Origin of the sequence: Nocardia implantans (assembly GCF_035544775.1) — a bacterium.
Lineage (GTDB): Bacteria > Actinomycetota > Actinomycetes > Mycobacteriales > Mycobacteriaceae > Nocardia > Nocardia implantans.
The window spans coordinates 288,358-344,932 of the sequence record NZ_JAYKYQ010000008.1; the positions used below are offsets into that span (position 1 = coordinate 288,358).

General features: G+C 69.2%; 54 protein-coding genes and 1 tRNA gene (2 of these 55 running past the window's edge). 18 read left to right on the forward strand and 37 right to left on the reverse strand.

Features of this window, described 5'->3' with window-relative positions; translation table 11 throughout:
- Window positions 1-386: the 5' portion of a hypothetical protein gene (locus U3653_RS20500; protein WP_195078164.1), read on the reverse strand. It extends 1 nt beyond the left edge of the window; 386 of the gene's 387 nt are visible here — the first part of the coding sequence; the start codon lies at window positions 384-386; only part of the stop codon is in view: it crosses the left edge, with 2 bases visible at window positions 1-2.
- A 64-nt stretch (window positions 387-450) separates the two neighbouring features.
- A complete protein-coding gene (gene purF / locus U3653_RS20505; RefSeq protein WP_195078163.1) occupies window positions 451-2,040 on the reverse strand; it encodes an amidophosphoribosyltransferase in 1,590 nt (529 codons plus the stop codon).
- 215 nt (window positions 2,041-2,255) lie between these two features.
- On the opposite strand from purF, the gene U3653_RS20510 reads away from it, so the two are divergent.
- Window positions 2,256-3,524: a YhgE/Pip domain-containing protein gene (locus U3653_RS20510; RefSeq protein ID WP_195078415.1), complete on the forward strand. Its 1,269-nt coding sequence runs from the start codon at window positions 2,256-2,258 to the stop codon at window positions 3,522-3,524.
- 312 nt (window positions 3,525-3,836) lie between these two features.
- On the opposite strand, the gene U3653_RS20515 is transcribed toward U3653_RS20510, so the two are convergent.
- From U3653_RS20515 to U3653_RS20525, 3 genes are all read right to left on the reverse strand, one after another.
- On the reverse strand, window positions 3,837-4,226 hold the full coding sequence (locus tag U3653_RS20515; RefSeq protein ID WP_195078162.1) for a sterol carrier family protein: 390 nt from the start codon (window positions 4,224-4,226) through the stop codon (window positions 3,837-3,839).
- 79 nt (window positions 4,227-4,305) lie between these two features.
- A complete protein-coding gene (locus U3653_RS20520; RefSeq protein ID WP_323124123.1) occupies window positions 4,306-4,839 on the reverse strand; it encodes a CPBP family intramembrane glutamic endopeptidase in 534 nt (177 codons plus the stop codon).
- 176 nt (window positions 4,840-5,015) lie between these two features.
- Window positions 5,016-6,749: an alpha/beta hydrolase gene (locus U3653_RS20525; protein ID WP_195078160.1), complete on the reverse strand. Its 1,734-nt coding sequence runs from the start codon at window positions 6,747-6,749 to the stop codon at window positions 5,016-5,018.
- Window positions 6,750-6,934: 185 nt separating this feature from the next.
- Here U3653_RS20525 and U3653_RS20530 point away from each other — a divergent pair, with 185 nt between their 5' ends.
- Window positions 6,935-7,225 carry a YiaA/YiaB family inner membrane protein gene (locus tag U3653_RS20530; protein WP_195078159.1) on the forward strand — a complete coding sequence of 97 codons (291 nt, stop codon included), beginning with the start codon at window positions 6,935-6,937 and terminating at the stop codon, window positions 7,223-7,225.
- A 61-nt stretch (window positions 7,226-7,286) separates the two neighbouring features.
- Here U3653_RS20530 and purL read toward each other — a convergent pair whose 3' ends face one another.
- Window positions 7,287-9,581 (reverse strand): phosphoribosylformylglycinamidine synthase subunit PurL, encoded by a 2,295-nt coding sequence (gene purL, locus U3653_RS20535; protein ID WP_195078158.1) that lies wholly within the window; start codon window positions 9,579-9,581, stop codon window positions 7,287-7,289.
- A gap of 170 nt (window positions 9,582-9,751) precedes the next feature.
- Between purL and U3653_RS20540 the strand changes: the two genes are divergently transcribed.
- Entirely contained in the window at window positions 9,752-11,065 is a 1,314-nt protein-coding gene (locus U3653_RS20540; protein WP_323124122.1) for a glycosyltransferase 87 family protein, read from the forward strand.
- On the opposite strand, the gene U3653_RS20545 is transcribed toward U3653_RS20540, so the two are convergent.
- Together U3653_RS20545 and U3653_RS20550 are read right to left on the reverse strand one after the other, a co-directional pair.
- Entirely contained in the window at window positions 11,014-12,312 is a 1,299-nt protein-coding gene (locus U3653_RS20545; protein WP_195078156.1) for a M18 family aminopeptidase, read from the reverse strand. The two genes, U3653_RS20540 and U3653_RS20545, sit on opposite strands and share 52 nt — an antisense overlap.
- 226 nt (window positions 12,313-12,538) lie before the next feature.
- On the reverse strand, window positions 12,539-13,063 hold the full coding sequence (locus U3653_RS20550) for a MarR family winged helix-turn-helix transcriptional regulator (RefSeq protein ID WP_323124121.1): 525 nt from the start codon (window positions 13,061-13,063) through the stop codon (window positions 12,539-12,541).
- Between U3653_RS20550 and U3653_RS20555 the strand changes: the two genes are divergently transcribed.
- Complete coding sequence (locus tag U3653_RS20555; RefSeq protein WP_323124120.1) at window positions 13,062-14,096, forward strand: substrate-binding domain-containing protein; 1,035 nt, start codon at window positions 13,062-13,064, stop codon at window positions 14,094-14,096. The two genes, U3653_RS20550 and U3653_RS20555, sit on opposite strands and share 2 nt — an antisense overlap.
- A gap of 16 nt (window positions 14,097-14,112) precedes the next feature.
- On the opposite strand, the gene purQ is transcribed toward U3653_RS20555, so the two are convergent.
- Together purQ and purS are read right to left on the reverse strand one after the other, a co-directional pair.
- The gene (gene purQ, locus U3653_RS20560) at window positions 14,113-14,790 is read right to left on the reverse strand and encodes a phosphoribosylformylglycinamidine synthase subunit PurQ (protein ID WP_195078154.1); all 678 of its coding nucleotides are present in this window, start codon (window positions 14,788-14,790) and stop codon (window positions 14,113-14,115) included.
- Entirely contained in the window at window positions 14,787-15,023 is a 237-nt protein-coding gene (gene purS, locus U3653_RS20565) for a phosphoribosylformylglycinamidine synthase subunit PurS (RefSeq protein WP_195078153.1), read from the reverse strand. The genes purQ and purS overlap by 4 nt, the downstream gene beginning before the upstream one ends.
- A 130-nt stretch (window positions 15,024-15,153) precedes the next feature.
- On the opposite strand from purS, the gene U3653_RS20570 reads away from it, so the two are divergent.
- Window positions 15,154-15,798: an MBL fold metallo-hydrolase gene (locus tag U3653_RS20570; RefSeq protein WP_195078152.1), complete on the forward strand. Its 645-nt coding sequence runs from the start codon at window positions 15,154-15,156 to the stop codon at window positions 15,796-15,798.
- Between the two features lie 2 nt (window positions 15,799-15,800).
- Here U3653_RS20570 and U3653_RS20575 read toward each other — a convergent pair whose 3' ends face one another.
- Window positions 15,801-17,156: a dipeptidase gene (locus U3653_RS20575; protein ID WP_195078151.1), complete on the reverse strand. Its 1,356-nt coding sequence runs from the start codon at window positions 17,154-17,156 to the stop codon at window positions 15,801-15,803.
- Between the two features lie 181 nt (window positions 17,157-17,337).
- Between U3653_RS20575 and gad the strand changes: the two genes are divergently transcribed.
- Complete coding sequence (gene gad / locus U3653_RS20580; RefSeq protein ID WP_195078150.1) at window positions 17,338-18,729, forward strand: glutamate decarboxylase; 1,392 nt, start codon at window positions 17,338-17,340, stop codon at window positions 18,727-18,729.
- Between the two features lie 120 nt (window positions 18,730-18,849).
- Here gad and U3653_RS20585 read toward each other — a convergent pair whose 3' ends face one another.
- From U3653_RS20585 to U3653_RS20595, 3 genes are all read right to left on the reverse strand, one after another.
- Window positions 18,850-19,551, reverse strand: coding sequence for a DUF2334 domain-containing protein (locus tag U3653_RS20585; protein ID WP_195078149.1), 702 nt, complete (start codon window positions 19,549-19,551; stop codon window positions 18,850-18,852).
- Window positions 19,552-19,684: 133 nt separating this feature from the next.
- Window positions 19,685-21,853 carry a S9 family peptidase gene (locus U3653_RS20590; protein ID WP_195078148.1) on the reverse strand — a complete coding sequence of 723 codons (2,169 nt, stop codon included), beginning with the start codon at window positions 21,851-21,853 and terminating at the stop codon, window positions 19,685-19,687.
- A 10-nt stretch (window positions 21,854-21,863) separates the two neighbouring features.
- Window positions 21,864-22,235 carry a MerR family transcriptional regulator gene (locus tag U3653_RS20595; RefSeq protein WP_195078147.1) on the reverse strand — a complete coding sequence of 124 codons (372 nt, stop codon included), beginning with the start codon at window positions 22,233-22,235 and terminating at the stop codon, window positions 21,864-21,866.
- 46 nt (window positions 22,236-22,281) lie between these two features.
- Here U3653_RS20595 and U3653_RS20600 point away from each other — a divergent pair, with 46 nt between their 5' ends.
- Window positions 22,282-23,370, forward strand: a complete 1,089-nt coding sequence (locus U3653_RS20600) for an alkene reductase (protein WP_195078146.1) — start codon at window positions 22,282-22,284, stop codon at window positions 23,368-23,370.
- Between the two features lie 227 nt (window positions 23,371-23,597).
- Here the strand turns inward: U3653_RS20600 and U3653_RS20605 are convergent, their stop codons facing one another.
- The 4 genes from U3653_RS20605 to U3653_RS20620 form a co-directional block, all read right to left on the reverse strand.
- The gene (locus U3653_RS20605; protein ID WP_195078145.1) at window positions 23,598-24,020 is read right to left on the reverse strand and encodes an HIT family protein; all 423 of its coding nucleotides are present in this window, start codon (window positions 24,018-24,020) and stop codon (window positions 23,598-23,600) included.
- A gap of 729 nt (window positions 24,021-24,749) precedes the next feature.
- Window positions 24,750-26,171: an adenylosuccinate lyase gene (gene purB, locus U3653_RS20610; protein WP_195078144.1), complete on the reverse strand. Its 1,422-nt coding sequence runs from the start codon at window positions 26,169-26,171 to the stop codon at window positions 24,750-24,752.
- A gap of 6 nt (window positions 26,172-26,177) precedes the next feature.
- Window positions 26,178-26,876 carry a TetR/AcrR family transcriptional regulator gene (locus tag U3653_RS20615; protein ID WP_323124119.1) on the reverse strand — a complete coding sequence of 233 codons (699 nt, stop codon included), beginning with the start codon at window positions 26,874-26,876 and terminating at the stop codon, window positions 26,178-26,180.
- 128 nt (window positions 26,877-27,004) lie between these two features.
- Window positions 27,005-28,171, reverse strand: coding sequence for a pyridoxal phosphate-dependent aminotransferase (locus U3653_RS20620; RefSeq protein WP_195078143.1), 1,167 nt, complete (start codon window positions 28,169-28,171; stop codon window positions 27,005-27,007).
- 53 nt (window positions 28,172-28,224) lie between these two features.
- Here U3653_RS20620 and U3653_RS20625 point away from each other — a divergent pair, with 53 nt between their 5' ends.
- Window positions 28,225-29,190, forward strand: a complete 966-nt coding sequence (locus U3653_RS20625; protein WP_195078142.1) for a peptidoglycan DD-metalloendopeptidase family protein — start codon at window positions 28,225-28,227, stop codon at window positions 29,188-29,190.
- Between the two features lie 42 nt (window positions 29,191-29,232).
- Here the strand turns inward: U3653_RS20625 and purD are convergent, their stop codons facing one another.
- Window positions 29,233-30,504, reverse strand: coding sequence for a phosphoribosylamine--glycine ligase (gene purD, locus U3653_RS20630; RefSeq protein ID WP_195078141.1), 1,272 nt, complete (start codon window positions 30,502-30,504; stop codon window positions 29,233-29,235).
- 181 nt (window positions 30,505-30,685) lie between these two features.
- Between purD and U3653_RS20635 the strand changes: the two genes are divergently transcribed.
- Window positions 30,686-31,063 carry a PH domain-containing protein gene (locus U3653_RS20635; protein ID WP_067795076.1) on the forward strand — a complete coding sequence of 126 codons (378 nt, stop codon included), beginning with the start codon at window positions 30,686-30,688 and terminating at the stop codon, window positions 31,061-31,063.
- Between the two features lie 40 nt (window positions 31,064-31,103).
- Window positions 31,104-31,529 (forward strand): HIT family protein, encoded by a 426-nt coding sequence (locus U3653_RS20640; protein WP_195078140.1) that lies wholly within the window; start codon window positions 31,104-31,106, stop codon window positions 31,527-31,529.
- Here the strand turns inward: U3653_RS20640 and U3653_RS20645 are convergent.
- The 4 genes from U3653_RS20645 to U3653_RS20660 form a co-directional block, all read right to left on the reverse strand.
- Window positions 31,526-33,235 (reverse strand): glycoside hydrolase domain-containing protein, encoded by a 1,710-nt coding sequence (locus tag U3653_RS20645; RefSeq protein ID WP_195078139.1) that lies wholly within the window; start codon window positions 33,233-33,235, stop codon window positions 31,526-31,528. The genes U3653_RS20640 and U3653_RS20645 overlap by 4 nt on opposite strands.
- Before the next feature lie 786 nt (window positions 33,236-34,021).
- A tRNA-Thr gene (locus U3653_RS20650) sits at window positions 34,022-34,096 on the reverse strand.
- A 218-nt stretch (window positions 34,097-34,314) separates the two neighbouring features.
- Window positions 34,315-34,554 (reverse strand): MbtH family protein, encoded by a 240-nt coding sequence (locus U3653_RS20655; protein WP_067795192.1) that lies wholly within the window; start codon window positions 34,552-34,554, stop codon window positions 34,315-34,317.
- A 169-nt stretch (window positions 34,555-34,723) separates the two neighbouring features.
- Window positions 34,724-35,542 (reverse strand): alpha/beta fold hydrolase, encoded by an 819-nt coding sequence (locus U3653_RS20660; RefSeq protein WP_067795070.1) that lies wholly within the window; start codon window positions 35,540-35,542, stop codon window positions 34,724-34,726.
- A 178-nt stretch (window positions 35,543-35,720) separates the two neighbouring features.
- Between U3653_RS20660 and U3653_RS20665 the strand changes: the two genes are divergently transcribed.
- From U3653_RS20665 to U3653_RS20680, 4 genes are all read left to right on the forward strand, one after another.
- On the forward strand, window positions 35,721-35,891 hold the full coding sequence (locus U3653_RS20665; RefSeq protein ID WP_168434172.1) for a hypothetical protein: 171 nt from the start codon (window positions 35,721-35,723) through the stop codon (window positions 35,889-35,891).
- An 85-nt stretch (window positions 35,892-35,976) separates the two neighbouring features.
- A complete protein-coding gene (locus U3653_RS20670) occupies window positions 35,977-37,527 on the forward strand; it encodes an alpha,alpha-trehalose-phosphate synthase (UDP-forming) (protein ID WP_195078414.1) in 1,551 nt (516 codons plus the stop codon).
- A 70-nt stretch (window positions 37,528-37,597) separates the two neighbouring features.
- Window positions 37,598-38,326, forward strand: coding sequence for a response regulator transcription factor (locus U3653_RS20675; RefSeq protein WP_195078138.1), 729 nt, complete (start codon window positions 37,598-37,600; stop codon window positions 38,324-38,326).
- The gene (locus U3653_RS20680; protein WP_195078137.1) at window positions 38,323-39,783 is read left to right on the forward strand and encodes a sensor histidine kinase; all 1,461 of its coding nucleotides are present in this window, start codon (window positions 38,323-38,325) and stop codon (window positions 39,781-39,783) included. The genes U3653_RS20675 and U3653_RS20680 overlap by 4 nt, the downstream gene beginning before the upstream one ends.
- Window positions 39,784-39,799: 16 nt before the next feature.
- Here U3653_RS20680 and U3653_RS20685 read toward each other — a convergent pair whose 3' ends face one another.
- The 12 genes from U3653_RS20685 to U3653_RS20740 all read right to left on the reverse strand — a co-directional run bounded on the left by U3653_RS20685 (window position 39,800) and on the right by U3653_RS20740 (window position 51,718).
- Entirely contained in the window at window positions 39,800-40,288 is a 489-nt protein-coding gene (locus U3653_RS20685; protein ID WP_195078136.1) for a h domain protein, read from the reverse strand.
- Between the two features lie 295 nt (window positions 40,289-40,583).
- Window positions 40,584-41,360 carry an Rv1363c family protein gene (locus U3653_RS20690; RefSeq protein ID WP_195078135.1) on the reverse strand — a complete coding sequence of 259 codons (777 nt, stop codon included), beginning with the start codon at window positions 41,358-41,360 and terminating at the stop codon, window positions 40,584-40,586.
- Window positions 41,357-42,781, reverse strand: a complete 1,425-nt coding sequence (locus U3653_RS20695) for an MCE family protein (protein ID WP_195078134.1) — start codon at window positions 42,779-42,781, stop codon at window positions 41,357-41,359. The genes U3653_RS20690 and U3653_RS20695 overlap by 4 nt, the downstream gene beginning before the upstream one ends.
- Window positions 42,778-44,031: an MCE family protein gene (locus U3653_RS20700; RefSeq protein WP_397071175.1), complete on the reverse strand. Its 1,254-nt coding sequence runs from the start codon at window positions 44,029-44,031 to the stop codon at window positions 42,778-42,780. Before U3653_RS20700 ends, U3653_RS20695 begins: the two co-directional genes overlap by 4 nt.
- Entirely contained in the window at window positions 44,028-45,308 is a 1,281-nt protein-coding gene (locus U3653_RS20705) for an MCE family protein (protein WP_195078133.1), read from the reverse strand. Before U3653_RS20705 ends, U3653_RS20700 begins: the two co-directional genes overlap by 4 nt.
- A 61-nt stretch (window positions 45,309-45,369) precedes the next feature.
- Window positions 45,370-46,431 (reverse strand): MCE family protein, encoded by a 1,062-nt coding sequence (locus U3653_RS20710; RefSeq protein WP_195078132.1) that lies wholly within the window; start codon window positions 46,429-46,431, stop codon window positions 45,370-45,372.
- Window positions 46,428-47,456 carry an MCE family protein gene (locus U3653_RS20715; RefSeq protein WP_195078131.1) on the reverse strand — a complete coding sequence of 343 codons (1,029 nt, stop codon included), beginning with the start codon at window positions 47,454-47,456 and terminating at the stop codon, window positions 46,428-46,430. Before U3653_RS20715 ends, U3653_RS20710 begins: the two co-directional genes overlap by 4 nt.
- Entirely contained in the window at window positions 47,453-48,667 is a 1,215-nt protein-coding gene (locus U3653_RS20720) for an MCE family protein (protein ID WP_195078130.1), read from the reverse strand. Before U3653_RS20720 ends, U3653_RS20715 begins: the two co-directional genes overlap by 4 nt.
- A gap of 5 nt (window positions 48,668-48,672) precedes the next feature.
- Entirely contained in the window at window positions 48,673-49,524 is an 852-nt protein-coding gene (locus U3653_RS20725; RefSeq protein WP_039794910.1) for an MlaE family ABC transporter permease, read from the reverse strand.
- 4 nt (window positions 49,525-49,528) lie between these two features.
- The gene (locus U3653_RS20730) at window positions 49,529-50,293 is read right to left on the reverse strand and encodes an MlaE family ABC transporter permease (RefSeq protein ID WP_067795040.1); all 765 of its coding nucleotides are present in this window, start codon (window positions 50,291-50,293) and stop codon (window positions 49,529-49,531) included.
- A gap of 289 nt (window positions 50,294-50,582) precedes the next feature.
- Window positions 50,583-51,485, reverse strand: a complete 903-nt coding sequence (locus U3653_RS20735) for a 3-oxoacyl-ACP reductase (RefSeq protein ID WP_195078129.1) — start codon at window positions 51,483-51,485, stop codon at window positions 50,583-50,585.
- A gap of 44 nt (window positions 51,486-51,529) precedes the next feature.
- Window positions 51,530-51,718: a ferredoxin gene (locus U3653_RS20740; protein ID WP_195078128.1), complete on the reverse strand. Its 189-nt coding sequence runs from the start codon at window positions 51,716-51,718 to the stop codon at window positions 51,530-51,532.
- 153 nt (window positions 51,719-51,871) lie between these two features.
- Between U3653_RS20740 and U3653_RS20745 the strand changes: the two genes are divergently transcribed.
- Both U3653_RS20745 and U3653_RS20750 read left to right on the forward strand, forming a co-directional pair.
- Complete coding sequence (locus U3653_RS20745; RefSeq protein WP_195078127.1) at window positions 51,872-53,065, forward strand: acyl-CoA dehydrogenase family protein; 1,194 nt, start codon at window positions 51,872-51,874, stop codon at window positions 53,063-53,065.
- Between the two features lie 20 nt (window positions 53,066-53,085).
- A complete protein-coding gene (locus tag U3653_RS20750) occupies window positions 53,086-54,180 on the forward strand; it encodes an acyl-CoA dehydrogenase family protein (RefSeq protein ID WP_195078126.1) in 1,095 nt (364 codons plus the stop codon).
- A 64-nt stretch (window positions 54,181-54,244) separates the two neighbouring features.
- Here U3653_RS20750 and U3653_RS20755 read toward each other — a convergent pair whose 3' ends face one another.
- Together U3653_RS20755 and U3653_RS20760 are read right to left on the reverse strand one after the other, a co-directional pair.
- Window positions 54,245-54,376 carry a hypothetical protein gene (locus tag U3653_RS20755; RefSeq protein WP_323124117.1) on the reverse strand — a complete coding sequence of 44 codons (132 nt, stop codon included), beginning with the start codon at window positions 54,374-54,376 and terminating at the stop codon, window positions 54,245-54,247.
- 36 nt (window positions 54,377-54,412) lie between these two features.
- Window positions 54,413-55,000, reverse strand: a complete 588-nt coding sequence (locus tag U3653_RS20760) for a TetR/AcrR family transcriptional regulator (protein WP_195078125.1) — start codon at window positions 54,998-55,000, stop codon at window positions 54,413-54,415.
- A 100-nt stretch (window positions 55,001-55,100) separates the two neighbouring features.
- Here U3653_RS20760 and U3653_RS20765 point away from each other — a divergent pair, with 100 nt between their 5' ends.
- Window positions 55,101-56,288: an FAD-dependent monooxygenase gene (locus tag U3653_RS20765; RefSeq protein WP_195078124.1), complete on the forward strand. Its 1,188-nt coding sequence runs from the start codon at window positions 55,101-55,103 to the stop codon at window positions 56,286-56,288.
- Window positions 56,289-56,318: 30 nt separating this feature from the next.
- On the forward strand, window positions 56,319-56,575 hold the 5' portion of the coding sequence (locus U3653_RS20770; RefSeq protein WP_195078123.1) for a hypothetical protein. The gene runs 208 nt beyond the window's last position; 257 of the gene's 465 nt are visible here — the first part of the coding sequence; it begins with the start codon at window positions 56,319-56,321; the stop codon falls past the right edge of the window.

Here is a 56,575-nt window from a genome sequence, read left to right on the forward strand (position 1 = left end):
CATGGGACGCCGACTCCCAACTGCCCTATCGGCGCCCCCATCGCCCCTGTCCGCGGACACGACCACACCGCCACCCCGCCGCTCACGCCCGCCGCCAGCGGATGAGTGTTCGGATGCGTCGGGCACACCGGCCACACCGGCGACTCGCCCGCCGTCCACAATGCCTCCACCGCCCACTCGTGCGCCTTGTCGGCGAGGTATGCCACCTGCTCCGCGTAGTCGTCGCCGACCAGCGGTCCGATCCCGGCGCCGCTACCGTCCGGTTCGTAGAACATCACCCAGTCCACGCCCTGATGCGTCTCCTGGACCACGATGGGCTGGACAGCGCAGGTAGCGGCCAGATCCCGGCGCACAGGCTCCAGCGCGGCGGCGTACGTCGGGTCCATGCGCTCATTGTGCGGCACGCCGTGAGCGAGTTCGGCTACGCGGATGCCGAGCGGCGTCCCGCGATCACGGACGGCTCAGCGCGCTCGCATTCGCGTTGTCGCCGAGCAGCTCGGCCTCGGTCTGGCCGGTGAGCATGCCCTCGAGCACGTTCTTGCCGATCGCGGCCTCGGTGGGCAGCGGGATCGGGTAATTGCCGTCGAAGCACGCGGCGCACAGTCGCGAGCGCGGCTGCTCGGTCGCGGCGATCATGCCGTCGAGCGAGATGTAGCCGAGGGTGTCGGCGCCGATCGACCGGCGCACGCCCTCGACCATGTCCGCGACGTCGCCCTCGGTGCCGGCGCCGTTGGCGATCAGCTCCGCCCGCGAGGCGAAGTCGATGCCGTAGAAGCAGGGCCACTTCACCGGCGGCGAGGCGATCCGCACATGGATCTCCAGCGCGCCCGCCTCGCGCAGCATGCGGATCAGCGCGCGCTGGGTGTTGCCGCGCACGATCGAGTCGTCCACCACGATCAGGCGCTTGCCGCGGATGACCTCGCGCAGCGGATTGAGCTTGAGCCGGATGCCCAGCTGCCGGATGGTCTGGCTGGGCTGGATGAACGTGCGGCCGACGTAGGCGTTCTTCATCAGGCCCTGGCCGTAGGGCACGCCCGAGCCCTGCGCGTAGCCGACCGCGGCCGGGGTGCCGGATTCGGGGACCGGGATCACCAGGTCGGCGTCGACCGGGTGTTCCTTCGCCAGGCGACGGCCGATCTCCACGCGGGTGGCGTGCACCGACCGGCCCGCGATGGTGCTGTCCGGCCGGGCCAGGTACACGTACTCGAAGACGCAGCCCTTGGGCTCCGGGTTGGCGAAGCGCATCGAGCGCACGCCGTCGGCGTCGATCGCCAGCAATTCGCCGGGTTCGATCTCGCGGACGAAGGCGGCGCCGACGATGTCCAGCGCGGCGGTCTCACTGGCAACGACCCAGCCACGCTCCAGCCTGCCCAGGCACAGCGGGCGCACGCCGTGCGGGTCGCGCGCGGCGTACAGGGTGTGCTCGTCCATGAAGGTCAGGCAGAACGCCCCCTTCAGGGTGGGCAGCAATTCCATCGCGGCCTGCTCGATGCTGGAATCGGCGGCGGCGTGCGCGAGCAGCGCGGTGACCACGTCGGAGTCGGAGGTCGCCGCGGCCGGCTGCGGGCGCCCGCCCCGGACCGAGGCGAGCAGGCCGAGTTCGCGTGCGCGGCCGGCCAATTCGGCGGTGTTGACCAGATTGCCGTTGTGCCCCAAGGCGAGTCCGGAGCCCACCGCGGTGGTGCGGAAGATGGGCTGGGCGTTCTCCCAGGTCACCCCGCCCGTGGTGGAGTAACGACAGTGACCGACGGCGATGTGACCCGGCATGGCCGCCAGCGTCTGCTCGTCGAACACCTGGCTGACCAGACCGAGGTCTTTGAAGACGAGGATCTGCGAGCCGTCCGACACCGCGATGCCCGCTGCCTCCTGTCCACGGTGTTGCAGGGCATAGAGCCCGTAATACGTGAGTTTCGCCACTTCTTCGCTCGGCGCCCAGACGCCGAACACTCCGCACTCCTCGCGCGGCTCGTTCTCGTCGACGTCCGGGGCGGGACAGGAGGTGGCGGAAATGCTCTGGACCGGCAGTTCGGCGTTGGTCACCGTTTGCTCCCTGTTCGGGCGGGCTGGGGGCAGATTTCATTCTACGGACGCCGCCCGGGTGCCCGCGCACCGCCGCGCATCCGAACAGCAATCCGAGGTGCCCGGAAGCGGGCCGCCGCAGCGCCCCGGCTGTTACGGTGCGGACCGTGACGACCACGGACGACGCGAGCACGACGGAGCCTGGCGCGGCGCCGGCGCGCAGGCCATGGCCCCGGATGGTGCTGTTTCCGCTCGCGGTGCTGAGCCTGCTCACCGCGCTGCTCGGGATCATGTACCTCGACTATGTCGTGGATCCGGAGCAGAACCTGCACGATTTCCCGATCGCCCTGGTGAATCAGGATGTGGGCGACATCATCGGTAGCGGGAGCGCCGAGCAGAAGGTCAACTTCGGCGACCAGATCACCCGGGCCCTGGCCGACGGGGTGCCGTCGGACAAGGTCGACCTGCGCGTACTCAGCATCAACGAGTCCGAGCGGCAGATGCAGTCGGGGCAGGTCTACGGCGCGATCATCATCCCGAGCGATTTCAGCAAGCAACTCGGCAACTTGGGTGTGGGCAGTGTCATACCGGGCGACATCCCGCGGCCGATCATCACGGTGCAGACCAACCCGCGCACCGGCGCGTTCGGCACGCAGATCGTGCTGCGGGTCGGCAACGAGGCGCTGACCGAGGTGAACAAGCAGGTCGGCAAGCAGTTGCTCGATCAGGTGAACGCCCAGCTCGCCCCGCGTCCGGGTGGTCCGCCCGCGCCCGAGCTGTCCGGCGCGACCAGGGTCGCGCTGGCGTCGCCGATCGAGGTGGTGCAGCAGCAGTACCACCCGTTGCCGCACGGCAGCGGCCAGGGCCTGACCGCGTTCTTCTACGCCCTGTTGCTGCTGCTGGCCGGTGTGGTCGGCGCGATGGTCATCCACACCATGATCGATGCGCAGCTCGGCTTCGTGCCCACCGAGTACGGCCCGTGGTACGTGCACTACCCGCCGACGCCGATCTCGCGGTTCAAGACGCTGCTGATCAAGTGGGGCGTGTTCGTGCTGGCGGCGAACATCGTCGCCGCGGTGTTCCTGATCGTCGGCAAGGTGCTGCACATGCCGATCGGCAATCCGCTGGCCCTGTACCTCTACAGCGCGCTGGCCATGATCGCCGTCGGCGTGACCGGGCTGTCCATGCTGGCGGCGATCGGCTCGGCGGGCCTGCTGGTGAACCTCATCCTGTTCGTCATCCTCGGCTTGCCGTCCTCCGGCGGCACCGTGCCGATCGAGGCGACGCCGCGGTACTTCGGCTGGCTCGCCTCCTTCGAACCCATGCACCAGGTGTTCCTCGGCGTGCGGTCGATCCTGTACTTCGACGCCGATTTCGAGGCCGGACTCACCCGCGGTGTGTGGATGGCGGTTCTCGGGCTGGCGATCGGGCTGATCTTCGGCGCGGCGGTCACCCGCTTCTACGACCGCAAGGGGCTGGAGCGCCGCAACATCGTCCGCGCGTGAACCGTCCGCGGCGGTGATCGAACGCGGCCGGGCGAGGACGTCCGCACGCGACCGTGACGCTGCCGCAACGGGTTACGAGCGGCATGTGACCGCTGCCGTGCCTGCCGCAACGGTTCAAGAGCGCTCGTGGCCGCTACCCTGCCGCAACGGACTGAGAGCGCACGCGGCCGCTGCCGTCAACGTGCCGCGACAAGTTCACGAGCGCTTATGTCCGCTGCCGTGACGCGATTGCCGACAGCGCGAGCGCGACCTGTCCTCGATCGTGGACACGTGGTGGGTCATCGGGCGGCCTGTGCGGTCGCGCGGCGCCGCTCAGCCGACTCGGACGATCGGCAGCCAGTGCGCGATCTCGGCCGCGCGCGTGCCGGACGCGGTGACCGCGCCGGAGGCGAGGGCGTCGTCGAACCCCAGCAGTCCCGTGGCCAGCAGCAGCCAGGTGCGCGGGTCGGTCTCCACGACGTTCGGTGGCGTACCCCTGGTGTGCCGAGGGCCCTCGACGCACTGCACCGCCACGAACGGCGGCACCCGGACCTCGACCGAATGGCCGGGCGCGGAAGCCGCCAGCGAGCGCGCCGTGGTGCGTACCGCCGCCGCGAGTTCCGCCCGCGCGGGCGCGTCGACCGACTCGTCGCGCAACCACTCGCTCACCGCCGCCACCGCCGCCCGCGTCTGCGCGGGATCGACCGTCCCTCGTCCTGCCACGTGCCCGACCCTACTTTCCCCCTGGCGCGACCCACGCGCTGCAGGGTGACGGCATAGGCGAGCCACGACGTCAGGGTGCTCAGCCGCGCCCGAAACCGGGGGTCACTCGATCATCCCCAGCCGTCCCCAGACGGACCCGAGCCATACGAGCGCCGCGCGCCGCGGTTTCGAAACGTCTGGCCAGGCGGGGAGCGATCGCTCCGCCCGCGTTCATGGCGAGGTGCAGTAGGGCCGGTGCAGCAGTACTCCCGGTACGGCGGCGCAGCCAACCGAACACCAGCCCGCCTGCCGTGGTGACGGCCGCGGTGAGGGGAACGCTGTCGCCCACGGCTCGCGCGGGAGCGATGTGCCAGAGTCCGAAAGTCGCCGCACCCACCGATGCACCGGCCGGCGGACCGAGAACACGGTCCAGCAAAGGGTCGAGCGTGCCGCGGAAAACGAGTTCCTCGCTGTAGACGGTTCCGAACGGGATGTGCACCCCCACCCATTCCCTGGTCGACACTTCGGGCCCGCGGTCGGCGAGTTCGGCCATTTGCCATCGCAGCGACGGAACGGCAAGGGCGACAACGTAACCGGCCACGACGCCGGAGGCCGCCAGCAGCCCCCAGCCCACGCCACGCATCGAACAACGGCCCGGGTCGGCTCGCAGTGCGAGCGCGTACACCGTGGCGAAACCGGCATTGGTCGCCGACCGCCCGCGTATGCCGAGACCGAGGCGGGGCAGGACCGCGTTGTTCCAGACTAGCGGAACGGATACGGCCGCAACGACTTTCGCTAGTCGACCGGGACTCACTTCGTCTTCCGCTCGAATTCCTCCGCGGCCTCCACTTCGAGCCGGATCCGTTCGGAACGTTCCGCCGTCCAGTCCGGCGGCGCGGCGATGGCGGCCCAGCCGTCCAGCACCAGGCTCCCGTAGCGGTGCCCGTGCCCGTCGGTGACGCCCTGCGCGTTGGTCAGATCGGCGGCCACCTGCCAGAACGTGACGAACGGCCACCAGCGCATCTGGGAGGAGACATCCGAGCCGCGCGGCTCCGACAGCCAGTCCGGGCGCGAGAAGATCAGATCCGCCGACCACCAGACGATGGGGTCGGACGCGTGTTGCAGATACGCGATGCGCGGCGGCCGCCATTCCGACGAAGGCCGCGCCAGATCGGCGCTGTCGGAGGCGAACCGGACCACCAGCCCGTCGGCGTACAGCGGCTGGACCTCGCGGGAACCGGGATCGCGGCGGGCGACGAACTGCTGCCACAGCCGGTTGGAGTTGGGCGGGCCGACCCACAGCGCGCCGTCGACCTTGGCCCGCAGGTCGGCCAGACCGTCGAACGCCGCCTCGGAACCCTGTGAGCCCAGGCTCTCCCCGTACACCAGTAGTTTGGGCCGCACCTCCGGCGGCCGGGCGGTCCAGTGCCCGTACACCGCGTCGAACAAGTCCCTGCCCGCCGCGGTGGCCTTGTTGCGGTCGGCCAGGAACGACAGCACGCTCGGCAGATACGAGTACTGCGTGGCGACGATCGCCGTGTCGCCGTCGTACATGTACTCGATCGCCCCCGCCGCCAGTGAGTTCACCCAACCGGTCCCGGTGGTGGTGACCACCACGAGCGCCTTCCGGTCGAACGCTCCGGTGCGTTCCAGCTCGGACACCGCCAGCTCGGCCGGCTCCTGATCCCCTTCGACCGACTCCAAGCCGACGTAGGCGCGGATGGGTTCCTTGGCCGGACGGCCGGTGACCGAGGTGATGCGGCTCGCCGTCGGCCCGTGCGAGACGAACCAGCGCCCCTCGAAACCGAGGGTCTCCCATTTGGCCAGCGAGGCCGGGCTGCCGGAGCGCTCCGGCTGCTGCGGCTGCACCGCGTTCACCGAGGTGTGGTCGTTGCGCACGCTGAAGGCCGAGTTGGCGACCGCGAAGAACGCTTGGGTGGCGACACCGTTGAAGATCGTCACCGCCAGCACCACCAGCACCAGGAACCCGGCGGCCGGAGCGAGTTCGCGCGGCACCCGCACCCACCGGTTGAGCAGGCGGGCCAGGAACAGGATGATCTCCCGCACCGTCCGGTAGACCGCGACCGCCGCGGCGCCGACCGTCAAACTGAGCAGACCGGTGCGCAGATAGGCGGGCGTCGTGGTGCCCGCCATGCCCATCAGCGCCGTGATCTCACGCTGCCAGCGCGCCGACTGCACCAGCATCAGCGCGGCGCACAGGGCGGCGGTGAGCAGCACGGCGGACTTGATCGCGTAACGCGCCCACGTCGGCGGCGGTGAGATCTTCAGCCGCGGCCGCACCCACAGCCGGAACAGCCACTCCAGCAAACAGCCGGCGCCGTACCCGATGGCGGCGTTGATCCCGCTGATCAATCCTTGGAACAGCCAGTCGCGCGGCAGCAGCGACGGCGTCACCGACAGTGCGAAGAACACTGTCGCCACCACCAAGCCGACGTAGTTCAGATCGATGACGTCCTCGGCGCGCCGGGTCGCAGCGACCGCGCGCGTGCGCAGCTTTCGCATGGTCCCGGCGGTCTCCAGCATTCGACCAGTATGGCGGTCACCACCGACGGTCCGGCGCGTCGCCCACCGCGACGCGGGCGGGTACGACGCGGATCACACCGCTCGCGGCCCCGTGATCGAACCCTGTCGCGCGGATGGCAACTACCCATTCCGCTCGAGTAGTTGTACGCGGGTGCGCGGGTCGCGCCGTACGGAGACTTTTGGTCATGAGCACTACGACCGCGGGGCAGAAAGCCAGCGCCGCTTACGTCGCGCAGGCCGCGATCGCCTTCGGCATCAGCTTCGTCGGCGTCGGCATCGGGATCTACGCGCTGCCGCTGGACGTCTGGCAGCGCGGATTCCTCGGCATGTCCGTGCTCTTCCTGGTCACCAGCACGTTCACGCTGGCGAAAGTCGTGCGCGACCAGCACGAGGCGGCGACCATTCACGGTCGCATCGATCAGGCGCGGATGGAGAAGCTGCTCTCCGAGCACGATCCGTTCAATTCCGTCGCCTGAGTACGCGCACCTGGGCGGGCCCGGTAACGAGGGGTCCAGGCCCGCCCAGGTGGGCGTTTCGTCAGACGGTTCCCGCGCCGAACAGCCTCGGGAGCGTACCTTCGTGCGCGGCCCGCAACTCGTCCATGGTGATCGAGAACTGGCCCTGCACCTCGACCGAGTCGGAGCCCTGGTCGACCACGCCGATGCGCACCCACGGCAGTTCGCGAGCGGTGCACATGCGGGTGAACCTGGTCTCCTCCGAGCGGGGAACGGCGACGAGCACGCGGCCCGCCGACTCGGAGAACAGCGTGACGAACGGGTCGGCGTCCTCGGGAAGCAGGATGCGGCAACCGGTCTCACCGGCGAGCGCCGCTTCGACGACGGCCTGGGCCAGACCGCCCTCGGACAGGTCGTGCGCGGCGCTGATCATGCCGTCGCGCGAACCGGCGGTCAGCACTTCGGCGAGCAACTGCTCGCGGGCGAAATCGACCTTCGGCGGGACGCCGCCCAGGTGGTCGTGCGCCACCTGCGACCAGATCGACCCGCCGAACTCGTCACGGGTCTCGCCGAGCAGGATCAACGTCTCGCCCGGCTCCAGGCCGATGCCGGTCGGGATGCGACGGTGCACGTCATCGATCACGCCGAGCACGCCGACCACCGGGGTCGGCAGGATCGCGGTCTGGCCGGTCTGGTTGTAGAAGCTGACGTTTCCGCCGGTGACCGGGATGCCGAGCGCGACGCAGCCGTCGGCCAGGCCGCGCACGGCCTGCTGGAACTGCCACATCACGCCCGGGTCCTCCGGCGAACCGAAGTTCAGGCAGTTGGTGACCGCCTTCGGCGTCGCACCGGTGCTGGCCACGTTGCGGTAGGCCTCGGCCAGCGCCAGCTGCGCGCCCGCGTAGGGGTCGAGCTTGGTGTAGCGGCCGGAGGCGTCGGTGGCCAGCGCGATGCCGCGGCCGGTCTCCTCATCGATCCGGATGACGCCCGCGTCGGCCTGATCGGCGAGCACCGTGTTGCCGCGGACGTAGCGGTCGTACTGCTCGGTGATCCACTTGCGGCTGCACAACTGCGGGCTGGAGATCATCTGCAGCAGCGTGGCGCGCAGTTCGTCGGCGGTCTTCGGCCGGGCGAGCCGGTCGGGGGTGTCGGCGATCAGGGCGTCCTGCTCGTCGGGGCGCGCGACCGGGCGCTCGTAGACCGGGCCCTCGTGCGCGACGGTGCGCGGCGGCACGTCGACCACGGTCTCGCCGTGCCAGGTGACCACCAGCCGGTCACCGTCGGTGACCTCGCCGATCACCGTGGCCAGCACGTCCCACTTGCGGCACACGGCCATGAACGCGTCCACGTTCTCCGGGGTGACCACCGCGCACATGCGCTCCTGCGACTCGCTGGAGAGCACCTCGGCGGGCGTCATATTGGCCGCGCGCAGCGGCACCTTGTCCAGCTCGATGCGCATGCCGCCGTCCCCGGCCGCCGCGAGTTCGGAAGTGGCGCAGGACAATCCGGCGCCGCCGAGGTCCTGGATGCCGACCACCAGCTTCGCCGCGTACAGCTCGAGACAGCACTCGATGAGCACCTTCTCGGTGAACGGGTCGCCCACCTGCACCGAGGGCAGCTTCTTGCGGCCGGAGCCGGATTCATCGCCGGAGAAGGTGTCCGAGGCCAGCACCGAGACGCCGCCGATGCCGTCGAGGCCGGTACGCGCGCCGAACAGCACGATCTTGTTGCCGGTGCCGGAGGCGAAGGCCAGATGCAGGTCCTCGACCCGCATGACACCCGCGCACAGCGCGTTCACCAGCGGGTTGCCCTGGTAGGAGGCGTCGAACACGGTCTCGCCGCCGATGTTCGGCAGGCCGAGCGAGTTGCCGTACCCGCCGACGCCGCGCACCACGCCGTCCACCACGCGCCGGGTGTCGGCCGCGTCCGCCGCGCCGAAGCGCAGCTGGTCCATCACCGCGATCGGGCGCGCGCCCATCGCCATGATGTCGCGCACGATGCCGCCGACGCCGGTGGCCGCGCCCTGGTACGGCTCCACGTAGGAGGGGTGGTTGTGGCTTTCCACCTTGAAGGTGACCGCCCAGCCGTCACCGACGTCGACGACGCCCGCGTTCTCGCCGATGCCGGCGAGCATGGACGCGCGCATCTCGTCGGTGGTGGTCTGGCCGAAGTAGCGCAGGTGCACCTTGGAGGACTTGTAGGAGCAGTGTTCGCTCCACATCACCGAGTACATCGCCAGCTCGGCGTCGGTCGGCCTGCGACCGAGGATTTCCTTGATGCGGGCGTACTCGTCGTCTTTGAGGCCGAGTTCTTTGTAGGGTTGCGGCACGTCGGGGTTTGCTGCGGCTGCGCTGACGGTGTCGACCTGCGGAGTCACGGAGTACCAGGGTCCTTTCGGCCGGGCATGGGGGTCGGCAAGCCGGCGGAGCCGGCGGGGTGGGCAAGCTCAGCGAAGCGACGAGCGTGTCACTGGGCGGCGGGCGGAATGCCTGGGTGCAAGTTTAGAGGCACTGGGTACCGGCCATGCGCACCGGCTACTCTGAGCCGGTGAACGAAGGATCGGGGGTCGCGAATCCGGGTGAGAGATCGGTCACCTCGACCGCAGCGCCGACCGGAGGCGGCGGATCGGGGACCACACCCGCTGACGCGTTGCCGAACCCGCGCGCGCCGCAAGTACGCTGGCTGATTGCTGCCATCGCGTTGTTCGCGGTGTCCGCGCTCGTCTCGCTGCTGGCGCACTGGTGGCACGGCTACATCGACCTCCAGGTCTATCGCAACGGCGCCCGGGTCTGGCTGGACGGCGGCGATCTGTACGGCCCGATGCCGCCGGTCGAAGGGATCGGGCTGCCTTTCACCTATCCGCCCCTGGCCGCGTTGTTCTTCGCGCCGCTCGCCCTGATGCCGCTGGTCGCCGCCGAGGTGCTGGTGGTCGTCACCAACGTGGCCAGCCTCGGCATCTCGCTGTGGCTGGTGCTGACTCGCCTGCGGCCCGGGCTGTCGCGTCCGATGCTGCTCACGCTGGTCATCGGCGCGGTCGCGGTGGCGCAGTTCTTCGAACCCGTCCGCCAGACCTTCGGCTTCGGCCAGATCAACCTGGTGCTGATGGCCGCGATCACGCTGGACTGCCTGGTGCGCAAGCCGTTCTGGCCGCGCGGCATGCTGATCGGCATCGCGGTGTCGGTGAAGCTGATCCCGGCCGGGTATCTGCTCTACTTCGTGCTGCGCAAAGACTGGAAAGCCGCGGGTACGCTGGTGCTCTCCGCGATCGCGGCGGTGGGCCTCGGATTCCTGCTGTTCCCCGGCGATTCCGTGGACTACTGGTTCCACACCCTCGCCGACACCGGCCGGATCGGACCTCCGTACTTCGCGGGCAACCAGTCCATCAAAGGCATGGCGTTCCGCCTCGGCGTCGACGACACAGCGGCCACCCTGCTGTGGATCACCCTGTCGGTCCTGGCCGTGGCGCTGGCCGCGGTGTGGATGCGCAGGCTGATCGACGCCGGCGCCACCGTGGCGGCGCTGCTGGTGAATGCCGCCACGGTGCTGCTGGTCTCGCCGGTGTCCTGGTCGCACCACTGGGTGTGGATCGCGCCGGCGATGGTCGTCACCGCTGACCTCATGGTGCGCGGCACGCGCAGCCCTCGGATGATCGGCGTGGTGGCGGTGGCCGCCGTGCTGTTCCTGATCGGTCCGCACTGGCTGCTGCCGCACTCGCACGACCGCGAGCTGGGCTGGGCCTGGTGGCAGCAGATCATCGGAAGCAACTACGTCCTCGCCACTTTCGCCGTGTTCGTCGTGGCGGTGTTCACCTACCGGCCGGTGACTTCCGGCGTGAGGAAGGCCGCCAGCGCGGCGGCGTAGGCGGGAACGTCGAACGCCCCCATCAGTTCGCGCGCCGAATGCATCGCCAGCTGCGGCGCGCCGACGTCGACGGTCGGCATGCCGGTGCGCGCCGCGGTCATCGGCCCGATGGTGGAGCCGCAGGGCAGGTCGGCGCGATGTACATAGCGCTGCAACGGGACCGCGGCCTGCGCGCACGCCAGCGCGAACGCGCCCGCGCCGGTGGCGTCGGTGGCGTAGCGCAGATTCTGGTTGACCTTCAGCACCGGCCCGCCGTTGACCTCGATCCGGTGCGCGGGTTCGTGCCGCTCCGGATAGTTCGGGTGCGTCGCGTGCGCCATGTCGCCGGACGCGCACACCGAACCGGCCAGAGCGGCCAGGTAATCGGCGCGGCCGCCGCCGCGCGCGAGCACGATGCGTTCCAGCACCGCGGGCAACAGATCGGATTGCGCGCCGCGATCGGACTGACTGCCGACCTCCTCGTGGTCGAACATGGCCAGCACCGGGACCGCCGCGCCCGGCTCATCGATCGCGGCGAGAAACGCCTGCAAGCCCGCGAAACAGGTGCCCTGGTTGTCCAGACGCGGCGCGCTGACCAGGTCCTGGTCCCGCCCGATCAGCCTGCTCGGCGTGAGGTCGTGGGTCATCAGCTCCCAGCCGAGCACATCGCCCGGATCGACCTCGGCCCAGTCGGCCACGAAATCGATGAAGGCAGCCGCCTCGTACCCCGCGCCCCACACCGCGTTGACATGCCGCTGCGGATCCAGCGTGACACCCTTGCGGTCCTCGGACAGATGGATGGCCAGTTGCGGCACCCGCAGGATCGGCTCATCGATGCGAACCAGGCGCTCGCGCACCGTGTTTCCGTCCCGCATGCTCAGCCGCCCGGAAACACCCAGCTCCCGGTCGAGCCACGAGTTCAGCCACGCGCCGCCGTAGGGCTCGAGCCCGACCAGCTGCCAGCCCGCCGACGTCAGGTCGGGATGCTGTTTGACCCGCAGGTTGGGACTGTCGGTGTGCGCTCCGACCACGCGGAACGGGGTCGCGCCCTCGGTGTCCCCCGCCGCCCAGGCGACCAGCGAGCCACCACGAACCACGTAATGCCTGCCCGTGCTCTGCGCGGGCCAGGTCTGCGACTCGGCGAGCCGGGTGAACCCCCGCGCGTCCAATTCCGCGGCGACCGTGCGGCAGACGTGGAACGGCGACGGGGACGCATCGATGAACGCGCACAGCCCGGCGGCCGTGGCTGCGGTGGTGGAGACGGGCATGCCTGCGATCCTAGGCAAGCGTGACGTGACCGGCGTGTCCCGGCCGCCGCGCCCGCGCGGCGAATACCGGCCGAACCGGTGTGAACTATGCCGTTACCGCCGCATGGAGATCACCATGAGGCGTCCCCGATTCGACCGCGACATAAGGACAAGAATGGTCTGACATCCGATCACGAATCGGATGTTCGCGGCATTCATCGGACGAATGTCCGGTACGCGAGAGTATTTACTCCGAGGCGATGGAAACCAGGTCGAGCAATCGCATGAGTTCGGTATATCGGCGCGCGCCGATTCGCCCGCGCAACTCCTGCTCGGCGCGCGCTTCCTCCGCGCGCACCTCGGCGACCAGGTCGGCGCCGAGCCTGCTGAGACCGATCAGGATGCGGCGCCGATCGTCCTGGGCGGCGAGCCGGAAGATCAGGCCGCGCTCGGCCAGATAGTCGGCATGCCTGGTGGCCGAGGAGGGCGCGAGCTGCGATTTGGCCGCCAGCTCGGTCATCGTGATGCCCGCGTCGCCACACAGGTTCGACAGCATCGACCACTGATCCGGCGACAGCTGCCTGGCGCACAGCGCCGCGTCCAGGTGCCGTACCCAACCGCGCTCCGCGGCACGCAGCGCGCCATGCAGCGTCGAATTTCCGCTTACAATGGACGTCATTATTTCCCGCCTGCCGTGAATTCCGCTCGAACGAGAAGAAGAGTACCGAATGTCGACGTCGATCGAGAGCCCCGACGGCACGATCGAGGTCATGAACATAGTTCCGCGGCAGGGACCCGGCGGTATCGTCGCACCGTCCTGCGATGCGGCCATATCGCTCGCGGTCGAGGAAATCAACCAGGGCCCGGGAATTCTGGGGCGGGAAATTCGTACTACGAATATCGACGGAGGACGACCGCCGCACCAGGTGGCCGCTGAGGTCTCCGCCCTGCTGGCCACCGGCATGGTGCACGCGATCACCGGCTGGCACACCTCCGCGGTGCGCCGAGCGGTGGCGCGAGCCGGTGCGGGACGGGTGCCGTACCTGTACGCCACCAGCCACGAGGGCATGACCGACGAACTGCCCGGCGTGCTGATGGTCGGCGAGCACCCGGCCGGGCAGACCGTGGCCGCCGTGCACTGGCTCGAACGCGAGTACGGCGTGCGGCGCTGGGCCGTCATCGGCAACGACTACATCTGGCCGCGCCGGTCCGCCCGGGCGATTCGGGCGAGCCTGGCCGATCCGGCCGCGATCGTGCTGGAACGGTATGTCCCGCTGGGGTACGCGGACTTTTCGGACTTTCTCGCTCACCCTGCCCTGGACCTGGCCGACGCGGTGGTGATCCTGATGGTCGGCGCCGACGTCGCCCGCTTCAACCGGCAGTACGCGGCCGGTGGCCGCGACACGGGGCAACTGCGGCTGAGCCCGGCCGCCGACGAGAACGTGTTGCTGGCGGCGGGCGCGGAGGCCAACCACGACTTCTTCGTGGCGTCCAGCTTCTTCCTGGACGAGCGCGTACCCGACGCGCGCGACCGGATGACCCGCTACCGCGCGCGGCACGGCGCGTTCGCCCCCGCGCTGACCAGCTTCAGCAACGCCACCTACGAAGCCATCCACACCCTCGGCGCGCTCGCGCGGACGGTCGGGTCACTGCAAGTGCCGGAGATCCTCGGCGCGCTCGATCACGGCCTGTACCTGGAAACCCCGTCCGGAATCCGGGGTTTCCGAGGCAACCAGGCGATTCAGCACGGCTACGTGGCCCGGGCGAACGGCGTGGACTTCGAGATCATCGACCGCATCAGCTGAATCGGCGCCGGGACGATCAGACCCCTACGAGCGTGTCCAGCACCGAGAGGAACAGGCCGAGCCCGTCGTCGCTGGGACCGGTCAGCGGCTCGGTGGCGTGTTCGGGGTGCGGCATCAGCCCGACGACGCGACCGTTGGCCGACGCGATGCCCGCGATGCCACGCTGCGAGCCGTTCGGGTTGGCGCTCGCGTAGCGGAAGACCACCCGGCCCTCGCCCTCGAGCTGGTCGAGCACCGCCTCCGAGGCCTGATAGCGCCCCTCGCCGGACTTGAGCGGAACGAGGATCTGCGCGCCCGGCTCGAAGCGGGAGGTCCACGCGGTCGACACCGATTCCACGGTGAGCCACTCGTCGCGGCAGATGAAGTGCAGCCCCTCGTTGCGGGTCAGCGCGCCGGGCAGCAACCCGGCCTCGCACAGCACCTGGAAACCGTTGCAGATGCCGAGCACCGGCAGCCCGGAACCCGCCGCGCGCACGACCTCGCCCATCACCGGGGCGAAGCGCGCGATGGCGCCCGCGCGCAGGTAGTCGCCGTAGGAGAAGCCGCCGGGCACGATCACCGCGTCGACGCCCTTCAGGTCGGCGTCGGCATGCCACAGGCTCACCGCCTCGGCGCCTGCCAAGCGCACCGCCCTGGCCGCGTCGATGTCGTCGAGCGTGCCGGGGAACGTGATGACCCCGATGCGCGCGGTCATGAGACGCGAACCACCTTCCACTCCTCGATCACCGTGTTGCACAACAGCGATTCGGCGATCTGCTCGAGCGCCGCGTCGTCGACGCTGTCATCGACGTCGAGTTCGAATCGCTTGCCCTGCCGCACGTCCGAGATGCCCTCGAATCCCAGGCGGGGGAGTGCGCCGACGATGGCCTGCCCCTGCGGATCCAGGATCTCGGCCTTCGGCATCACCTCGACCACGACTCGTGCCACGCGTTGCTCCTCATGTGGTTGGGGGGTTACCTCAGCAGCGTAGTTGTGCTGGTCGCCTGCGTCATCCGCGGGGTCGGCCGAGACCGCGCGCTGTCGCGGAGAACACACCCGGCGTGGCTAGCATGACGGCATGCGCATAGCCCACTTCGGTCATTCCTGCCTTCTCGTCGAGCTGCACGGCAAGAAGATCCTGTTCGATCCGGGCACCTTCTCGCACGGCTTCGAGGGCCTCACCGGCCTGGACGCGATCGCGGTCACCCATCAGCATCCCGATCACATCGACCCGAACCGGATCGAGGCGCTGATCGACGCGAACCCCGGCGCGCGCTTGCTGTCGGACCCACAGACCGCCGAGCAGCGCGGCGAGCGGTGGGAAGCGGTGCACGCGGGCAACGTGCTCACTCTCGGCGATCTCCGCATCACCGGCGGCGGTGGCAGGCACGCCGTCATCCATCCGGAGATCCCCGTGATCGACAACACCGTCTTCCAGTTGGGCACCGCCGAGGACCCGGCACAGCTCGTGCACCCCGGCGACTCGCTGTGGGTGCCGCCGGTGCCGGTGGGCGTGCTCGCCGCTCCGGCCGCCGCGCCCTGGATGCGGGTCAGCGAAGCCGTCGATTACCTGCGCGCGGTGGCTCCGCGTGTCGCGCTGCCCATCCACTACGGCATCATCCGGGATGAGGCGCAGGGCATCTATTTCGGCAGGCTGTCGGAGATGGCCCCGGCCGGAACCGAATTCCGCGTGCTCGGGCCGGAGAGCGACACCGATCTGTAGCGCTACCCGGCGTAGGTGGCGAGGAAGATCGCCTCGGCCAGCGCCATGTGTTCGATCTCCTTCGGATCCACGCTCTCGTTGGGCGCGTGGATCAAGGACTTCGGCTCCTCGACACCCATCAGCATGATCTCCGCGTCCGGGTAGGTGGTGGCGAAGACGTTGCACAGCGGGATCGACCCGCCCTGCCCCTGGGTCGTCGCCGGGCGGCCATAGGACGCGGCGAGCGCCGCTTCCATCGCGGCGCGCGCCGGGCCGCCCGTCGAGGACCGGAAAGGCGCTCCGGCGCCTTCCAGTTCGACGGTCAGCTCGGCACGCCACGGGGTGTGCGCCTCCAGATGCGCGACGAGCGCCCGGTACGCGGCATCCGGGTCGGTGCCCGGCGGGATGCGCAGATTGAGGCGGGCGCGCGCGGTCGCGGGGATCGCGGCGGCCGATCCCACCACCGGAGGGGCATCGATGCCGAGCACCGTCAGCGCAGGCCGGGCCCACAGCATGTCGGCGACGGTGCCGTCGCCGACGAGTTCCACTCCGCGCAGAACGCGCGCGTCGGCGTGGAACTGCTCGCTCGGATACTGGACGCCGGGCCAGACCTGATCGTTCGGCAGCCCGTCGATGGCGGTGTTGCCCCGCTCGTCGCGCAGCGAGGCCAGCAGGCGGATCAGCGCGGCCAGCGCGTCGGGCGCCGGACCGCCGAACATGCCGGAATGCAGAGGGCTGGCGAGGGTTTCGACAGTGACCACCACGTTCACGCCGCCGCGCAACGTCTGGGTCAAGGTCGGCACGCCCGCGGCGAAGTTGCCGCAATCGCCGACCACGATCGCGTCCGCGCGCAGCAGGTCCGGATGGGCCTCGACGAAACGCTCGAGTCCACCGGTGCTCTGCTCCTCGGAGCCCTCCGCGACGACGGTGACGCCAAGCGGCAGGTCCGGGCCCAGCGCCCGCAACGCCGTCAGGTGCATGACGATGTTGCCCTTGCAGTCGGCGCTGCCGCGTCCGTACCAGCGCCCGTCGCGCTCGGTCAGTTCCCACGGCAGGGTGCGCCACGCCGCCTCGTCCATCGGAGGCTGCACGTCATAGTGACAGTAGAGCAACACCGTGGGCGCGCCGGCGGGGGCGGGCCGGGACGCCACGACCGCCTTGGTGCCGTCCGGCGTTTCGTGCAGGCCGACCGTGGTGAGTCCGGCGGCGGCGAACGCGTCGGCCACCCACTGCGCCGCCATGTCGCACTCCTCGATCGGATACTGCCGCGGATCGGCCACCGACCGGAACGAAACCAGCTGTGCCAAATCGGTTTTCGCCTGTTCCATCAATCCGGCCACCGCACCGCGCAATTCCGCCACCCGCACATCCTCCGCCATTCCCCCACCCTATCCCCGGCCCTCGGGCACAGTTCGCACCGCCGGGCGGGTGTCCACGCGGAAGCGCGTAGTGCGTCGAATGGCGGAATGGGTGTGCCAAGCTGAGCGTCGAGGGTGTCGGCAAACTGTCGGCATTCTCGGCAGGCACGCCCGCACACCGTCGAATCGGGAGGCCGTTGACATGTCCGAAGCAGCCGATGACCTGTTCGCCCTGCCGGGGCTCAGCCGGTCCGCGCCGCGGGCCGGATTCCCCGCGCACGAGATGTTCCCGCAGGTCGCCTACGAAATCGTGCACGACGAACTGATGCTCGACGGCGTCTCCAGGATGAACCTGGCCACGTTCTGCACCACCTGGGTGGACGACCAAGCGCGCAGGCTGATGTCCGAGTGCCTGGACAAGAACATCGTGGACAAGGACGAGTACCCGCAGACCGCCGAGCTCGAGCGCAGGGCCGTCCGGATGGTCGCCGATCTGTGGCACGCGCCGGACCCTGCCGCCACGCACGGCACCTCGACCATCGGGTCCAGCGAGGCGGCCATGCTCGGCGGCTTGGCGGCGAAATTCCGCTGGCGCAAGCGCGGCGGCACCGGGACGCCCAACTTCGTCTGCGGGCCGGTTCAGGTGTGCTGGGAGAAGTTCGCGCGCTACTTCGATGTCGAGATCCGCCAGATCCCGCTGCGCGGCGACCGGCTCACCATGCACCCCGACGACCTCGCGGAATTCTGCGACGCGAACACCATGATGGTCGTGCCGACCTTCGGCCAGACCTACACCGGGTTGTTCGAGGACGTCGCCGGGATCAGCGCCGCGCTCGACGCGTTGCAGCGCGACAAAGGCCTGGACATCCCCATCCACGTCGACGCGGCCAGCGGCGGCTTCCTCGCCCCGTTCGCGGCACCGGATCTGGTGTGGGATTTCCGGCTGCCCAGGGTGAAGTCGATCAACGCCTCCGGCCACAAGACCGGGCTGGCCCCGCTCGGCGCGGGCTGGGCGATCTGGCGCGAAGCCGCCGACCTGCCGCGGGAGCTGATCTTCGACGTCGACTACCTCGGCGGCAGCATGGCCACCTTCAACCTCAATTTCTCCAGGCCGGGCGGGCAGGCGATCACGCAGTACTACCAGTTCATCCGGCTGGGGCGCACCGGTTACGCGCGGGTGCAGTCCGCGATCTACCGCGCGGCGCAGCACTTGGCCGCCGGCCTGCGCGGGCTCGGGGTCTTCGAGCTGATCCACGACGGCGATCCGCAGCGCGGCATCACGGCGGTGTGCTGGCGGCTGACCGGCGATCCCGGCTTCAACCTCTACGACCTGTCCGACCGGCTGCGCTCCCGAGGCTGGCTGATCGCCGCCTACCCGCTGCCCGCCGACCGGAACGACGAGACAGTGATGCGCGCGGTGCTGCGCCACGGCTTCACCATCGACATGGCCGACCTGCTGCTCGCCGATCTCGACCGCTGTATGGATCAGCTGCGGCAGCGGCCGTTCGCCACCTCGCTCACCCGTGCGGAGGCCGGCGGCTTCACCCACGACGCGGCGCCCGCCGTGGCGGAGACGACGATCGCCGCGTCCTGATCATGACAGCGCCGCCGCCCGGCTACGCCATTCGCGGGCGGCGGCGCCGATCGGTCGCGCCACAGCGGTCCCGACCGGCCGCGGGCGACGGAGCCGACCCGCCCCCGCCCGCGGCGTCAGTCATGCGGCCCGAGCCGCCCGGAAGGGCTCCCACCGGTAGGTGGCGCCGGTCGCGCCGTGGAACAGGGCGAGGTCGACGGCGTCGAGCATGGCTTGACGCGGGCCGGACCGCCCCAGCTGGGCGGCCGAAACGGCCAGGCGAAGCACGCCGCCGCGACGGGCGGTGCGCGCGGCGCCCATGACCAAGGCGCGGCACCACCACGGTTCCGCGCGGAAGCCTTCGCCGATGCCGTACACCCTCGCCTTCTGCGCCGTGTTGCGCTCCAGGTCGATGATCGAGGTGAGGCCGAGCGCCAACCGGAAACCGGCATCGGGCAGCGCGTCCAGCGCACCCGCCGAGGCATCCCAGCGCGGGGCGGCGAACAGCCGGGTGCGCAGGTCGGCCTGCTCGAGCACCCGGTCGGCGGCGGTCAACCGCAGCCGCGCCTCGTGTCCGGGCAGCGTGGCGAACTCGGCGCGCCGCCGCTTGGTGGCCGCCTGGTCGTAGCCGTGCAGCACGATCGCGTCGCCCCTGGCCCGCCTGCCGCGCAGCCATGCCTGCGTCGCCGGGTCCTCGAGCAGCCGGTATTTGCCCTTCAACCGCGGCGCGACCAGCAGCGAGAGCGGCACGCCGCGCCGATCCATCTGTTCGGCGAATTCGATCGCCAAGTCCCGGGTGGTGTCCCTGATCCCGGAGACCGACACGATCAGCTCAGCGTTCATGACCCCACGGTGCCAGCCGCACGTGTCCGTGATGTGCAGACTGTATGACCAGGTGGCGAACACTGCGCCACAGCTGCGTCGAGCGGTCGCCCCGCGCTCGGCGCGTCGCCGCCACCAGCGGCGCGCCGGTGCGTCACGCGTCGGCGAGACCGACCGTGTCCAGCACCCAGGCGTGCTCGAAGGCCACTTCCCGCCATTTCTCGTAGCGCCCGCTGACCCCGCCGTGGCCCGCGCTCATCTCCGTCTTCAGCAACAGCGGCGCGTCCCCGGTCGCGGTGGCGCGCAGCTTGGCGATCCACTTCGCCGGCTCGACGTAGAGCACGCGGGTGTCGTTCAGGCTGGTGATGGCCAGGATCGCCGGATAGTCCTTGGCCTCGACGTTCTCGTACGGCGAGTAGGACTTCATGTACGCGTAGACGTCCTTGTCGGCCAGGGGGTTACCCCACTCGTCCCACTCGATCACGGTCAGCGGGAGCGACGGATCGAGGATCGAGGTGAGCGGATCGACGAAGGGGACGTTCGCCAGGATGCCCGTGAACAGCTCGGGAGCCAGGTTCGCCACCGCGCCGACCAGCAGGCCGCCCGCGCTGCCGCCGTCGGCGACCATCCGGTCCGGGGCGGTGACCCCGGTGTCGACCAGATGCCGTGCGGCGGCGACGAAGTCGGTGAAGGTGTTCTTCTTGGTGAGCGTCTTGCCGTGCTCGTACCAGAGCCTGCCCATCTCGCCGCCGCCGCGCACGTGCGCGACGGCGAAGACCATGCCGCGATCCAGCAGCGACAATCGGGCAACCGAGAAGGACGGGTCGATGCTCGCCTCGTAGGAGCCGTAGCCGTACAGCAGCAGCGGCTTCGGCCCGTCGGCGGTCGTCTTCTTCCGCACGAGCGAGATCGGGATCCGGGTGCCGTCCTCGGCCACGGCCCAATCCCGGTGCTGCTCGTACTCGTCGGCGTCGTAACCGCCGAGCACCGGCTGTTCTTTGCGCAGCAGCAGCTCTCCGGTGGCGGGAACGTAGTCGAAGACCTGCATCGGGGTGATGAAGGAGGTCAGGCCGATGCGCAAGGTCGGCTGGGCCCACTCCGGGTTGGAGCCGGTGCCGACCGCGAAGAGTTCCAGATCGAAATCGAGTTCGCGCCGCTCGCCGTAGCCGGAGGCGGTCAGCGGCCACACCGCGATCCGGGTGAGCGCCTCGCGCCGGTAGCTGAGCACCAGGTGGTCGCGGAACGCGTCGATGTCCTCGAGCCGCACGTCGTCGCGATGGCCGATCAGCTGGGTGAGGTTCGACGGGTCGTCCACCGGCGCCTCGGCGAGCACGAAGTTCTCCGCCTTGACGCCGTCGACCACGTCGTTGTGCAGGATCAGGAACCGGTCCTGCCCGCCGATCACCGCGTGCTCGGCGGAGTACTCGACGCCCTCGCGGCGCGGCAGCAGTACCCGGAACTCGCCCTCGGGATCGTCGGACTCGAGCACCCAGCCCTCGCTGGTGATCTTGGAGCCGACCCAGATCATCAGGTATTTCTCCGAGCGGGTCGCACCGATGCTCACCCAGTAGCGCTCGTCGGGTTCGTGGAACACCTTGACGTCGGGATCGGTGCTGCCGAGCCGGTGGCGCCACACCGTGTCGGGCCGCCACGACTCGTCCACGGTCTGGTAGAAGACATGGCTACCGTCCAGCGACCAGGTCGCGCCGGGAGCGGTGCCCGCGATCTCGTCGCCGAGCAGTTCGCCGGTGCGCAGATCCTTGAAGCGCAGCACGTAGCGCTCGTCGCCGACGTTGTCCACCGAGTAGGCCAGCAGCGTGCCGTCGTGGCTGATCGAGAACGCGCCGAGCGCGAAGAAGTCGTGTCCCTCGGCCAGCTCGTTGCTGTCGAGCAGCACCTCTTCGCCCGGGACCTCGGTCTCGGCGTCCAGCTGCGGCGGCGTCCACGCGTCGATCCCTTCGGCCTCGGCGTCGATCGGGCACCGGCAGTGCACACCGTATTGCTTGCCCTCGAAGCTGCGCGAGTAGTACCAGTAGTCGCCCAGCCGGGTCGGCACCGACAGATCGGTCTCCTGCGTGCGCGCCTTGATCTCGTCGAAGATCGTCTCGCGCAGCGTGCTCAGGTGCGCGGTCTGCGCCTCGGTGTAGGCGTTCTCCGCCTCGAGGTAGGCGATGACGTCGGGGTTGTCCTTGTCCCGCAGCCACTCGTACTCGTCGACGAACACGTCGCCGTGGTGCACCCGCTCGGTGGGCACCTGCTTGGCGACCGGCGGCGCCACCGCGCCGCTACCGGGTTCGGAGATCGTTCCGCTGTCGAGAGCCATGGCGTCCACCCTACTGTTCGGCCGCCTCGCCGCCCGCCGCACGGATGATGCCGTCGAGCACGTCACCGGTGCGGCGCAGATCGCGCATCGCCTGATCGATCCTGGCTCGTTCCTCGGTGAGCTTTTCCACCAGGAACGGCGTGGCCATGGCGTTGGGCGTGCCGTCGACGTCGTTGATGCACGGCAGCAGTTCCCCGATCGTGTCGCTGTGCAGGCCCGCGGCGAACATCTCCTGGATGCGCAGGACCCGCTCGACCGCCGCCTCCGCGTACTCGCGCTGCCCGCCGGAGGACCGCTGCGAACTCAGCAGGCCCTTGGTCTCGTAGTACCGCAGCGACCGGACGCTCACGCCGGTCCGCTCGGCCAGTTCACCGATCCGCATCTTCACTCCTTGACCTAACATCAATGTCAGGTTTTACGGTACAGCCATGCTGCTTCTGACCGAATACCGCAACCACCCGCTCGACCTGCCCAACCGGATCGTCATGGCGCCCATGACCCGGCTGCGCTCGCTGCCCGACGGGTCCCCGACCAGCGATGTCGCCGACTACTACGCCCAGCGCGCGACCGCGGGACTGATCGTCACCGAGGGCATCTGGCCGCATTCGACCGGCCAGAGCGAAGCGTGGGTGCCGGGCTTGCAGACGCAGGCGCACGTCGCGGCGTGGCGCCGGGTCACCGAGGCGGTGCACGCACGCGGCGGACGGATCTTCGCGCAACTCATGCACGGCGGACGCAAGGGTCACCCGCTCGCCCGGATCGACGGATCCTGGCCGGCCGGACCGTCGGCGGTGCTCGACGACGACCGGGTGCATCTGATCGACGGCGGCAAGGCCGATCCGATCACTCCCGCCGCGCTCGATCGCGCCGGTATCGAGGCCGCGATCGGGCACTACGCCGCCGCCGCGCGCAATGCCGTGGCGGCGGGCTTCGACGGCGTCGAGATCCACGCCGCCAACAGCTATCTGCCGCACCAGTTCCTGGCCGACAACACCAACCTGCGCGACGACGAGTACGGCGGTTCGATCGTCAACCGCATGCGGCTGCCCCTCGCGGTGGTGGACGCGGTGACCGGGGCGATCGGTTCGCACCGCACCGCCATCCGGCTCTCGCCGGGCAATCCCCAGTTCAACATGTACGAAGCCGACCCGGCCCCGCTCTACCGCGCGCTCGTCGCCGAACTGGACGCGCGCGACCTCGCCTACCTGCACCTCACCGACAACGATCGCTACCCCGCGCTGCGCGATCTACGCCCGCGCTGGCACGGCACGCTCATCGCGAATATCGGCGAGAACCGCGAGCCGACCACGGCGGCGGGCGCGGAAGAGGTGCTGCGCGCCGGACACGCCGACTTGGTCTCGTTCGGCAGGTCGTTCATCGCCAATCCCGATCTGGTGCATCGCATCCGGTACGACCTGCCCCTCGCCCCCATTCGCGAGGAGTTCCTGTACGGCCGCACTGCCGAGGGGTACAGCGACTACCCCAACTGGACGGCGGCCCAACTGGTGGGGGACTGACTCGTCGCCAAGTCCTGCGAATACCCGAGAGGCCGAGCCCTCTCGTGGACACCGAGCGGTCGTCACCCGGCTGCCCGGCTTCCAGCGGATCGGAAGATGACGAATGCTCGGCTGTGGCACCGCAGCCGAGCGTTTCGCGGAGGCCCTCTCCGCGATCGACGCCGCCCAGCGCGATGACCGGCGACGACAAACGAGAGCCGACAAGAGCACGCAACCCGGCGGCGAGCTCAGTCGCCCAGCGCGCCCCGGATCGAGGCGGCGAGGTAGTCCAGATCCTCCCGCCGCGGACTGGTCGGGCGGCCGCGCAAACCGAACCCGTCGCCCGGCGTACGCGGGATGACGTGCAGGTGCACGTGGAAGACCTCCTGCCCGGCCGTCACCCCGTCCGCCAGAAAGAAATTCACCCCGTCGCAGCCGACCTCGCTGGTCCGCAACGCCGCCGCCAACCGCTGCCCCACCTGGAACAGCTTCCCCCCGACCTCCGGATCCAGCTCCGCCAGACTGCGCGCCGCCACCTTCGGCACCACCAGCAGATGCCCCGGCGTCATCGGCCGAATGTCCATGAACGCCAGGACATCGTCATCCTCATAGACCTTGCTCGACGGCGCCCGCCCGGCAACGATATCGGCGAAAATCGTGTAGGGATTCACGACCGGCAGCCTATGCGGTCTCCGGTCGCGGCGATGCCGGGTAATGGATAGCCCGGACACCACCGGTGCGGTACCATCGAATCAGCTCCTGGCAGTAGCTGGGAGAAGTGGACCCGGCTCCTCTCCGGACGGTGAGCAGTCGGGTTTCGCGCTATCTGGAGTGGTTGTCGACATCGATGACGTCGACAACCAAGGAAGCCACCAGTGGCCGCCAAACCCCACCGGCGCCGAACGCCCCAGGCTACGGCGTCAGGCCACCATAGTCCCGGCTCAGTGTGCGGCGGCAGATGCAGGTACGGCAGTTCCGCCGAAGCCTTACGAAGCGCTGCGGCGATGCAATTGCGATCGCGATGGTCCAGGCTCTCGCGCGATTCGATAACCAACCGCTCAGCCTGCAGATCCACCAGATAGGTGACCAATCGAGCCATACATTCGTCGCGAACGCGCACCTCAGCGCCTTTCCCGACGAAGACCGCGACGCGCACGCCTTCACATCGGGCCATCGTGGCGAGGATCTGCCGACGTCGTTGGTCCGGCTCCTTCGCGAAATGCCACCGGCGCTGGCCGGGCAAACCACAGACCGCGGACCACCGCTCGTGCGTGCTCGAGCAGCTGGGCGGGCGGTCGCGGCGAATCGACTCGTCCACGAAGGCGTGAATGGGCACCGGGGGACGATACCGGCCACCAGTCGAGCCGACGAACGATTTGGCCGCGAAAGGCGCAGTCCCCCTACAGGATCGGCGACGGTGAATACCTGGCCGCGTCCGGGTAGCGGTCGACGAGTTTCTGCACCTGGCCGATGACGTCGGCGACCTGGGACTCCGCCGCGCCGACGAAGGCGGACTTGTCCGACAGCGCCGCGTCGAGGGCGGGGCGGTCCAGGGGAAGGCGCGGGTCGGCGGCGAGGCGGTCGAGCAAGTCGGGTTCGCGTCCCTGCTCGCGCATCGCGAGGGCGACCGCGACGGAGTGCTCCTTGATCACCTCGTGCGCGGTTTCACGGCCGACACCGGTCCGGACGGCCGCCATCAGGATGCGGGTGGTGGCGAGGAACGGCAGGTACCGGTCCAGTTCGCGGGCGATCACCGCCGGGTAGGCGCCGAACTCGGCCAGCACGGTGAGGAAGGTCTCCATCATCCCGTCGATGGCGAAGAACGCGTCCGGCAGCGCGACACGGCGAACCACCGAGCAGAACACGTCGCCCTCGTTCCACTGCGCGCCCGCCAGCTCGGCCGCCATCGAGGCGTAACCGCGCAGCACCACCTGCAAGCCGTTGACGCGTTCGCAGGAGCGGGTGTTCATCTTGTGCGGCATCGCCGAGCTGCCCACCTGGCCGGGCTGAAAACCCTCGGTGACCAGCTCGTGCCCGGCCATCAGCCGGATGGTGTGCGCGAACGAGGACGGACCTGCGCCCACCTGCACCAGCGTGGACAGCACATCGTGATCCAGCGAGCGCGGGTAGACCTGGCCGACGCTGGTGAGCACGGTCGCGAAACCGAGATGCCGGGCCACCTGCTGCTCCAGCCGGGCGAGCTTGGCCGGGTCGCCGCCGAGCAGGTCGAGCATGTCCTGCGCGGTGCCCATCGGGCCTTTGATCCCGCGCAGCGGGTAACGCTCGATCAGTTCACGCAGCCGGGTGAGCGCGATCAGCAATTCGTCGGCCGCGGAGGCGAACCGCTTGCCCAGCGTGGTGGCCTGCGCGGCGACATTGTGCGAGCGGCCCGCCATCACCAGCGCCTGGTATTCGGCGGCGCGCTCGGCCAGTCGCGCGGCGATCGCCACGCCGTGCGCGTGCACGTGCTCGAGCGAGAGCCGGATCTGCAGCTGCTCCACGTTCTCGGTGAGGTCGCGGCTGGTCATGCCCTTGTGCACGTGCTCGTGCCCGGCCAGCGCGTTGAACTCCTCGATGCGCGCCTTCACATCGTGTCGGGTCACCCGCTCGCGTTCGGCGATGGAGGACAGGTCCACCTCGTCGAGCACGCGCTCGTAGTCGGCGATGACCCCCTCCGGCACCTCGACGCCCAGCTCCGCCTGCGCCCGCAGCACCTCCAGCCACAGCCGTCGCTCCAGTACGACCTTGTGCTCCGGCGACCACAGGTGCACCAGCTCCGGGCTGGCGTAACGGGTGGCGAGGACATTGGGGACGATGCTCACGTCCGGTCAGTCTAGTGCTCGGTAACGATCCACTTGCTGGGGCGTGGCACGGACGGGACCGTCCGTGCCCGCGTAGGCCGCCGCCTCCGGGGCCGCCGACCGCGCGGGCGGGGCCACGATGTCGATCACTTCCAGCAGCGCGCCGCGGGCCATCCGCCGCGGTTCCGGGTCCATCTCGGTGAGCGCGGCGACCACGGCTCCGTCCACCACCGCGACCAGCCGGCGCAGCTGTTCCGGCCGCACCATCCGGTCGGATCGACGCAGCACGTCGGCCAGCAGCTCGTCCAGCTGGGCGCGCAGCCGTAGCTGGACTTCGCGCAGCTCAGGGTGCCGCGCCGATGCGACCGAACGCTCGTAGCGTGCGATGAGTTGCCCGCGCGCGCCTTCGTCGGCCCCGTCGCTGCCCACCAGAAGGTCGAGCACCAGGTCGACGGTGGCCTCCGCGCCGCGGCGGCGGTGGCTCACCTCGCCGACCCGCCTGCGCATCGCGTCCAGCTCGGCATTGCCGCTGAACTCGACGGCCCGAGCGATGAGGTCGTCCAAGGATTCGAAATAGTAGGTGGTCGACGCCAGAGGCAGATCAGCGCGCGTCGCAACCGAACGATGCCGCACCGCCTCGAAACCGCCTTCGAGCAACAGCTCGGCAGCGGCGGCTATCAAAGCCTGGCGACGCCGTTCGCCTTTCGGGGTCGTCGCGGTGATCACCGTGCCATCGTGCCAGTCGTCATCAGTTCTTCCAGGGGAAATCAGCGAGGAAAAGCAACCATCGTTGTTTTACCGCATCCGCGCGGCCAGGGTGCCGAACTGCGAAAAGTTCTTGCCGGACAGGGCTTTCAGACGCCTAGATAGTGCCCTAGACGCAGCAGCGCCGCCTCGATGTCGGCGGTGGCTCCGGCAAACGAGAAACGAACCGTCCGGTGTCCGTTGACGGTGTCGAAATCCACCCCCGGAGCGAGCGCGACGCCGGTGTGGTTCAGCACGTCGGCGCACCAGGCGCGGGAGTCGTCAGTGAGGTGGCCGATATCGGCGTAGGCGTAAAAGGCGCCGTCGGCGGGGGCGAGGTCGGTGATGCCCAGTTTCGGCAGGCCGTCCAGCAGCAACCGCCGGTTCTCCGCGTACCGGCGCACGTGCCCGTCGAGTTCTTCCTTGGCCTCAGCGCCGAACGCGTGCAGCGCCGCGTACTGCGAGATCGCCGGCGGGCACACGGTCAGGTTGGAGGCCAGCCGTTGCAGCGCGGGGCGCAGGCCGCTCGGCACCAGCATCCAGCCCAGCCGCCAGCCCGTCATGGAGAAGTATTTGGAGACCGAGCCGATCACCACCGCTTCCCGCGAGGTCTCCCAGGCCGACGAGGTGGCGCTGTCGGGGCCCGTGTCGTAGGTGATGCCGTGGTAGATCTCGTCGGAGATCAGCAGCGTGCCGTGCTCCTCGCACCAGCGGGCCAGCGCGGCGAGCTCCGCCGGGGCGATCATGGTGCCGGTGGGGTTGGCGGGGCTGGCCACCACCAGGCCGGCGGGCGGCTCGGGAAGCGCCTCGAGCATGGCGACGGTGGGCTGGAACCTGGTCTGCGCGCCGCAGTCGAGTTCCAGCACGCGGCAGCCGAGCGCGGCGAGGGTGTTGCGGTAGGCCGGATACCCGGGACGCGCCACCACGACGGTGTCGCCCGGGTCGAACGCGGCGAGGAAGATCAGCGAGAACGCGCCGGACGAGCCGGTGGTCACGACCACGTCGTCCGGGTGGACCTGGTAACCGTAGGTTTCCCGATGGTGTTGTGCGATCGCTTCCCGAATCGCCAGAATGCCGAAAGTCTCCGTGTAACCGAGCAATTCGGACCCGATGGCCAGTTGAGTCGCGCGCAGGACGGGCGCGGGCGCAGGCGTCGACGGCTGCCCCGCCGCGAGCACGAGCACATCGCCGTGGGTCCGGGCGCGTTCCGCGGCGGCTTTCCACACATCCATCACGTAGAAAGGTGGAATGGTCGACCGGCGAGATTCTCTGGACACTCGACAGACGGTAGAGCACGCTTCGCCGCACAGTCGCGGTTATGGTCTACCCGATGCTCGATAAGTCTCGACGAGACGGACTCGACCGAGTGCGCGGAGTGGCCGGTATCGGCGTCATTCCGCGCGATTGGCGTGCGGGCTTGCCGCGCCGGTCCCGGCGGCGGCTTTTCGGCGATGGCGGCCGGTTCGATCCGCGCCGGCTGCGGGCCTGGTGGCAGCGCAGGCCGGACCCGCGCGACCTGTGGCGGCGCAAACCCACCGGCGATGAGTTGCTGGCGCTGGCGCGCAAGCACAAGGTGCTGCTGGGCGGGCTCGCGGCGACCGCGATGTTCGCCGCGGGCGACATGTCCTTCGCCGGGACGGTCACCGATCGCACGCCCGCACCGGACCGCGCCCAGCGCGTCGCCGTCGCCTATCCCCCGCAGATGCAGAACACCCCGCCTTCGGTGACCAGGTTGCTGAACGCGATCGCCAACGGTGAGCGGCTGCGCGAGCAGGCGGTGGTCGCGGCCGCAGCGCGCGCGACGCTCGAACGCGCGAAGGCCGAGGCGGCCGCCGCCGTGGCCGGTGAGCGGCAGCCGTGGATGACCGGAACCGCGCCGGTGCAGCCCGGGGCGACGCTGCCGGGCGGCCACGGCTTCGCGCTGCCCGCCCACGGCGTCTTCACCTCCGGCTTCGGGTCACGCTGGGGAACGTTCCACAACGGCATCGACATCGCGGGCCCGATCGGCACCCCGATCTACGCGGTCGCCGACGGCACCGTCATCGACGCCGGACCGGCGCAGGGCTTCGGCCTGTGGGTGCGGATCCGCCACGACGACGGCAGCATCACCGTCTACGGGCACATGTACGACTTCTTCGTCTCGGTCGGCGAGCGGGTGCCAGCGGGCATGCAGATCGCCCGCATGGGCAACCGCGGCGACTCGACCGGGCCGCACCTGCACTTCGAGGTGATCGCCGGCGGACAACACGTCGACCCGCAGCAATGGCTGGCGGTGCGCGGACTCACGTTCGGCTGAGCCCGCGACGCGCCGGGCGGCTCAGGGGAATCGAGCCGCGGCTCAGACCTCGATGCGGTTCTCCACGGCGGCCAGGCCGATGTCGGTGCGGTAGTGGCTGCCGGGCAGTTTGATCGCGGCGATGCGGTCGTAGGCGCGGGCGCGGGCTTCGGCGAGGTCGGCGCCGACGCCCACTACGTTCAGCACCCGTCCGCCCGCGGAGACCAGCGCGCCGTCCTCGCGCTGCGCGGTGCCCGCGTGCAGCACCGTGGCGTTCTCGTCGGACGCGCCCTCGCCAGCGCCGGAGATCGCGTCGCCGAGACGCGGACGCCCCGGGTAGTTCTCCGCGGCGAGCACCACGGTGATGGCGGAGCCGTCGCGCCAGCGCGGCGGGGCCACCTGTGCCAGCGTGCCGGTGGCGGTGGCGTACAGCAGCTCGCCGAGCGGGCTGTCCAGCAACGCCAGCACCGCCTGCGTCTCGGGATCGCCGAAGCGGCAATTGAATTCGACCACGGCGGGGCCGGCCGCGCCGATCGCCAGCCCGGCGTAGAGCAGGCCGGAGAAGCCGCTGCCGCGCCGCACCAGCTCGGCGGCAACGGGTTTCACCACGTCGTCGACGATCGCGGTGACGGTCTGCTCGGGCAGCCACGGCAGCGGCGTGTAGGCGCCCATGCCGCCGGTGTTGGGTCCGGTGTCACCGTCACCGACGCGCTTGTGATCCTGCGCGGGCAGCAGCGGAACCACCGTCTCGCCGTCGACCAGGCAGAACAGCGAGACTTCCGGTCCGTCCAAGAACGACTCCAGCAGCACCGGGTGGCCCTGCTCCAGCAGTTCGGCCCCGTGCTCGCGCGCCGCCGAGCGGTCGGCGGTCACCACCACGCCCTTGCCCGCGGCGAGTCCGTCGTCCTTCACCACCCAGGTGGGACCGAAGCGGTCGAGCGCGTCGTCCAGCTCGGCCGGGTTGTCCACCACTTCGCTGTGCGCGGTGCGCACGCCCGCCGCCGACATGACGTCCTTGGCGAAGGCTTTGGAGCCCTCGATCCGGGCGGCCGCGGCCGACGGTCCGAAGCACGGGATGCCCGCCACGCGCAGCGCGTCGGCGACGCCGAGCACCAGCGGGACTTCCGGGCCGATCACCACCAGGTCGGCATCCACCTCCGTGGCCAGCGCGACCACGTCCTCGGCGGCACACGGGTCGACCGGGCGAACCTGCGCGTGCTGCGCGATCCCGGCATTGCCTGGAGCGGCGAACAGCGCGGTCACCGCGGGGTCCCGGCGCAGGGCCAGGACGAGGGCATGTTCACGGGCTCCGGAACCGATGACGAGTACACGCACGGCAGACAGCCTAAACGAGCCGTTCGGCGGGATCGCCGCTGCCGGTGCGCGCGGAGGGGATGATGAAAGGGGACAACGGATGTGGGACGGCACCCGGCCCGCACCGACCACTGTGTCCTTTTCCGGCATGAGCGGGGGCCTGACCACTCGTGCCTCCGGAGCACCCGAAGGAAGTGCTGAAATGGGTCTGATCGACGGACTGATGGGCAACGCCGGCCGGATCGATCCGGGGCAGGCGCAACAGGAGTACGCCAAGCTCCTCGGCAACGGCGAACAGGTCTACGCGGCGTACCTGCTGGTCCGCGACGCGATGCTGTTCACGAACCGCCGCCTGATCCTCATCGACAAGCAGGGCGTCACCGGCCGCAAGGTGAGCTATCACAGCGTTCCCTATCGCGCGATCACCCACTTCTCGGTGGAGACGGCAGGCACCTTCGATCTGGACGCGGAGCTGGCCATCTGGATCTCGGGCAGCGACGAGCCGCTGCTGAAGCGGTTCAACCGGCAGGTGGACATCTACGAGGTGCAGGGCATCCTGTCGCACTTCGTCGCGGTATAGCGCGGGGCGCCTGCCGCGACTCGGGGCTACGCTGCGGGACATGGCTTCTGTCTTCAGCGCGATCATCGCCGGTCAGCTCCCGGGCCGTTTCGTCTGGGAGGACGACGAGTTCGTCGGTTTCCTCACCATCGCCCCGGTCACTCCCGGTCACACCCTCGTGGTGCCCCGCAAGGAGATCGACCAGTGGCAGGACATCGACGCGGGCACCTTCGCCCGGCTGACCGCCGTCGCCCAGAAGATCGGCCAGGCCGTGCGCGCGGCCTGGGACGCGCCGCGCGCCGGTCTGCTCATCGCCGGTCTGGAAGTGCCGCACCTGCACGTGCACGTGTTCCCGGCCTTCTCGCTGGGTGATTTCGACATCTCCGGCGCCGACCCGAACCCGAGCCCCGAGTCGCTGGACGAGGCGCAGGCCAAGATCAAGCAGGCGCTGCGCGATCTCGGCTACGGCGAAAACGTGCCCGCCTAACTCGCCACGTCGTGCAGGGGTGTGTCGACTCCGCCGACCGCGACCGTGGCCAGGGTCTGGCTGGGGGTCCAGTAGATCCGGCCGTGCTCGAAGTCCTGGTAGGTCCCGGTGTCCCAGGGGATTTCGTCGGTGGCCGGCCAGCCGAGCGGTCCGTTCTCGTAACCCGAGCGGTTCCAGCGGTCGCGGATCGCGCCGTGCACCCAGCACACGTTGTCGCTCGATTGCCGCCGATAGAGCGCTCCGCCCTGGAAACCCTGCACCTCACCCGTCGGCTGACCGTCCGGCCCGTGCGTCACGGTGCGGTCGGTGATCGGATACCCGAGCGGGCCCGCCTCCCAGCCCATCGCCTCGAACTTTCCCCACAGCGTTTCCGGGATGGCGTGCGCGCCGGTATCCGGATGCCAGTAGATGTAGCCGTGTTCGAACTGGGCGAAGCGTCCCGCGCCGTCGGGCGTCGTGATCTCCCCCTGCGTGATCCGCCGGCCGAGCCACGGATTCGCCGCCGCGCAATCGTTGATCGCGTTCGGCTCCGACCCGCTCGGCTCGCCGGTGGCGAAGCCGCGCACATCGTCGGCGAACACGTCCCAGGGGAAATTCGGTCCCACGTCGGTGTGCGTGCCGATGCCGAGGCACTCGGTGACGTACTTGTGGTCGGAGATGCCCTGACGCCGCTGGTAGGGCGGTGCGATGACATACGTGTCGAACCCGTACTTGCGCGCGTCCTGCACCGCGAGCCACGCCGCGATGCGGATGTCGTCGCGGATGCGCAGCCAGTCGTCCCGGCTCCACGCGACGCGGCTGCCAGCGAAACAGAGATTGATGGTGAACGAGTTCGCGTCCAGCACCGACCAACTGGCCAGGTCGGTGTCGACCACGTCGACCACCACGCGGTCGCGGACGGTGTAGTGGTAGCTCACCCCGTTCGCCGGATTGTTGAGGTAGTTGGCCAGGCTCTCCGCCGTTCCATTGCCTTCCTGGGTGTGCAGCAGGAAGTTCTCCACGCGGGCGCCGTGGCGGCTGGACGCGGAGTCGCCCATCCGGTCCAATTCGATGTAGTCGGGCTTTTGCATTGTGCCCCCTGAATTCGGCGCCTTCGACCATTGGCCGTAGTCGTCGGCGAGAACTTTGTCGATATCCACCACGACACCGCCGACCCGGTCGGCGTCGATGCGGATCTGATGCAGGTGCGCGGCGGGATGGTCGCCGTTGATCGAGGGATCGCCGGACCAGTTGTGTTGCCAGAACCAGCTGGCGACGCCGTCCTCCAGCGCCCAGTCGATGCATCGGGCATTGCCGTACATGCCGGTCCATTCCAGACCGACCACCGACGCCCAGCCTCGGAGAAACGGCGCGATCAGCGAATTCCATTCCGCCAGCGTCGGATTTGCGTCGACCGGGGCATACAGCGGGCGCGAGCGCGGCCCACCGGCCGCGCGGTGATAATCGAGCGCGATCCGCGCGTGGTGCACCCCCGCGTCGTAACCGCCTTTCCAGTCCGACGTCTCGCCCTTGCCGTACTGGTAATTGGTCACTATCTCGAGCCCGATGGCACGCAATCGGTCGCAGTATTCCCGCCGCAGCGGCTTCGCACCGAAATTCGTCCCGGGCCGGGAATCGCTGAAGTAGCCGATGACGCCCGCGTATCCGGCGTCTTTGATCGCTTGCGGCTCGATGAGCGCGGCGGAGAAGTCGATCAGCTCAGTCATCGCGCGCCCCCTGGATGGTACGAGACCGCGCAACGGCCGGCGGCAACGCGTTGTATTCGTACATCTCAGTAACTTTCGACAGATGGAGAACCCGGTACAGCTAGAGTCACCCGAATGTGCGCGAAGTATGCCGCCATGCTCTATTTGTGGCCCATCCGGTGTTTGCGCGTGATCTGAACATGCCTATCCCGAGAAATGTTTGCGCACACCAGACTACAAACAGACTCGTAGCCGGAAACATGCTCGTCGGTCGGTGCTCAGATGTGCTGCCCGTTCGCTACCAACCACCGAACTGGTCGGCCGCTTTCCCAGCCCGGCCGCGACGGGACCACGAGGACGAATTCTCCGACATATGCGCTGAATTGGATCGGCGCGTTCGACGACACGTCCCACTTCGGAACAGTTGTCCCGGTGGCAGCACCGCAGCCCACGAATTCCGCAACGAAAAGCACAGGCGGTGTGCTCGCTCCGCGTCGGCCCTCGCCCGCCCGCTCGTCACGCGATCCCGCAGATCCGCTCGAAGGCTGCCGACCCGACCGCATCGTCCAGCCGAACCCGAGCGAGGCCACAACTGACGGCGACTACGAAGAACCACACCGGGGCACCCACCGAATGAAGCGGCACCCTCTCGATCAGAGACCCCGAACACCCGGCACGGCCTCTACCACTGAGCCACAGCCGCGCAGCGACTGGATGGAGCCCCCTGTCAGGATTGAACTGACGACCGCTCGCTTACAACACCGGGCACGGCCTCTACCACTGAGCTACAGCCGCGCAGCGACTGGATGGAGCCCCCTGTCAGGATTGAACTGACGACCGCTCGCTTACAAGGCGAGTGCTCTACCACTGAGCTAAGGAGGCGGGAAAGCGGTTGTCATCATAGCCCGGCACGCCGTCCGCATCACAACGGATTCGCGTTCGGCACCGAACGCGGCCCACCGGCCCGACAACCGCTTTCGGCTCACAGCCGAGTGACCGCCGCGTCCGCGACGAAGTCGCGAGCGGCGGCCACTCGGACGTGAGCCATCAGGGGGCCGCGAACACGCCGCGCCGGAGCGCGGCAGATCGAGCGCTGCCGATCAGACCGAGCCCTGCCGAGCCGCGTCGTCCGCGGCCATGGCGTCGCGCAGGCTCTTCGGACGCATGTCGGTCCAGTTCTTCTCCACGTACTCGACGCAGGCGGCGCGGCTGTCCTCACCGAACACGACTCGCCATCCGGCCGGAACCTCTGCGAAGGCGGGCCACAGGGAATGCTGTTCCTCGTCGTTGACCAGGACGAAGAAGCGGCCGTCTTCATCATCGAAGGGGTTGGTGCTCAATTTCACCTCACTGGATACTGGCGCTATGTACGGGATCGCTCCTGGTTCGCACGGTGCCGGGTTGCTGCCAACCCCTGGCGCCGAGAGACCCCGAGCGTTGTTTCGACACTAGCAAGCAAGACGTTACGCCTGGGCGGTTACCTATGCTGGGACCTCGGCCGACTCGCGATCAGGCCGCGAAGAAGTCCAGGAGAATCTTGTTCACCGCTTCCGGCCGCTCCAAATATCCGAAATGCCCGGCATCCGGTACCTCTTGGTACCGCGCACCCGGAATGACCTCGGCGATCTCCCTGGACAGATACGGCGGAATCATCCGGTCGTCGGCGAATCCGACCGAAAGACATGGCACCCGGATCGCCCGGTAGGCCTGCACCCGGTCGAAATCGTGATCCATCCTGCGCTGGGCGCGAATGCCCGGCGAGACCGGCCCTCCGGTGAACTCGAACAGGTCGAGCCAGTCGCGCGCGGCGTTCGGCTCGGCCATGGTCGCCGGCGAGAGATTCATGACCGCGGTGATCGCCGCCTCGTATTTCGGCGGCAGTTTCACCCCGCTCGCGTCGAGTTCGTGTTCACCGAGCGACAGCGTCTTCTGGAACTGGTCCAGCCGCCCGTGCCCGGCCATGAACACGGCCTTGCGGACCAGGTCGGGGCGGGCCAGCGCCAGCTCCTGCGCCACGCGCGCCCCCATCGAGGTGCCCACCACCAGCGCCGGGCCCTCGTCCAGGAACTCGATCAGCGCGGCGGTGTCGGCGACCAGGTCGTCGATGGTCATGCCGGACGCGGCCTCGAACGACGGCGCGATCCCGCGGTTGTCGAAGGTGCACACCCGGTAGCCTGCCGCGACCAGCGCGGGCACCTGGTGCAGCTCCCACACCCGGCCGGGACTGCCGGTGCCCATGATCATGACCACCAGCGGCGCCGATCCCTTGGCGCGGTCACCCTTCACCTGATAGTTGAGGGAAATCCCGTTCACCGTGGCCAGCGGCATATCGACCCTTTCGTGGAGTTGGTGCTGCGCTCCCCACGGTATAGGGACCAGCGCGGAAGGTGCGCGGACCGGGGGTCGTGGCGCGCTCGCGCCAACGCCGCGGCAAGCGCACCTCCCAGCGTCGCATACCATTGATTTTTCGCAGGGTAAGTGCGCACTGAGCCGGGAGGACTTGACGATGGCCGTGAAGGGCAGCGCCAACGACATTGCGGACGACGATCTGGAACCGCTCGCCGACGAAACCGCGCGTCAGGCGCAGCGGGTGGTCGCGGCCTACGCCGAAGACGCGGACGAATGCCGGATGTTGTTGTCCATGCTGGGTATTGGACCGAACGCTCGGGGCGAATAACCTCGTTCTCGACGCCAACGGCGACGTCGACCACACAACTCCAGCGGGATACAGCAACGCGCAAAGGATGCGGTGAGTGGACCAGATGAATCCGTCCGACGATTCCGAGCACGCCGCAGGCACCTCGACTGCTGACGCCGCGGCGGAAACCACCGGCTCCGGCGCGGGCTCCGGTTTCGTCGTCGTCGCCAACCGGCTCCCCGTCGACCTCGAACGCCTGCCCGACGGCAGCACCCGGTGGAAACGCAGTCCGGGCGGTCTGGTGACCGCGCTGGAATCGGTCTTGCGCAACAACAAGGGGGCGTGGGTCGGCTGGGCGGGCGTCCCGAACGTCGATGTGGACCCGATCATCGAGGACGGCCTCGAACTGCATCCGGTCCCGTTGTCCGCGGACGAGGTGGCCGACTACTACGAAGGCTTCTCCAACGGCACCCTGTGGCCGCTCTATCACGACGTCATCGTGCGGCCGGTCTACGACCGCAGGTGGTGGAGCGCCTACGTCACCGTGAACCGGCGCTTCGCCGAGGCCACCGCCAAGGTCGCCGCCGAGGGCGCGACGGTGTGGGTGCAGGACTATCAGCTGCAGCTGGTGCCCAAGATGCTGCGCATGCTGCGCCCGGATCTCACCATCGGGTTCTTCCTGCACATCCCGTTCCCGCCGGTCGAGCTGTTCATGCAGATGCCGTGGCGAACGGAGATCGTGGAGGGCCTGCTCGGCGCCGACCTCATCGGCTTCCACCTGCCCGGCGGCGCGCAGAACTTCCTCTACCTGGCGCGCAGGCTGGCCGGCCAGCCGACCTCGCGCGGTTCGGTCGGTGTGCGCTCCAAGCTCGGCGTCGTCCAGGTCGGCTTCCGCACGGTGCGGGTCGGCGCGTTCCCCATCTCCATCGCCTCCGCCGAACTGGACGAGCACTCCAGGCGCAGGTCGGTGCGCGAGCGCGCCGCGAAGATCCGCGCCGAGCTGGGCAACCCGAAGAACATCCTGCTCGGCGTGGACCGGCTCGACTACACCAAGGGCATCGACATCCGCCTCAACGCCCTCGAAGAACTGCTGGTCGAGGGCCGGATCGACCCCGCGGACACGGTCATGATCCAGCTGGCCACGCCCAGTCGCGAGCGGGTCGAGAGCTACATCCAGATGCGCGGCGACATCGAACGCCAGGTCGGCCGGATCAACGGCGAGTTCGCCAGGGTCGGCTACCCGGTGGTGCACTACCTGCACCGCCCGATCCCGCGCGACGAGCTGGTCGCGTTCTTCGTCGCCGCCGACGTGATGCTGGTGACGCCCCTGCGCGACGGCATGAACCTGGTCGCCAAGGAGTACGTGGCGTGCCACAGCGGGCTCAACGGCGCCTTGGTGCTGAGCGAGTTCACCGGCGCGGCGGCCGAGCTGCGGCAGGCGTACCTGTGCAACCCGCACGACCTCGACGACGTGAAGGACGCCATCGTCGCGGCGCTGGAGGACGAACGCGACGTCAAACGCAGGCGGATGCGCTCGCTGCGCAGGCAGGTGCTGGCCCACGACGTGGATCGCTGGGCGCGGGCCTTCCTCGACGCGCTGGCGCAGGATCAGGTCGCGGGCAGCGCGCTGCTCACCGACGACGACGTCTACCCGGAGGACCGCGAGCCGCGCTGAATCCCGCGTTCACAGGAAGCTCCCAGCTTCGGCCCAGCGACATCGCAGCCCGAGAGCGGACGATGTAGCCATGAGTGGCGCCCCCGTGCAGACCCCCGAGGCCAGGGTTCTGGTGGTCGATGACGAGCCGATGATCGTCGAACTGCTCGCGGTGAGTCTGCGCTACCAGGGCTTCGAGGTCGACACGGCGTCCGATGGCGCGCAGGCGCTGGACAAAGCGCGCACCTTCCGTCCGCAGGCGCTGATCGTGGACGTGATGATGCCGGGCATGGACGGCTTCGGTCTGCTGCGCCGGTTGCGTGCCGACGGGATCGACGCGCCCGTGCTGTTCCTGACCGCGCGCGACGACGTACAGGACAAGATCACCGGTCTCACCCTGGGGGCCGACGACTACGTCACCAAGCCGTTCAGCCTGGAGGAAGTCGTCGCCCGGCTGCGGGTGATCCTGCGCCGCGCGGGGCACGCCGCTCCGCAGCGGGAGAGTTCGCGCCTCCGTTTCGAGGACATCGAGCTCGACGACGACACCCACGAGGTGTGGAAGGCGGGCGAGCCGGTCGCGCTCTCGCCCACCGAGTTCACGCTGCTGCGCTACTTCATGGTCAACGCGGGCACCGTGCTGAGCAAGCCGCGCATCCTCGACCACGTCTGGCGCTACGACTTCGGCGGCGAGGTCGGCGTCGTGGAAACCTACGTCTCCTACCTGCGCAAGAAGGTCGACACCGGCGATACCCGGCTGATCCACACGCTGCGCGGCGTCGGCTACGTGATGCGCGCGCCCCACCGCAAGAGCGGTTCATGAGTCCGGGCCGCAGCGGCGCAGTGCGGGCGAAGGTCTCCGCCTGGCTGTCCGCCGTTCCGCTGCGGGTGACGCTGATGGTCCTGCTGGTGCTCACGGCGGGGCTCGGGCTGCTCGTCTCCGGCCTTGTGGTCACCTCGGCGCTGGAGCAGCAGCTGACCGACCGCACCGACCAGCAGTTGCGCGGTGGCGCGATGGAATGGTCCCGGCGCGGGCCGCCGCCCCCGGTCTTGCCGCCCGATCCGCGCCACGCTCCGAGTCAGTTCTGGGTGCGCTCGATCCGCGCCGACGGGCGCTTGTTCCTCATCCCGGCGTTCGCTGTCGACGCCGAGCCGAGCCTGCCCGACACCCCGCCCTCCGGCCCGTACACCGTCGACTCCGCGAACGGCGGCGCCATCCGGTGGCGGGTGCTGACGCTGCGCACACCGGAGGGCACGACGACGGTGGCGCTGCCGCTCACGCAGAACACCGACACGGTGCACCGGCTCGTGGTGCTGGAGCTGATCGTCGGGGCGGTGGTCCTGGCCGTGCTGGCGGTGCTCGCGTACTTCGTGGTGCGGCGCAGTCTGCGGCCGCTGCGCCGGGTGGAGAGCACCGCCGCGGCCATCGCCCGCGGCGACCTGCACCGCCGGGTGCCGGTGCGCGACACCAACACCGAGGTCGACCGGCTGTCCAGATCGCTGAACGGGATGCTGGCGCAGATCCAGCGCGCGTTCACCGCGACCGCCGCCTCCGAGGAGGCGGCGCGCCGCTCCGAGGAGCGGATGCGCCGCTTCATCGCCGACGCCAGTCACGAGTTGCGCACGCCGCTGACCACGATCCGCGGCTTCGCCGAGCTGTATCGCCAGGGAGCCACCGACGACCCCGCCGCGTTCATGGACCGGATCGAGCGCGAAGCCCAGCGGATGGGCGTGCTCGTGGAAGACCTGCTGATGCTCGCGCGGCTGGATGCCCAGCGCCCGCTGGAACTCGGCCCGGTGGACCTGCTCGCCGTCGCCAGCGACGGGGTGCACAACGCGCGCGCCGTGGTCGCCGCCGGACACTGCGAGGGGCCCGTCCGCACCATCGAGCTGAAGATCGAGCCCGGTGAGGGGACGCTCGAGGTGATCGGCGACGAGGCACGGCTGCGCCAAGTCCTTGGCAATCTGCTGAACAACGCCCTCACGCACACCGCGCCCGACGCGAAGGTGACGGTACTGCTCACTCCAGGCCCCGACGACGTGCTGCTCGAGGTGGCGGACACCGGTCCCGGCCTGGCGGCGGAGGACGCCGAACGCGTCTTCGAGCGCTTCTACCGCGCCGGCACCTCCCGCGCCCGCAGCAGCGGCGGCACCGGGCTCGGCTTGTCCATCGTGCAGGCGCTGGTGACGGCGCACGGCGGCGAGGTCGGCGTGCGGAGTTCGCCCGAGGCCGGGACGACGTTCACGGTGCGGCTACCGCGCACACCGGCGTCGTCCTAGCGGGGCCGCAGCGGCGTCAGACCGGAGTCACCGCCGACACCAACCAGTGCGAATCGGACTTCGTCAGCGAGACCCGGACCCGGCTGCCGGTCGTGGTGCCCTGCGGGGTGTCCTTGCTCGTCATCACCTGGTTGAGGAACAGCAGGACTTGCGCGTGGGAGCGGTCGGCGGAGATGACACCGGCCGCCTGGGTGGTCGCGGTGACGGTGAGTTGCTTCTCCTTGGCGCCGGGCGCGATCTGCTTCTCGATCAGTGTCAAGTAGTCGGCGCGGAAGTCGCCGGTGAGGTTGTCGGCCGACTTGGGCAGTTCGGTGTCCACGGTCTGCGGGGTGTAGGTGAACATGGCCTCGACGGTGCGTCCCGCCGTCGCGACCGCGTCCTTGCGCGCCTGCTCGCTCTGCGCACGGTCCCAGTACCGGTAACCGTTGACGCCTCCGACCACCGCGGCCGCGGCGACCACCACGCCGAGCAGGGCGAGCAGGATCTTGGCTCGAATTCCGTTCATGCTGTGTCCTTTCCGGCATGAACGGGGCCCTGCGTGGTCACGCTGCGCTGCCGCCTCCGGGCCTGACCGTTCATGCTCTGTCCGATTCCGGCATGAACGGGGCCCTGCGTGGTCACGCTGCGCTGCCGCCTCCGGGCCTGACCGTTCATGCTCTGTCCGATTCCGGCATGAACGGGGCCCTGCGTGGTCACGCTGCGCTGCCGCCTCCGGGCCTGACCGTTCATGCTCTGTCCGATTCCGGCATGAACGGGGCCCTGCGTGGTCACGCTGCGCTGCCGCCTCCGGGCCTGACCGTTCATGCCACGAACTCCACGTTGGACACCGTCAGCCCGGAATCGCCGCGCGACACGGTGACGCGGAACCGGTAGTACCTGGTCTGCGGCTCGGCCTGGCCCGCGTTGGTCAGCGTCTGTTTGGCGGCGACCAGCACCCGTCCGGAGGAGTCGTCGTCGCTTTCCAGGGCGGCTTCCACGATCTCGCCGCTGGAGACCACTTTGGCCTGCTGCACGATGCTGGTGAACGGGTCCACCCGGCCGTCGAACTCGGTCTTGAACTCCCCCGAGGCCAGCGAGAGGATCCGGTCGATGTCCTGCTTGGCCGTGTCGGCGCGAATAGTGGTCAGGTTGACGATCGCCTGCCTGGCGGTGTCCACGTATTCCGCGCGGCGCTCGTCGCGTTCGTGCGCCCGGTGCAGCACGAGCGCCGAGACGACCGCACCGGTCACGAGCACGACGACCAGCAGCGCCGCCGCGGCCGTGGCGAGGATGCGCGAGAGGCCACGCCGCTCGCTGCGGGCGGGCTCGGCCGGTGTTGTCTCGGAAGCCGGCTCTGGGTCGGCTTTCCGCACAGAGACTTTCGGCGCGTCGGCGGGCAGTGGCTGGTCGGACGAGGTCTTCGGCTCCGCGGCAGCCGAACTCGGCTCGCTGTCCTTGACGTCGATACCGGTCGTGGCGACGGGGGCCCGCACGGTCACCGCCGGCACGCCGCCGGTCGCGTTCTCCTCGACCGGAGGCCCGGCCGAGCGCACCGCACGCCGTCGGGTGCGGTGACCTTCTCCGTTGCTCTCACTCATCGTTGCTGCTCCTCGAGCATCGCCTGCCAGCTCGACGGTACCGTGCCCGAACCACTCGGTCCGATATCGCCCTGCCGGTATGTCCGACCGTCGGGGCCGATGTAGACGCCGGTGGCCGGGTCGTACGACCGCGCGGCGGCCGGTGTGCCGCCGCCGTAACTCGCCGGTGCGACGACCGGGGGCTCTTGCGCGGGCGCCGCGGCGGGCGCCACCGGGTGCGGCGGCCCGAACGGCGGGTTGTCGCCGATCGGAACGTACCCCGTGCGGCACAGTTCCGGCGTCGGGGCGCGCATGCCAGGCACCTCGGCGCACGGCGTGTTGCGGATGCCGCGCACCGCCTCCGGAGCGTCTTGCGGCACCTTGCAGTACAGGCCGGGCGGCGTGTCGGGGGTGTCGAGTTCGCTCGGCGAGCGCCGCTGGTCCGGCGGGAGGAAACCGGTGGTGCACGCGGGCGGGTCGTTGACCAGCGCCATGAAGTCGACCAGCGCGCCGTATTCGAGCGGACCGCGAACGGCGGTCAGCAGCGCGGCGACCAGCGGCGGATAGACCACCAGGATCTGCTCGAGCCCCGCGTGATACGTGACGGCGACCTGCCCGACGCTGACCAGATTCGACAGCAGCAGCGGCAGGGTCGGACGCAGGTCCTCGAACAGGTTGGTCACCCGCTGCATCGAGGACGGACCGTCGCGCAGGATGCCACGCAGCGCGGGGTCGTGCCCGCGCAACTGGTCGGTGACCGTCGCGAGATCGGCGGTCCAGGAACGGATCGCGGCATCCGAGCGGGTCTGGGTGTCCAGCAGCGGCCCGATCTGATCGAGCAGTCGCTTCGTCGGTTCCGCGTTCGCCTGTGCTTCCTGCACCAGCAGCGAGGCGGAGTCGATGAACCGTTGCAGGTCCGGTCCGGCGCCGTTGAACGCGAGGAACGCCTCGTCGATGACCTGCTTCAACCGGGTGTCCGCGACGCTCGACAGCAGCCGGTCGGCTTGGTCGAGCAGCGCGCCGACATCCTGCGGCAACTTGGTGCGCTCCACCGGGATCACGCTGCCGTCGCGCAGATTGCCGCCCGTGCGGTTCTGCGCGGGCACCAAGTCCACGTACTGCTCACCGACCGCGGAGACGCTGCGCACCCACGCGTCCACATCGGCGGGAATCTTGTAGTCGCTGGCGATGGACAGCTTCGCGTCCACCCCGACCGGCGTCAGCCGGACCTCCTTGACCACACCGACGTTGGTGCCGCGATAGGCGACGTTGGCCGTCGGGTAGAGCCCGCCGGTCGCGGCGAGTTTCACGGTGACCTCGTAGCGCCCGATGCCGAACATCGCGGGCAGTTTGACGTAAGTGCCGCCCATGACCACCAGGCCGACCACCGTCAGCACGGAGAAGATGATCAGCTGGGTACGGACGAACCGGGTGAGCTTCACTGTCCCGGACCCCCTTGCGGCGCGGTGTCGCCCGGCATGGGCACGGTCAACCCCGGAATGGCGGGAATGCCCGGGATCGGCGGCAGTCCCGGAATGGTCGGGGCCGGCTGGCTCGGCGCGGGCGGCGGCGCCTGCAACGGCCCGGTGGCCGGGTCGCCGTTCTGCGCGGCCGTGCCCGGCGCGAAGCTGCCGAGCGCGCCTTCCACGCCGCCGAACCGTCCGCCCAGCGGCGTCCCGGTGAGGAAGTTCGAATCCAGCCGCTTGCCCGTGATGTCCACGGTCATGAACAGATTCAGGTAGTCGCCCTTGATCGCGTGATCCAGGTTCTTCATCGGGAACGGGAAGGTCGCCAGGATCTTCAGCGCCTCGGTCAGGTCGCTGCCGGTGTCCGACAGCGATTTCAGCACCGGCACGAGGCTGCGCAGGTTGGCCTTCAGGTCCTCGCCGCTGGCGGCGACGATGCGCCGCACGACGTCGCTCAGCTCGCCCAGCGCCGTGATCGCCCTGGTGATGTTCGCGCGGCGATCGGCGAGCACGGTCAACGCCGGATGGATCTGCTCGATCGCCGCCGCCACCACGTCGCGCTGCTCGGCGAGCTGACCGCCGAGCCGGTCGAGTCCGCTCATCGCGGCGATGATGTCGCCGGTCTGGCGGTCCAGATTCGTGGTCAGCTCGTTCAGCTGCGGCAGCAGGTCCCTGATGGCGTCCTCGCGCCCGGTGAGCGCGGAATTGAGCTCGTGGGTGATGGTCTCCAATTGCGCGACGCCACCTCCGTTGAGCACGACCGACAGCGAGGACAGCACCTGCTCGGTGGTCGGATAGGCGCCCGCGCGAGCCAGCGGGATGACGTCGCCTGCCTGCAACTGGCCTTCGGGGGGCTGATCGGTCGGTTCGGAGAGCTCGAGATGGTTGGAGCCGAGCAAACTGGTCTGCCCGATCTCGGCGACGGCGTTCGCGGGCAAGCGCACGTCCGGGTTCAACGTGACGGTGACCAGCGCGTGCCAGTCCTGCACCTCGATCTTCGACACGGTGCCGACCGCCACGTCGTGCACCCGCACCGGCGAATTCCTGGTCAGCGTGGTGACGTTCGGCATCTGGATGCGCACCTCGTAGGAGCCGGGCGCGGTGCCCTCGGTGCCCGGCATCGGAAGCGAATTCAGTCCGTCCCACTGACAGCCGGCGACGCCGAGCGCCACCGTCAGCCCCGCCGCGACGGCGGCGGTGCGGCGCATCCGCCGCCTCGGCATCATCGCCCTCCTCCTGTCAGGCCCGGAATGGCCAGTCCGGCGAGGCCGTCCGGGATGCTCACCGGCGCGGGCTGCGGCTGCGCCGGATTCTGGCTCGCCACCCGCCCCGCCAGGCTGGGATCGGTGTACACCAACTGGTCGGGGAACGCGGTCACGCCGCTGGCCGGGTTCGCCATGATCGGCACGTAGTTCATGCTCAGGCTGTTGATCACGGGCGCCAAGTACTGCGCGCACAGGTCGGCGCTGCGATCGGAGTCGTTGGTCTCCAGCGCGCGCACCGAGCCGCACAGGAAGCCGAGCGGGTCGGCCGGGTTGTTCAACGCGATCGCGCCGGTCAGGGTCCCTTGGGCCGGTTTGTAGATCTGGTAGAAGTTCACCAGCGCGGTCGGGCCGGAGTGCAGGACGCGCTCCAGTTCCGGGCGCTTGTCGACCAGCACCTGGGTGGCGTCGGCCAGCCGCTGCACCCCCTCGGTGAGTTCGGCTCCGCTGCCGTCGATGAACCGGCGCACGTCCACGATCGCCGCGTCCAGGTTGTCCAGTCCAGCGCCGAGATCCGCCGAGACGCCGCTCAGCACCGACGACACCGACGCGAGCCTGCCTTCGAACTGCACGATCTGCTCGTTGCTCGCCGACAGCACGTCGACGAACTTCTGCAAATTGCGCACGGTGCCGAACAGGTCGGTGCGGCCGTCGGACAGCGTGCTCAACGTGGCAGACAGCTCCCGCAGCGTGTCGCGGAAGCGCTGCCCGTTGCCGTCCAAGTTGTTCGCGGCGGTGTCGACGAAGCGGCCGAAGGACCCCTGTTTGTCGTCGCCGACCGGCCCGAGCGCGGTGGCCAGCTTGGACAGCTCGGCCTTGATGTCGTCCCACTCGACCGGCACCGCGGTGTGCTCGATCGGGATCACGCTGTTGTCCTTCAGCTTCGGGCCGCCGGTGTAGGCGGGCGCGAGCTGGATGAAACGCGCCGAGACCAGCGAAGGCGAGATGATCACCGCCTTCGGGTCGGCGGGCACGTCCACCCCGCGATTCAGGGTCATGGTCACCTTCACCCGGTCCGCGCCCGGCTCGATCGCATCGATGCGGCCGACCTTGACGCCGAGCACCCGCACGTCGTCGCCCGCGTACAGGCCCGACGTGGACGGGAAATAGGCGGTGACCTTCGTGGTCCCGATCCGGGTTATGCCGTTCCACGCGACCGCGACCACCAGCGCCGCGACGACCACGCCGGCCAGCACCAGCGCCCAGCGCGGCAGTCTTCGCACGGCGTTCAGCGCGCTCATACGTCCACCTCGCTGACGGTCGGCTCCGGCAAGACCGCGCAAGCGGCCGTGTTGCGCTCACTCATCGCGGCGGCTCCTGGGTCGCGGGAACGATCGACGGGGCGGGCGTGAGATAGCTCTGCAAGTCGTTCGGCAGGTGCTGCGGCCACACCAGCGCGTCCACCAGGGGTTGCAACGTCTTGCTCGCCGCGTTGATCACGTACGCCTGGAAGTAGGGGCCGCTGCCGACCTGTTCACCGAGGGCCGCGGCGAACGGGCCGAGCCCGTCCAGCGCGTCGGCGAGGTTCTGCTTGTTGCGCTGCAACAGCGCCACCACCGAATTCAGCTTGTCCAGGGCGGGTCTCAGCTGCGCCTCGTTGTCGGCGACCAGACCGGACAGCTGCTGGGCGAGTCCGTTGACGTAGACGATCAGCTGCCCGAGCGCGGTGCGCCGCCGGTCCAGTTCACCGAGCAGTTCGTTGCCGTCCAGCAGCAGCGCGTTGATCTGGTTGCCGCGGTCGGCGAGGATCTTCGTCACGTTCTGCGCCCGCTTCAGCAGATCCGTCAGCGCTTGGTCGCGCGCGTTGATGCTGCGGGAGAGCGCGGTGACGCCGTCCAGCGCGGAGCGCAACGGGGCGGGAGTGTCGGCGAAGGTCGCCGAGAGCACGTCCAGCGTCTGGTCGACACGGTCCAGGTCCAGGTCGTGCACCGTGCCCGCCAGTTCGCTCAGCGCCTCGTTGAGCGAGTACGGCGAGGTGGTGCGCTCGAGCGGGATGGTGTCGTCGGCGCGCAGCGCGCCGGGACCCGACGGCGTGACCTCGAGCGATTTGCGCCCGAGCACCGTGTTCGTCTTGATCGCCGCCGAGGTCTTCTCGCCGAGCACGATCGACTCCGCGAGCGTGAACCGGACCAGCACTTTCGCGCCGTCCAGGCTGACGTCTTCCACCCGCCCCGATCGCACGCCCGCCACCTGGACCGCGTCGCCGGGCAGCAGGCCGCCCGCGTCGGCGAAGTAGGCGGTGAACGTCGCGCCGGAGCGGATGAACGGCAAACGGTCGAATTGCAGGGCCGACAGCGCCACCGCCACCGCGAGCACGAGGCCGACGATGCCGATGGTGACGGCGGGTGATCGCTGCTCGTTCATCGGTTGTCCGCACACCTTCCGGTCGTCTGCGCCCCGGGCATATTGACCTTCATCGTCTGGCCGTTCGGGCCGTCCACCAGGAAGTTCGTCGAGCAGACGTAGAGCTGGAGGAAGGAGCCGTAGGAGCCGATGCGGATCAGCTGGCGATAGGTCGACGGCAGCCGGTCCAGCACCCACTGGACGGTGTCCGACCCGGCGTCGAGGTTCGTGGCAAGGCGGCCGGTCTGCTCGATGGTGCCGCGCAGGTCGGGACGGGCCTGGGAGAGCAGATCGGTCAGGTCGCCGGTGGCTCCGGCGATGCGCGGCAGCGCGTCGCCGATCTGGTCCTTGTCCGCGGCCAGTCCGCTGATCAGGCGCTGTAATTCGGCGATGGTGGTGGCGAATTGGTCGCCACGCTCATCGATGGTCCGCAACACCGCGTTGAGGTTGTTGATCACGCTGCCGATCAAGGCGTCCCGGTCGGCGAGGGTCTTGGCGAACGAGCCGCCGCTGTTGAGCAGGGACACCAGCGTGCCGCCCTGGCCCTGGAAGATCTGCAGCAGCGCGTTGGTCAGGTCGTTCACCTGGCCGGGGTCGAGACCGCGCAGCAGCGGACGGAAACCGCCGAGCAGCATGTCCAGATCCAGCGCGGGCGCGGTCTGCTCCTTGACGATGGTGCCGCCGGGCTGCAGGACACGGTTCGAGCCGGGTCCCTCCGACAGCTCGAGATAGCGGTCGCCGACCAGGTTCTCGTATTTGATCGCCGCACGGGTGCTGGTGAGCAGCCGGTACTTGCGATCGACGTCGAACTCGACGTGCGCCAGATAGTCCTTGCCGACTTTCACCGACGTCACCGAGCCGACCGGCACGCCGGCGATGCGCACCTTCGCCCCTGGCAGCATGCCGGAGGAACTGGTGAACACGGCGTGGTAGCCGTTCTCGCGCGCGAAGCGCATCTGGCTGAACACGACCGCGAGGCCGGCGAAGATCAGCGTCATCACCAAGGTGAAGACGGCCAGTTTGACGGTGGTCGCGGTATTCCTCACGGGCGCGGCACCCCCGGTAGGCCGGCGAACAGGAGCTGGAAGACCTTCGGCGGATTGACGGTCAGCGTCGTCGACGGTGTGTACACATGCCCCTCCGAGGTGTCGGTGACGACATAGTTCGAGTGGCTGCCCGGCACCCGGTCCAGGATGCCGCCGCACTGCGGGCCGCCGGTCGCGTTCACCTTGGGCAGATCATCCGGATAGGTGTAGGGCTTCGCTCCGTACATGAAGCCGGTGTTCAGCGCGACGCCTTCCTGCAGGCCGCCGAAGACCGCCTCACCCAGCGGCAGCGCCTTGCCGAGACCGCCGATCAGGCAGTACAGCGCGGGCGCGTACTCGTCGAGCAGCCCGGTGGTTGGGCGCAGCAGATCCAGGGCCGTGCCGAGCTGATTCTCGTTCTCGCGCAGGACCGCTCCGGTGGTGTCGGCCAAGCCGGTGAGATTCACCAGCACGTTGTCCAGGCTGTCCTGCTCCTGGGCCAGGGTCTTGCTGGTGACCGTGAAGTTGTCCACGGTGCGCAGCAGGTCGTTCACCGAGTCCGCGTACAGGTCGGTGACCTGGCCGGTCTTCGCCAGATCCTGTTGCAGCGTGGGCAGGTACGGGTTGATGTCACGCAGATAGGCGTCGCTCTGCTCGAGCAGTTCGCCGAGCTTCTGCCCGCGGCCTTGCAGCGCGGTGCCGAGCGCGGACAGCGTCGCGTTCAGCTTCTCCGGCTCGATCTTGGCCAGCACGTCGGACAGATGCTGGAACAGGGTGTTGAACTCGACGGTCACCCGCTGCGCGGTGACGACCGCGCCCGGTCGCAGCGACGTGGACGACGGCTGCCGCGGGACGATGAAGTTGACGTACTTCGCGCCGAACACCGTGGTGGACCTGATGTCGACGTCCGCGTTGGACGGCACCAGTTTCAGCAGTTCCGGATCGAGGGCCAGCTTCAGTCTGGCGCCCTCGTCGGTATGGTCGACCGAAGCCACCCGGCCGATCTCCACACCGCGGATCTTCACCTTGGCGTCCGGGTCCAGCACCAGCCCGCTGCGCGGCGCGTCCACCGTCACGGTGGCCGTCGGGGTGAACCCGCCGACGAACATGATCAGCGCGACCGTCACGATCGCGACCAGCGCCAGCACCATCGCCGCACCGGCCAGTTTCAGGCCGAGGCCGCCGCGCAGCGCCCGCACCAGGCGGTTTTCCGTTTGCTTCGATTCCGCCATATCGCTTATCCGGAGAGATGGAAGTTGCCGGAGGTGCCGTAGATGGCCAGCGAGATCAGCAGGGTCACCGTGACCACCGCGACCAGCGAGGCGCGCACCGCGTTGCCCACCGCGACGCCAACGCCGACCGGGCCGCCCGCGGCGTTGTAGCCGTAGTAGGTGTGGATCAGCATGACGGCCAACGCCATGAAGATCGCCTGGGCGAAGGACCAGAGGATGTCGCTGGGGATGAGGAAGGTGGAGAAGTAGTGGTCGTAGACGCCCGCCGACTGCCCGTAGATCACCACCGTGGCGAACCGGCTGGCCAGGAACGAGGCGATCACCGCGAGCGCGTAGAGCGGGACGATCGCGATCATCCCGGCCAGCACGCGGGTGCCGACCAGGTAGGGCACCGGACGGATCGCCATCGACTCCAGCGCGTCGATCTCCTCGGCGACCCGCATCGCGCCCAGCTGCGCGGTCGAACCGGCCCCGATCGTGGCCGCCAGGCCGATGCCGGAGATCACCGGCGCCGCGATCCTGACATTGATGAACGCCGCGAAGAAGCCGGTCAGCGCCTCGACGCCGATGTTGCCCAGCGAGCTGTAGCCCTGCACGGCGATGGTGCCGCCCGCGAAGAGGGTGAGGAACCCGACGATCACCACCGTGCCGCCGATCACCGCCAGCGCGCCGGAACCCATGCTGATCTCGGCGATCAACCGAATGGTCTCGGTGCGGTAGTGCAGTAGAGCTCGCGGAACGGAACCGAGCGCCTGGGCATAGAACACGGCATGCTTGCCCACCGAATCGAGCGAATCCGACATCCGGCGCACCCGTCGAACGGTACGGGGGAAGCGGGATTCGATTACGAAGGCCATCGGATCACCGCGCCGTGAACTTGATGCCGACGGCGGTGACCACCACGTTCACGACGAACAAGGCCATAAAAGCGAAGACTACGGTCTGATTCACCGCATCACCGACACTCTTGGGTCCGCCTTTGACATTCAGGCCCAGATAGCAGGCGACCAGTCCGGCGATCAGTCCGAACAATCCGGCTTTCACCTCCGAAATGATCAACTCGGGCAGATGGGTGAGCAGCGTGATGCCATTGACGAACGCGCCGGGGTTCACGTCCTGCAGAAACACCGAGAACAGAAATCCGCCGACGATGCCGATGGTGCACACCAGGCTGTTGAGCATCAGCGCGACGAACATCGATGCGAGCACCCGTGGCACCACCAAGCGGTGCACCGGGTTGATGCCGAGCACTCGCATGGCGTCGATTTCCTCGCGGATGGTGCGTGCGCCCAGGTCGGCGCAGATCGCGGTCGCGCCCGCCCCGGCGACGATGAGCACGGTGACGATCGGCCCCACCTGGGTGACCGCGCCGAACGCCGCGCCCGCTCCGCTGAGGTCGGCCGCGCCGATCTCGCGCAACAGAATGTTCAGCGTGAAGCTCACCAGAACGGTGAACGGAATGGCGACCAGCAATGTCGGCACGATCGATACCCGCGCGATGAACCACGACTGATCGATGAACTCGCGCCATTGAAAGGGTCTGCGCACGCTGGCACGTGCGACATCGGCGGTGAGTTCGAAGAATCCGCCGACGGCCCGCAACGGCACGGCAAGGACCTCGTTCATCGCGATCCTCCTTGCTCACCGGCGTACACAGCACACGGCGCGAATCTCACCGTGGCCGCACCGCCGGAACGATTAGAACATGTTCACCGTGTTGCCGGTAGCACTTTTCACACTTTTGACGTGCATTATTTCGAAAGATCGGCATATAAATTTGGAACCGGTGTCAGCGAGTGATGATCCCACCTTTGTGAGGTGGGACATAACCCGTCCCTATGTCTACCAAGCACCGATCACATGATCAACAGTTGGACAGCTGATCAGTAGCGCGCCCGCGGCGAGCCGCCGCGGCTCACCCCAACTCGGTCAGCGAAGACGCCGAGAAGGTCCGCCCGTCGGGGCGATCGGCGAAGTAGCCGCCCAGCGTGTCGGCCAGATCCCGCGGCGACCACTCCCCCTCGGCCGCGTCGAACCGGCGCTCGACGACGGGCGCCGCCATCAGCGCCACCATCCCCCCGTAGACGACGAACAGTTGCCCGTTGACCGGGTCGGCCGCGGGCGAGGCCAGATAGGCCACGAGCCGAGCGACGTGATCGGGCGACAGCGGGTCGGGCTCCCCCTCCGGGGCGGGGCTGAACACCGCCTCGGTCATCGCCGTGCGCGCCCGCGGGGCGATCGCGTTGGCGCGCACGCCGTAGCGCGACAGCGCCCGCGCGGCCGACAAGGTCAGCGCGGTGATGCCCGCCTTCGCGGCGCCGTAGTTGGCCTGCCCCTCCGGGCCCAGCAATCCGGCCTCCGACGAGGTGTTGACCAGCCTGCCGTACACCGGCGCGCCCGCCTGCTTCGACTTGCCGCGCCAGTAGGCGGCGGCGTTGCGCGACAGCAGGAAATGGCCGCGCAGGTGCACCGCGAGCACCGCGTCGAAGTCCTCGTCGGACATGTTGAACAGCATCCGGTCGCGTGTGATGCCCGCGTTGTTGACCACGATGTCGACCGAACCGAAGGACTCCTCCGCGGTGCGGATCAGCGCGTCGGCGGTGGCGCGCTCGGCGATGCTGCCCGCGACGAACTCCGCCTTGGCGCCGAGCGCACGGATCGCGCCGAGCGTGTCGGCGACCGCGTCGGACTCCGCGAGGTCGTTGACCACCACGGACGCGCCGGCCCCGGCCAGCGCGAGCGCCTCGGCCCGCCCAAGTCCGGCGCCGCCGCCGGTCACGATCGCTACACGGCCCGCCAGGCTCAGATCATTGCTCACGCGGCCGACTCTAGAACGTGTTCCAACTTACGGCAAGGCCCGGTTCACTGCAGCCGCAGCGCCGCCTTCGGGCACTGGGCGACGGCGTCCCGGACATCGGAGAGCCGATCGGGGGGCACGTCGGCTTCCGCGATGTGCAGTACATCCTCGTCATCGAGTTCGAACACGTCGGGGGCGATTCCGACACAGATTCCATTAGCTTCGCACTGGTCTGGATCGACACTGATCTTCATGGCAACTCCTTTACCACCACTCTGGCCGAAGCCTAACAAGCCGATCCGCTCCACCGGAGCGTCATCGGGGGGATTCGGTATCAATACTGGAACATGTTTCAGTCCATATGCAATGATCGGGGGAACCCGATCCAACGAGCATGAGGTATTGCCATGCGCATTGCGTACACGCCGCAACAGGAGCAGCTGCGCGCGGAACTGCGCGACTACTTCGCGCGGCTGATCACCCCTGAGCGCCGGGAGGCCCTGAGCGCGCAGACCGGCGAGTACGGGCAGGGCAATGTCTACCGCGAGGTGGTCCAGCAGATGGGCCGCGACGGCTGGCTGGCGCTGGGCTGGCCCAAAGAGTACGGCGGGCAGGATCGCCCGACCATGGATCAGCTGATCTTCACCGACGAGGCCGCGATCGCGGGCGCCCCGGTGCCGTTCCTGACCATCAACTCGGTGGCGCCCACGATCATGCACTACGGCAGCGAGGAACAGAAGAAGTTCTTCCTGCCCAAGATCGCCGCCGGTGAACTGCACTTCTCCATCGGCTACTCGGAGCCGGGCGCCGGCACCGACCTGGCAAGCCTGCGCACCACCGCGGTGCGCGACGGCGACGACTACGTGATCAACGGCCAGAAGATGTGGACCAGCCTGATCGCCTACGCCGACTACGTCTGGCTGGCCGTGCGCACCGATCCGACGGCCAAGAAGCACAAGGGCATCAGCATGCTCATCGTGCCGACCACCGCCGAGGGCTTCTCCTGGACGCCCGTGCACACCATGGCCGGGCCGGACACCAGCGCCACCTACTACCAGGACGTCCGGGTGCCCGCGAGCGCGCTGGTCGGCCAGGAGAACGGCGGCTGGGCGCTGATCACCAATCAGCTCAACCACGAGCGCGTCGCGCTCACCTCGGCCGCGCCGCTGGCGCTGGCGCTGCGCCAGACCGTCGAGTGGGCCAGGGACACCAAGGCGAGCGACGGCTCCCGCGTGATCGACCGGGAGTGGGTGCAGCTCAATCTGGCCAAGGTGCACGCCAAAGTCGAGTACCTCAAACTGCTGAACTGGGAGATCGCCAGCCGGGCCGACGCGGGCGGCGACGCGGCCCCGCGCCCATGGGACGCTTCGGCGTGCAAGGTCTACGGCACCGAGCTGGCCACCGAGGCGTACCGGTTGCTCATGGAAGTGCTCGGCCCGCAGGCCTACCTGCGCCAGGACTCCCCCGGCGCGCAGCTGCGCGGCCGTTTGGAGCGGATGCATCGCGCCGCGCTCATCCTGACCTTCGGCGGCGGCACCAACGAGGTGCAGCGCGACATCATCGCCATGACCGCCCTCAAGCAGCCTGCCGCGGCGCGCTGATCGAAACAGGGAGAACTTCCATGGATTTCACCCCCACCGAAGCCCAACTGGATCTCGGCCGGCTGACCGGCGAGGTGTGCGGCAAGCTGGTCACCGCCGACCGGTTGCGCGAACTCGACAAGGCCGACGAGCGATTCGATCAGCAGCTGTGGAGCTCGCTGGCCGAGACCGGCGTGCTCGCGGCCGCGCTGCCCGAGTCGGTCGGCGGCAGCGACCTCGGCTCGCTCGAACAGACCGCGATCCTGCGCGAGCTGGGCAAGCACCTGGCGGCCGTGCCGTATCTGTGGTCGATCGTGCTGGGCGCCGGTGCGCTGGCTCGGTTCGGTTCCCCGGCGCACCAGGAGATGGCCACGCGGGCAGGCGAGGGAAGCGTCATCCTGACGGTCGCGCTGGCCGAAGAGAGCAACTGGGAACCCGCCGCGCCGACCACCACCGCCGTCGAGACAGACGACGGTTGGCGCCTGACCGGGGCCAAGACCACCGTGCCCTTCGCGAACCGGGCCGAGCGAATCCTGGTTCCCGCCACGGTCTCCGGAACCCCCGCGGTGTTCCTGGTCGATCCCGCCGTGGCGACCGTGACCGCACAGCAGGTGGTCGACCGCAGTCCCGAGTTCGCGGTCGAGTTCACCGATACCCCCGCCGAACTGGTCGGCACGGTGGCCGACGGAGCGGAGATCCTGGACTGGATTCTCACCCGCGCCTGGCTCGGACTGAGCGCCGCGCAACTCGGCACCCTGGAGCGCGCGCTCGAGCTGGTCGCCGACTACGCCAGGGAGCGCGAGCAGTTCGGCAAGGCGGTCGGCAGCTTCCAGGCCGTGGCCCAGCGGCTCGCCGATGCCTACATCGACGTGCAAGGCTTGCGTCTCGCGGTGACCCAGGCGGCCTGGCTGCTGTCGGAGGACCTGCCCGCCGCCGAAGCCGTGCACACCGCGAAGTTCTGGGCCGCCGACGCGGGCCACCGCGTCGCGCACACCGTCGTCCATGTGCACGGCGGCGTCGGCATCGACCGCGACCACATCGCGCACAACTACTTCACCGCCGCCAAACACAATGAGTTCGCCCTCGGCGCGAGCACCGACCACCTCCGCGCCCTCGGCGCGCTGCTGGCCGGCTGAGCACGACACGGTAGCCGATCCGGCCCGCACGGCAACACGCCGTGCGGGCCGTTTTCGTCGCACTTCAGGCGAGTCGCCGGTTCAACTCCGCGCTGACCCGCAATACGTGGTCGGCGGCGTCTTCGAACGCTTTGCGGCACGGGTCGAGCACATACGCGCCCGAGCTCTGGATACGCGCGGGCGGATCGTCGGCCACCGTTCGAAGGTACCGACCGGCCTGCACGAGCTGATTTCAGTCGGCGGGGACGGACGTCAGGTAGCGCTGGAGGGTGGGCGCTATCTCGGCGATGATCTGGTCGCGGGTGAGGGCGACGACCGGGGGCAGGCGCAGGACGTAGCGGCAAAGGGCGAGGCCGAGCATCTGCGTGACGATCAGACCTCCCCGGCGTGGGGCGTCGGCGGGATCGCCGAAACGCAGCACGGCGGGCAATATCTGCTGGGTGAAGATGGCGCGGACGCGTTCGGCGACGGCCTCGTCGGTGATCGACGAGCGCAGCAGCGTCAGCAGCACCTCCCCGTTCGGCTGCTCTTCCCAGATCTCGAAGAAGCGGCGCACCAGCTGCTCGCCCAGGGTGTCCGGGTCCGCGGAACCGAGGTCGGGCAGATCGAGACGGACGTCGACCGCCGCGGCGAAGAGGCCGTCCTTGCTGCCGAAGTACCGCATGACCATGGACGGGTCGATGCCGGCGTCCGCGGCGATGGCGCGAATGGTGGCCTTGCGGAAACCTTCGGCGGCGAACCGCGCGCGGGCCGCTTCCAGGATCGCCGCGCGCGTCGCGTCCGAGCGGCGAGCGGGCGCTTGATCAGGCTCTACGGTCATGCCAACAAGTGTAGGCCAACAACTGTTGACTTCCTAGCCAGATCGGCCTACGGTTAGGTCAACAAACGTTGGCCTACAAACGTTGACCTGAGGAGTTCCGATGAACGCCACCCCGAACCCGCTGCCCGCCACCACTTCCGTCGTGATCGTCGGCGCGGGCCCCGCCGGACTCACCGCAGCCATCACGCTGGCCGACGCGGGGGTGGATTTCCTCCTGCTGGACCGGCTGAGCGAAGGCGCGAACACCTCGCGCGCCGCGGTCGTGCACGCCAGAACGCTGGAAGTGCTCGAGCAGCTCGGCATCGCGGACGAACTGGTCGCGACCGGCGACATCGTCGCGCGCTTCACCGTCCACGACGGCGGGCGCACCCTGGCGACCATCGGGTTCGACGGACTGCCGACCCGCTACCCCTACACCTTGATGACCCCGCAGGACACCACCGAGGCGGTGCTGCTGAAGCGACTGCGCAAGGCGGGCGGGGAGGTCGAGCGGCCGTACCAGGTCACCCGGATCACCGAAGAGAACGACGGCGTCACGGTCGATTACACCGACGAGGCGGGCACGCCGGGCAGTGTCCGCGCGGACTACGTCATCGGAACCGACGGCATGCACAGCATCGTCCGCGAGCAGGCGGGCATCGGGTTCACCGGTGCGACATACCCGGAATCATTCGCCCTCGCCGACGTGCGGATGGACTGGCCGATCGGCCGCGACGAAGTGGCCCTGCACCTTTCCCCCGAGGGCGTCATGGTGGTCGCGCCGCTCCCCGACGAAGAGCAGCCGAACCGCTTCCGCGTGGTGGCCACCTTGGAAACGGCCCCCGAGCACTCGACCACGGAGGACATCCAGAAGCTCCTGGACGCCCGCGGCCCCGGCGGCACGGTGCGGGTTCGCGAAGTGCTGTGGAGCTCGCGCTTCCGCGTGCACCACCGCGTCGCCGACCACTACCGCAGCGGCCGCATCCTGCTCGCGGGCGACGCCGCCCACGTGCACAGCCCGGCGGGCGGCCAGGGCATGAACACCGGCATCCAGGACGCCGCCGCCCTCGGCCCGCTGCTGGCCCGCGTGCTGTCGGGCGAGCCGGACACCCTGCTGGACGACTACGAAACCACCCGCCGCCCCGTCGCCCTCGGCGTCGTCTCGTTCACCGACCGCATGACCAAGATGGCAACCCTGCACGCCCGCCCCGCCCGCACCGTGCGCAACCTGGTCCTCAGCACCGTGTCCCGCATCCCGGCCTTCCGCCACCGCCTCGCCTACCAACTGTCGGAACTCGCCAACCGCTGAACTACTTCAGAAGTCGCGTAGGCTAGGCACATGACCGCGAAGAGTTTTCCCTTCAGCGACCTGATTCGTAAACAGACGTCGGTGTTTCCCGCCCTGGACGACGCCGACGTCATCCTGGAGCGCCGCGACGCGGAGAATCTCGTGCTGTCTCGCTCGGAGCGGTTCGAGGCCAAGGAGGCCGCGACGCGGCTGCTCGCCCGCACCCTCGCCATCATCGCCCGGTCGAATCGGTCTTTGGCGGAAGAGGTGTTCGCCGAAGAGCTGCCCTGGCTGAAATGGCTACCCGA

Coding starts and splice junctions, on each gene's coding strand:
- U3653_RS20510 (WP_195078415.1), top strand. CDS start 2,256: ATGGTGCTGTTTCCGCTCGCGGTGCTGAGCCTGCTCACCGCGCTGCTC.
- U3653_RS20525 (WP_195078160.1), bottom strand. CDS start 6,749: ATGCTGGAGACCGCCGGGACCATGCGAAAGCTGCGCACGCGCGCGGTC.
- U3653_RS20530 (WP_195078159.1), top strand. CDS start 6,935: ATGAGCACTACGACCGCGGGGCAGAAAGCCAGCGCCGCTTACGTCGCG.
- U3653_RS20545 (WP_195078156.1), bottom strand. CDS start 12,312: ATGCCCGTCTCCACCACCGCAGCCACGGCCGCCGGGCTGTGCGCGTTC.
- U3653_RS20555 (WP_323124120.1), top strand. CDS start 13,062: ATGAACATAGTTCCGCGGCAGGGACCCGGCGGTATCGTCGCACCGTCC.
- U3653_RS20550 (WP_323124121.1), bottom strand. CDS start 13,063: ATGACCTCGATCGTGCCGTCGGGGCTCTCGATCGACGTCGACATTCGG.
- purQ (WP_195078154.1), bottom strand. CDS start 14,790: ATGACCGCGCGCATCGGGGTCATCACGTTCCCCGGCACGCTCGACGAC.
- U3653_RS20570 (WP_195078152.1), top strand. CDS start 15,154: ATGCGCATAGCCCACTTCGGTCATTCCTGCCTTCTCGTCGAGCTGCAC.
- U3653_RS20575 (WP_195078151.1), bottom strand. CDS start 17,156: ATGGCGGAGGATGTGCGGGTGGCGGAATTGCGCGGTGCGGTGGCCGGA.
- gad (WP_195078150.1), top strand. CDS start 17,338: ATGTCCGAAGCAGCCGATGACCTGTTCGCCCTGCCGGGGCTCAGCCGG.
- U3653_RS20585 (WP_195078149.1), bottom strand. CDS start 19,551: ATGAACGCTGAGCTGATCGTGTCGGTCTCCGGGATCAGGGACACCACC.
- U3653_RS20590 (WP_195078148.1), bottom strand. CDS start 21,853: ATGGCTCTCGACAGCGGAACGATCTCCGAACCCGGTAGCGGCGCGGTG.
- U3653_RS20595 (WP_195078147.1), bottom strand. CDS start 22,235: ATGCGGATCGGTGAACTGGCCGAGCGGACCGGCGTGAGCGTCCGGTCG.
- U3653_RS20600 (WP_195078146.1), top strand. CDS start 22,282: ATGCTGCTTCTGACCGAATACCGCAACCACCCGCTCGACCTGCCCAAC.
- U3653_RS20625 (WP_195078142.1), top strand. CDS start 28,225: ATGCTCGATAAGTCTCGACGAGACGGACTCGACCGAGTGCGCGGAGTG.
- U3653_RS20635 (WP_067795076.1), top strand. CDS start 30,686: ATGGGTCTGATCGACGGACTGATGGGCAACGCCGGCCGGATCGATCCG.
- U3653_RS20640 (WP_195078140.1), top strand. CDS start 31,104: ATGGCTTCTGTCTTCAGCGCGATCATCGCCGGTCAGCTCCCGGGCCGT.
- U3653_RS20645 (WP_195078139.1), bottom strand. CDS start 33,235: ATGACTGAGCTGATCGACTTCTCCGCCGCGCTCATCGAGCCGCAAGCG.
- U3653_RS20660 (WP_067795070.1), bottom strand. CDS start 35,542: ATGCCGCTGGCCACGGTGAACGGGATTTCCCTCAACTATCAGGTGAAG.
- U3653_RS20665 (WP_168434172.1), top strand. CDS start 35,721: ATGGCCGTGAAGGGCAGCGCCAACGACATTGCGGACGACGATCTGGAA.
- U3653_RS20670 (WP_195078414.1), top strand. CDS start 35,977: ATGAATCCGTCCGACGATTCCGAGCACGCCGCAGGCACCTCGACTGCT.
- U3653_RS20675 (WP_195078138.1), top strand. CDS start 37,598: ATGAGTGGCGCCCCCGTGCAGACCCCCGAGGCCAGGGTTCTGGTGGTC.
- U3653_RS20680 (WP_195078137.1), top strand. CDS start 38,323: ATGAGTCCGGGCCGCAGCGGCGCAGTGCGGGCGAAGGTCTCCGCCTGG.
- U3653_RS20685 (WP_195078136.1), bottom strand. CDS start 40,288: ATGAACGGAATTCGAGCCAAGATCCTGCTCGCCCTGCTCGGCGTGGTG.
- U3653_RS20690 (WP_195078135.1), bottom strand. CDS start 41,360: ATGAGTGAGAGCAACGGAGAAGGTCACCGCACCCGACGGCGTGCGGTG.
- U3653_RS20700 (WP_397071175.1), bottom strand. CDS start 44,031: ATGATGCCGAGGCGGCGGATGCGCCGCACCGCCGCCGTCGCGGCGGGG.
- U3653_RS20705 (WP_195078133.1), bottom strand. CDS start 45,308: ATGAGCGCGCTGAACGCCGTGCGAAGACTGCCGCGCTGGGCGCTGGTG.
- U3653_RS20710 (WP_195078132.1), bottom strand. CDS start 46,431: ATGAACGAGCAGCGATCACCCGCCGTCACCATCGGCATCGTCGGCCTC.
- U3653_RS20720 (WP_195078130.1), bottom strand. CDS start 48,667: ATGGCGGAATCGAAGCAAACGGAAAACCGCCTGGTGCGGGCGCTGCGC.
- U3653_RS20725 (WP_039794910.1), bottom strand. CDS start 49,524: ATGGCCTTCGTAATCGAATCCCGCTTCCCCCGTACCGTTCGACGGGTG.
- U3653_RS20730 (WP_067795040.1), bottom strand. CDS start 50,293: ATGAACGAGGTCCTTGCCGTGCCGTTGCGGGCCGTCGGCGGATTCTTC.
- U3653_RS20740 (WP_195078128.1), bottom strand. CDS start 51,718: ATGAAGATCAGTGTCGATCCAGACCAGTGCGAAGCTAATGGAATCTGT.
- U3653_RS20745 (WP_195078127.1), top strand. CDS start 51,872: ATGCGCATTGCGTACACGCCGCAACAGGAGCAGCTGCGCGCGGAACTG.
- U3653_RS20750 (WP_195078126.1), top strand. CDS start 53,086: ATGGATTTCACCCCCACCGAAGCCCAACTGGATCTCGGCCGGCTGACC.
- U3653_RS20760 (WP_195078125.1), bottom strand. CDS start 55,000: ATGACCGTAGAGCCTGATCAAGCGCCCGCTCGCCGCTCGGACGCGACG.
- U3653_RS20765 (WP_195078124.1), top strand. CDS start 55,101: ATGAACGCCACCCCGAACCCGCTGCCCGCCACCACTTCCGTCGTGATC.